The organism is Clostridium frigidicarnis, assembly GCF_900111985.1.
Classification (GTDB): domain Bacteria; phylum Bacillota; class Clostridia; order Clostridiales; family Clostridiaceae; genus Clostridium_Z; species Clostridium_Z frigidicarnis.
In genome coordinates this window covers 1-52,498 of sequence record NZ_FOKI01000025.1, presented here as the reverse complement: position 1 = coordinate 52,498, position 52,498 = coordinate 1, and the positions used below count along the sequence as shown (strand labels likewise).

General features: G+C 28.1%; 40 protein-coding genes, 1 tRNA gene and 1 pseudogene. 5 read left to right on the top strand and 37 right to left on the bottom strand.

Going from position 1 to position 52,498, the window contains the following annotated elements; all coding sequences use genetic code 11:
• Positions 1–410 precede the first annotated feature (410 nt).
• From BM119_RS13710 to BM119_RS19950, 3 genes are all read right to left on the bottom strand, one after another.
• Complete coding sequence (locus tag BM119_RS13710; protein WP_090042310.1) at positions 411–2,531, bottom strand: HAMP domain-containing sensor histidine kinase; 2,121 nt, start codon at positions 2,529–2,531, stop codon at positions 411–413.
• Positions 2,506–3,210, bottom strand: a complete 705-nt coding sequence (locus tag BM119_RS13705) for a response regulator transcription factor (protein WP_090042309.1) — start codon at positions 3,208–3,210, stop codon at positions 2,506–2,508. Before BM119_RS13705 ends, BM119_RS13710 begins: the two co-directional genes overlap by 26 nt.
• Before the next feature lie 656 nt (positions 3,211–3,866).
• Positions 3,867–4,010: a hypothetical protein gene (locus tag BM119_RS19950; RefSeq protein ID WP_177199429.1), complete on the bottom strand. Its 144-nt coding sequence runs from the start codon at positions 4,008–4,010 to the stop codon at positions 3,867–3,869.
• Positions 4,011–4,774: 764 nt separating this feature from the next.
• Between BM119_RS19950 and BM119_RS13700 the strand changes: the two genes are divergently transcribed.
• Positions 4,775–6,703, top strand: coding sequence for a methyl-accepting chemotaxis protein (locus BM119_RS13700; RefSeq protein WP_177199428.1), 1,929 nt, complete (start codon positions 4,775–4,777; stop codon positions 6,701–6,703).
• Positions 6,704–6,833: 130 nt separating this feature from the next.
• Here the strand turns inward: BM119_RS13700 and BM119_RS13695 are convergent, their stop codons facing one another.
• The 9 genes from BM119_RS13695 to BM119_RS19940 all read right to left on the bottom strand — a co-directional run bounded on the left by BM119_RS13695 (position 6,834) and on the right by BM119_RS19940 (position 14,455).
• Positions 6,834–8,276, bottom strand: coding sequence for a DEAD/DEAH box helicase (locus BM119_RS13695; RefSeq protein ID WP_090042307.1), 1,443 nt, complete (start codon positions 8,274–8,276; stop codon positions 6,834–6,836).
• Positions 8,277–8,489: 213 nt separating this feature from the next.
• On the bottom strand, positions 8,490–9,650 hold the full coding sequence (locus BM119_RS13690; protein WP_090042306.1) for an AI-2E family transporter: 1,161 nt from the start codon (positions 9,648–9,650) through the stop codon (positions 8,490–8,492).
• A gap of 112 nt (positions 9,651–9,762) precedes the next feature.
• Entirely contained in the window at positions 9,763–10,320 is a 558-nt protein-coding gene (locus BM119_RS13685; protein ID WP_090042305.1) for a hypothetical protein, read from the bottom strand.
• Positions 10,321–10,324: 4 nt separating this feature from the next.
• Entirely contained in the window at positions 10,325–11,167 is an 843-nt protein-coding gene (locus tag BM119_RS13680; protein WP_090042304.1) for a hypothetical protein, read from the bottom strand.
• A gap of 370 nt (positions 11,168–11,537) precedes the next feature.
• A complete protein-coding gene (locus BM119_RS13675; RefSeq protein ID WP_090042303.1) occupies positions 11,538–11,912 on the bottom strand; it encodes a phage holin family protein in 375 nt (124 codons plus the stop codon).
• A 333-nt stretch (positions 11,913–12,245) separates the two neighbouring features.
• Positions 12,246–12,425 carry a hypothetical protein gene (locus BM119_RS13670; protein ID WP_090042302.1) on the bottom strand — a complete coding sequence of 60 codons (180 nt, stop codon included), beginning with the start codon at positions 12,423–12,425 and terminating at the stop codon, positions 12,246–12,248.
• 698 nt (positions 12,426–13,123) lie between these two features.
• A complete protein-coding gene (locus tag BM119_RS19945) occupies positions 13,124–13,276 on the bottom strand; it encodes a hypothetical protein (RefSeq protein WP_177199427.1) in 153 nt (50 codons plus the stop codon).
• 513 nt (positions 13,277–13,789) lie between these two features.
• Complete coding sequence (locus tag BM119_RS13660; protein WP_242948432.1) at positions 13,790–13,957, bottom strand: hypothetical protein; 168 nt, start codon at positions 13,955–13,957, stop codon at positions 13,790–13,792.
• 360 nt (positions 13,958–14,317) lie between these two features.
• The gene (locus BM119_RS19940) at positions 14,318–14,455 is read right to left on the bottom strand and encodes a hypothetical protein (protein ID WP_177199426.1); all 138 of its coding nucleotides are present in this window, start codon (positions 14,453–14,455) and stop codon (positions 14,318–14,320) included.
• A gap of 1,564 nt (positions 14,456–16,019) precedes the next feature.
• On the opposite strand from BM119_RS19940, the gene BM119_RS13650 reads away from it, so the two are divergent.
• Together BM119_RS13650 and BM119_RS20645 are read left to right on the top strand one after the other, a co-directional pair.
• Positions 16,020–18,341 (top strand): cation-translocating P-type ATPase, encoded by a 2,322-nt coding sequence (locus BM119_RS13650; RefSeq protein WP_090042301.1) that lies wholly within the window; start codon positions 16,020–16,022, stop codon positions 18,339–18,341.
• Positions 18,342–18,450: 109 nt separating this feature from the next.
• Positions 18,451–18,579, top strand: a pseudogene (locus BM119_RS20645) (tyrosine-type recombinase/integrase); the annotation flags it as partial.
• A gap of 106 nt (positions 18,580–18,685) precedes the next feature.
• Here BM119_RS20645 and BM119_RS13645 read toward each other — a convergent pair.
• The 4 genes from BM119_RS13645 to BM119_RS13630 form a co-directional block, all read right to left on the bottom strand.
• Positions 18,686–18,760 (bottom strand) — tRNA-Glu (locus tag BM119_RS13645).
• Positions 18,761–18,956: 196 nt separating this feature from the next.
• Positions 18,957–19,400, bottom strand: coding sequence for a GNAT family N-acetyltransferase (locus BM119_RS13640; protein ID WP_090042299.1), 444 nt, complete (start codon positions 19,398–19,400; stop codon positions 18,957–18,959).
• A 590-nt stretch (positions 19,401–19,990) separates the two neighbouring features.
• Positions 19,991–23,296, bottom strand: coding sequence for a collagenase (locus BM119_RS13635; protein ID WP_090042297.1), 3,306 nt, complete (start codon positions 23,294–23,296; stop codon positions 19,991–19,993).
• A 387-nt stretch (positions 23,297–23,683) separates the two neighbouring features.
• The gene (locus BM119_RS13630) at positions 23,684–24,913 is read right to left on the bottom strand and encodes a dicarboxylate/amino acid:cation symporter (RefSeq protein WP_090042295.1); all 1,230 of its coding nucleotides are present in this window, start codon (positions 24,911–24,913) and stop codon (positions 23,684–23,686) included.
• Positions 24,914–25,305: 392 nt separating this feature from the next.
• On the opposite strand from BM119_RS13630, the gene BM119_RS13625 reads away from it, so the two are divergent.
• Positions 25,306–25,608, top strand: a complete 303-nt coding sequence (locus BM119_RS13625; protein ID WP_090042293.1) for a hypothetical protein — start codon at positions 25,306–25,308, stop codon at positions 25,606–25,608.
• 174 nt (positions 25,609–25,782) lie between these two features.
• Here the strand turns inward: BM119_RS13625 and BM119_RS13620 are convergent, their stop codons facing one another.
• From BM119_RS13620 to BM119_RS13595, 6 genes are all read right to left on the bottom strand, one after another.
• Positions 25,783–26,547 (bottom strand): MerR family transcriptional regulator, encoded by a 765-nt coding sequence (locus BM119_RS13620; RefSeq protein ID WP_090042292.1) that lies wholly within the window; start codon positions 26,545–26,547, stop codon positions 25,783–25,785.
• 381 nt (positions 26,548–26,928) lie between these two features.
• Positions 26,929–27,537, bottom strand: a complete 609-nt coding sequence (locus BM119_RS13615) for a hypothetical protein (protein ID WP_423231008.1) — start codon at positions 27,535–27,537, stop codon at positions 26,929–26,931.
• A 375-nt stretch (positions 27,538–27,912) separates the two neighbouring features.
• Positions 27,913–29,043, bottom strand: a complete 1,131-nt coding sequence (locus BM119_RS13610) for a glycerate kinase family protein (protein ID WP_090042288.1) — start codon at positions 29,041–29,043, stop codon at positions 27,913–27,915.
• A 113-nt stretch (positions 29,044–29,156) separates the two neighbouring features.
• The gene (locus BM119_RS13605; RefSeq protein ID WP_090042287.1) at positions 29,157–30,848 is read right to left on the bottom strand and encodes a sugar phosphorylase; all 1,692 of its coding nucleotides are present in this window, start codon (positions 30,846–30,848) and stop codon (positions 29,157–29,159) included.
• 24 nt (positions 30,849–30,872) lie between these two features.
• Positions 30,873–33,521: a glycoside hydrolase family 38 N-terminal domain-containing protein gene (locus tag BM119_RS13600; protein ID WP_090042283.1), complete on the bottom strand. Its 2,649-nt coding sequence runs from the start codon at positions 33,519–33,521 to the stop codon at positions 30,873–30,875.
• 24 nt (positions 33,522–33,545) lie between these two features.
• Positions 33,546–35,510 (bottom strand): fructose-specific PTS transporter subunit EIIC, encoded by a 1,965-nt coding sequence (locus BM119_RS13595; RefSeq protein WP_090042281.1) that lies wholly within the window; start codon positions 35,508–35,510, stop codon positions 33,546–33,548.
• A gap of 155 nt (positions 35,511–35,665) precedes the next feature.
• On the opposite strand from BM119_RS13595, the gene BM119_RS13590 reads away from it, so the two are divergent.
• Positions 35,666–36,439, top strand: coding sequence for a MurR/RpiR family transcriptional regulator (locus BM119_RS13590; RefSeq protein ID WP_242948431.1), 774 nt, complete (start codon positions 35,666–35,668; stop codon positions 36,437–36,439).
• 321 nt (positions 36,440–36,760) lie between these two features.
• On the opposite strand, the gene rlmA is transcribed toward BM119_RS13590, so the two are convergent.
• From rlmA to BM119_RS19935, 15 genes are all read right to left on the bottom strand, one after another.
• Positions 36,761–37,609 carry a 23S rRNA (guanine(745)-N(1))-methyltransferase gene (rlmA, locus tag BM119_RS13585; RefSeq protein WP_090042279.1) on the bottom strand — a complete coding sequence of 283 codons (849 nt, stop codon included), beginning with the start codon at positions 37,607–37,609 and terminating at the stop codon, positions 36,761–36,763.
• Between the two features lie 573 nt (positions 37,610–38,182).
• A complete protein-coding gene (gene fsa, locus BM119_RS13580; protein ID WP_090042277.1) occupies positions 38,183–38,830 on the bottom strand; it encodes a fructose-6-phosphate aldolase in 648 nt (215 codons plus the stop codon).
• 13 nt (positions 38,831–38,843) lie between these two features.
• Positions 38,844–39,770 (bottom strand): transketolase family protein, encoded by a 927-nt coding sequence (locus tag BM119_RS13575; protein WP_090042275.1) that lies wholly within the window; start codon positions 39,768–39,770, stop codon positions 38,844–38,846.
• Positions 39,771–39,780: 10 nt separating this feature from the next.
• The gene (locus BM119_RS13570; RefSeq protein WP_090042273.1) at positions 39,781–40,593 is read right to left on the bottom strand and encodes a transketolase; all 813 of its coding nucleotides are present in this window, start codon (positions 40,591–40,593) and stop codon (positions 39,781–39,783) included.
• 71 nt (positions 40,594–40,664) lie between these two features.
• The gene (locus BM119_RS13565) at positions 40,665–42,038 is read right to left on the bottom strand and encodes a PTS ascorbate transporter subunit IIC (protein WP_090042271.1); all 1,374 of its coding nucleotides are present in this window, start codon (positions 42,036–42,038) and stop codon (positions 40,665–40,667) included.
• 28 nt (positions 42,039–42,066) lie between these two features.
• A complete protein-coding gene (locus BM119_RS13560; RefSeq protein WP_090042269.1) occupies positions 42,067–42,342 on the bottom strand; it encodes a PTS sugar transporter subunit IIB in 276 nt (91 codons plus the stop codon).
• Position 42,343: 1 nt separating this feature from the next.
• The gene (locus tag BM119_RS13555; protein ID WP_090042267.1) at positions 42,344–42,745 is read right to left on the bottom strand and encodes a PTS sugar transporter subunit IIA; all 402 of its coding nucleotides are present in this window, start codon (positions 42,743–42,745) and stop codon (positions 42,344–42,346) included.
• A gap of 18 nt (positions 42,746–42,763) precedes the next feature.
• A complete protein-coding gene (locus BM119_RS13550) occupies positions 42,764–44,695 on the bottom strand; it encodes a BglG family transcription antiterminator (protein WP_090042265.1) in 1,932 nt (643 codons plus the stop codon).
• A gap of 382 nt (positions 44,696–45,077) precedes the next feature.
• Positions 45,078–46,580 (bottom strand): glycerol kinase GlpK, encoded by a 1,503-nt coding sequence (glpK, locus tag BM119_RS13545; protein WP_090042262.1) that lies wholly within the window; start codon positions 46,578–46,580, stop codon positions 45,078–45,080.
• A gap of 68 nt (positions 46,581–46,648) precedes the next feature.
• Positions 46,649–47,404 (bottom strand): MIP/aquaporin family protein, encoded by a 756-nt coding sequence (locus tag BM119_RS13540; RefSeq protein WP_177199425.1) that lies wholly within the window; start codon positions 47,402–47,404, stop codon positions 46,649–46,651.
• A 268-nt stretch (positions 47,405–47,672) separates the two neighbouring features.
• Complete coding sequence (locus tag BM119_RS13535; RefSeq protein WP_090042258.1) at positions 47,673–48,236, bottom strand: glycerol-3-phosphate responsive antiterminator; 564 nt, start codon at positions 48,234–48,236, stop codon at positions 47,673–47,675.
• A gap of 312 nt (positions 48,237–48,548) precedes the next feature.
• Complete coding sequence (locus tag BM119_RS13530; protein WP_090042255.1) at positions 48,549–48,896, bottom strand: DUF1667 domain-containing protein; 348 nt, start codon at positions 48,894–48,896, stop codon at positions 48,549–48,551.
• Between the two features lie 27 nt (positions 48,897–48,923).
• Positions 48,924–50,171: an NAD(P)/FAD-dependent oxidoreductase gene (locus BM119_RS13525; RefSeq protein ID WP_090042254.1), complete on the bottom strand. Its 1,248-nt coding sequence runs from the start codon at positions 50,169–50,171 to the stop codon at positions 48,924–48,926.
• A gap of 12 nt (positions 50,172–50,183) precedes the next feature.
• Positions 50,184–51,611, bottom strand: coding sequence for an NAD(P)/FAD-dependent oxidoreductase (locus tag BM119_RS13520; protein ID WP_090042253.1), 1,428 nt, complete (start codon positions 51,609–51,611; stop codon positions 50,184–50,186).
• A 324-nt stretch (positions 51,612–51,935) separates the two neighbouring features.
• Positions 51,936–52,498: hypothetical protein (locus BM119_RS19935; RefSeq protein WP_177199424.1), on the bottom strand; the 563-nt coding region annotated here is incomplete at its 5' end.

Below are 52,498 nucleotides of genomic sequence, written 5' to 3'. Positions count from 1 at the left end.
GGTTTAGTTTTAGGAGTGTGTTTATCTACAACTCTTTTATATAATAAAATGAGTTATAAAATAGGATATCGTATAACAACTTACATTAATGATAGAGATGATATTTTTATCTATGGAATGAAGTATGTTTACATTATAATAAGTATTTTATGTTTTGTGGGTTCAATTTTAACAGCGTTTAGACTGTACTTTCAAAAAAAACACAAATGATTAGTTACAAGTTACAAGTTACAAGTTACAAGTTACAAGTTACAAGTTACAAGTTACAAGTTACAAGTTACAAGTTACAAGTTACAACCGATTTTAAATTATACCTTATTTTTAGTCAATAATATATTATAAATTTAAAAAATATAGAGAATGTAAGTAGGTTTGTATAAAAACCTACTTACATTCTCTTATTACATTACTTATTTCTTATTAAATATAATTGTTACTTTAAACAAGTCCCCATCAACATTAATTAAAAACTTACCGCCTTGAACCTCTACAAAACTTTTAGCTATAGCAAGTCCTAATCCTGACCCTTCTGTGTTACGCGCCTTATCGCCTCTTACAAATCTTTCTACTATATCATCAACATTAAAATCTATTTCTGATTGAGACATGTTTTTAAATATTATCTCAACTTTATCATCTCTATTAAATATATTAATATAAACTCTAGATCCTATCATTGCATACTTTGTAATATTCAATATAAGATTTTCAAACACTCTAAACATACATTGTCCATCTAGCGGTAATATAACTTTAGAACTATTAAAATGAGTTTTAACTATTAAATTTGATTTTTTTATTTTATCATCCAATTCTAATAATGTTTGTTTCATCAAAGAAATCACATCAACATCATTTATATTTAAAGATATATTTCCACTAGTTGCTTTACTTACCTCAAATAAATCTTCAATTAATTCTTTTAACCTTTGAGATTTTTTATCCAAAGTATCTAAATATGCCTTACGTTTATCTTCAGTAAGACTTCCATCTTTTAATAAATCTACATAAGTTATTATAGATGTCAATGGAGTTTTTAAATCATGTGATACATTTGATATAAGTTGTGTTTTCATCTTTTCACTTTTTACTTCTTCATCAACAGCATTTTTAAAGCCATTTTGTATATTTTGTAATTCTAGTTTTAATGGATTAAATACACCTAAATCTTCATCAATATCAACATCTAATTCACCATTTGCAATTTTATGTGTTGCTGAAAAAAGTTTAGTATAATTATATCTTACTTTATTTAACTTATTTGTTATAAGTTTAAACAAACATATAGTATAAATAAATGCTATTAATTTTCCAATTATAAATAGACGACATATTAAAATCATTATTAAAAAGTTTATTGTCACAATAATTATTATTTTTACAAGGCTTTTGTCTCTTAAATCTACCTGTTCAAATTTTTCACTTATTATCTTTTCTATTTTATATATCAATAAATTTTCTTTAAAGTAATTTACAATTCCAAAGTCCCATATATGTTTTAATACTACAATTACAGAAAATGCTACAAAAATATATACAAACCAATAACCAATATTAACTATATCAACAATATTATCAAAAACTCTATTATCAAAAGCTGGTCTTAAAAAACTTATAAAGGCTCTTTGAATAATTCCCATTATTACTGATGTTGAAGTATTATATACAAAATACCCTATCAGTATTGGAATCGCTACAAGTATCTCAAACGGAATTTTAAATATCTTACTCATTCCTAATATTTGTTTTGATTTACTATATGGTATTATAAGCCCTAAAATTAATCCAAAAGCTAACCCTATATTTATAAGTTTATTTGAATATTCCTGATACATCCATGCATATCTGCTATTTAATGTATATTCAACATTCTTATCTTCTGAAAGTTTATTAGAATAAGCATATATGAATGTAGCATTTTTTATAGGTTTGAAATCATCCGAGTATTTACCTTTGTATGGTAAATCCATATTAATTCCATACTGTTTTCTTACGTCCATATGTCCATTTTCATCAAAATCCATAACTACATAAAATTTATATCTTTCTCTTAATCTTTCTGTTGTTGTGTTTGTAAATTTATCATTTATAATAGTATCATCAGATAACACCTTTACTACTTGAGTATCTTTTATATTTGATTCAACTGTATTAGATTCTTTATCTATGCAATAGTATTCTAAATTTCCATAACACTTATTTAATACATCTTGAAATTTATAAACTTCTTCATCAAAATCAAATTTATAAGTATAATTATTATTATCTTCATTTATATTTAAAATCATATCTGATGGATTTACTTTTTTATTTTCTTTACTTTGTAAAATCTTATAATATAAAAGATAGTTTGTATCTTTTATATCCATATATGCGTAATTAATTGCTGCCTCATTTTTTTTATACGTTTCAACATTATTTTCTATATGGGAATAACTAAAAACCATGCCTATTGAAGCAATTAATAATATTATTAAAACAATAAAACTTATTATATATTTCTTTTTATTGCTTATCAATTTTGTAGCCAACGCCCCACACCACCTTTAAATATTTTGGATTTTTAGAATCAATCTCTATTTTTTCTCTTATGTTTCTTACATGTACCATTATTGTATCTGTATTAACAGCTCTTTCATTCCAAACCTTCTCATATATTTCGTCTGCTGAAAAAACTCTTCCTGGATTCCTTATTAATAAATTAAGAATTTTAAATTCTATAGGAGTAGTTCTAATAAATGTTCCATCTACTGTAACTTCTTTAGTATTTTCGTTAAGTTCTAATCCCCCTATACAAAACACATTATCTTCATCTACATTTTTTTCTACTAAGCTTAAATATCTTGAATATCTTCTTAACTGAGAGTTTACTCTTGCCAAAAGTTCTAATGGTCTAAATGGTTTTGAAACATAATCGTCAGCACCTATATTTAATCCCATTATTTTATCAACTTCTTCTGATTTTGCAGATAATATTATTACTGGAAAATCATATTTTTCTCTAAGTTTCATTGTAAAAGCTATTCCATCCATTCTAGGCATCATTACATCTACAATTGCTAAATGTATTTCCTCTTTTTGTAATACATCCAACCCTTCTATACCATCTCCTGCAATAAACACCTTATACCCTTGATTAGTTAAGTATGCTTCTATTGCAACTGCTATATCCTTTTCATCTTCTACAATTAAAATACTATATAAATTCATTTTTTTACCCCTCTGCCATACTATATTTTTAAAGTTTATAAACGTCATATTTATATAATATCACAGTAAAACCTTCTTTTTTATACAAATAATGTATCCCCTTTCTTTTTTATCTGATGTCTCCCAACTGTAACACCTCCATCCTCTTACAAGGTGGAAAGTAACAGTTGCTACGCCCCTAGATTAACTCATCCAAACTTCACATTATAGAAATAACACCATCTAAAGTAAGATTTGTTCTATAATTCTTTTATAACTTTATGATACTTTCTATTTTTAAAGATAACCTTCAAAGAAATCTAAAGAGTTTCTAAAGAATTTTATTAAATTTAAAGTATAATTAGTATTAATTTTTACTAATTATACATAAAAAAGTTAGAATCTTATATCGACAAGACCCCAACCCTTTTAACTTTATTATTTTAAACTTTATTTCTTATTAATGCTCCCAAATACTTATCTAAATGCATGATCATGTCTATGATTTGGTTTTAAAAACTCATCAAATAAGATATCATCTTTATTTAAAAATAATTATATTCAACTTAAATTAAATTTTAATAAGTTAATAATTATAATTTCATTAGATTAAGGTTAAATATCTCTTAACCTTAAAGAAAACTCCCATTATTAAATGAGAGTTTTTTGTGTTTACATTATTTTATAGGATTTTTTGAGGTTGATGTCCATTGATTGTCTGTTGCTGTCTTATCTTTTTTACAAGAACTTGTTACTATTTTTGATTCAACTGGTGTTGACACCCACTGGTTATCATCGATCTTCTTTTCTTTTTTATCCATAAAGGTACACTTCCTTTCTAATATTTTATAACACTCTTATCTTCTGCACTATATGATATTTAAATTCTATAAATTTATGATTACAAAATTTTTCCGTATAAACTATAGAATTAACTTTTATTTCACATACTTTATCTTATAATTTTTATAAAAATTTTTCTTGTCATAATATATTTACCACTCTTATATACATCTAAGTGCTGAAAATATATAAGTAATTATTTACTTCTTACATGAATTTATATATAACTAACAGTTACACTATAGGCCGCTAAAGATAACATAATTAATTTTTCTTTATGACTTATAACATCTACAAAATATTAATGAACTACACAAATATTAATTAAGTTATATTACATTCCTATATATTACTACTATTTAAATATTTTCAATGTAAATTATTACCCTACTATTCTAAATGCTATAAATAACTTCTTAAATAACTCGATAATAATATAGATTCATAATATTAAGTTTTTCTTAACTTACTATGGAGTTATCTTATAGAACGAATCTTTATTCCGTGATGCTCTTTCTGCCTTGTAAGATGATGGGGATATTACAAGGTGGTAGCCCATCAAATAAAGCTAATACAATATCCATCTTAAGTTTAAAAGAATTTATATAGTCATAGGATAATTTTTTTACATTATATTACTATAAAAAGGAGAATAACCATGAAGTTTAAAAGCATTAAATATCAACTCTTAACCTTTCTATTAGGACTTGTTTTTATAATTTGCTCTTGCTTATCACTATTTTTGTACATAAACTCTAAAAAAGCTTTAGAGGAAAATGCTATACATATGTTAAATGAAGTGTCTAGCCAAACTGCAAGTAATATAGAAAACACCTTAAAAATACAGCTTACAAATATTCAAACTTTAGCAAATATCCCTGAAATCAAGGATGTAAATACACCTCTAGAAAAACAAAAGGAAATACTTATACAAAATCAAGAACTATATAATCACGTTAGAATAGGTATTGCTCATGCTGATGATGGCATCATTCATTATAATGATGGAAATGAAGTAGATATTAATGATAGGGATTTCTTTATTGAAGCAATGAAGGGTAAAACCTATGTATCTAAGCCATTTGCAAGTAAAATAACTGGAGATTTATGCGTCGCTTACTCTACTCCAGTAAAAAATGCTGAAGGAAAAGTTACTCATGTCCTTGTTTCCATAAGAACAGGAGATGACTTTAGTAAAATAACTAACTCAATAAAAATATCTAATACTGGTAATGCATTTTTAATTGACAACGAAGGTACTTCTATTGCAGATAAAGTGCAAGAATTAGTTGATAAAGGCTACAATGTAATAAAAGAAGTAGAAACTGACCCTAGCCAAAATGATATGGCAACTATTGCAAAAGAAATGATAGCCGGTAAATCTGGTAATGGTGAATTTAATTTTCAAGGTGAAGATAACTATCTTGCATATCATCCAATTCCTTTAACAGGATGGTCCGTTGGAATAGCTATAGTTAAAAATGATGTTTTATCTCAGCTTTCAACTTTAAAAACAGTATCCTTAATATTAGCATTAGGTTCTATGCTAATCGCAGCAATATTTATATTAATTATTTCAAGATCAATAAGTGATCCTTTGATAGCTGTGAAAAACTGTATGGACAAACTTGGAGATGGAGATTTCACTATAAAGATGAAGAATAAATATATTGATAGACATGATGAGATAGGCTTAATTAGCACATCTTTAAATAAAACAACAGCTTCTATAAGCGAAATGTTTAAAAATATAAAAACTACATCATACACTATAGACGAAAATTCAACTAATCTGGCTAGTATATCTCAGCAGCTTACAACATCATCCGAAAATATATATACTGCAATAACTGATGTTGCTAATGGTACGTCTGAGCAAGCTACAGATTTAGAAAAAATCGTTCATATGGTTGAAGATTTTGGAAACAGCATAAATACAATGACTAATTTATTAAGTGAAATATCATTAATGTCTCAAGATATACGAAATAATTCTTCTGAAAGCAATTCAGATATGGAAAACCTAAACACCGCAATATCAAACTTCTATAATGTTTTTAATGAATTTACACAAAAAATAGAGACTATGGAACAAAATATAAATTCAATTAATGATATTACAACACTTATAAATAATATTTCTGAACAAACCAACCTTTTAGCACTTAATGCTGCTATAGAGGCTGCAAGAGCTGGAGAGGCTGGTAAAGGATTTGCTGTTGTTTCTGAAGAAATACGAAAACTAGCAGAACAAAGCCAAAAATCCTCTAATGATATATATGAAATAGTTTCAAACATATCAAATGATGCTAAAGTTTTAGTGTCTGAAAATGATAAAATGAGCAGTAGCTTAAATGATCAAAAACATTCTGTTGAAAAAGCAATAAAATCATTCTTGGTTATATCTGACTCAATATCTACTATTACTAAAAAAATAGATGATATAACAGAATCATCTAATACAATAAGTTCAGGCAAAGATGTAATTTCAAACACAGTTCATGATTTGTCTGCGATATCTGAAGAAGTTTCTGCTTCCTGTGAAGAAATTGCTGCATCTTCTCATGAATTAAATAACTTTAGTTTAGATGTATCTTCCGCTTCTGATATATTAGAAACTTTAACTCATGAAATGGCTAATAAAATGGATATGTTCAAAATAGAAGAATAAATCTAAAAACAAAGTTATTCATTTAAACCGAAAAGTGAGGTTTAAGCAACACAAACTAGCTGACTACATAAAGTATTGTCAGCTAGTTTGCTAGTTCTTATAACCTCAATTTTCAATTTTTGAAGCTTATCTATTTTCTAGCTCTCTCAATTTTTAATTTCTTTCCTTTTATTGTCATATTCTTTAAAGTTTCTATAACCATTTTACCTTTTCCATTTAGTATATCAACATAAGAAACAGTATCTTGAACATCTATAATACCTATGTCATCTCCATTTATTCCCTCAACCATAGTTATAGCACCTACTATATCTCCTGGACGAATTTTCTTTTTCTTTCCCCCATTGATATAAATTTTAGTTATATCCTTACTTAAAGTTTTTGATTTAATTTTCTTTACCAGTGGCTTACTTTTAAGTATATCTACTGACTTAGATTTTTTACTTGCCACCTCTTCTTCACTTGGTACATCAAATACATCAATCTTAAAACCTATGTATTCCTCTATCTCACCTAAAAATCTGTCTTCAAACTTTCCTACAAAAGTCAATGCTGTACCCTTTGCACCAGCACGACCTGTTCTTCCTATTCTATGTACATAAGATTCCTTTTCCATTGGTATATCAAAATTAATAACATGAGTGATTCCTTCTATATCTATTCCTCTTGCCGCTACATCAGTTGCAACTAATATTCTAAAATCACCTTTTCTAAAGCTATCCATAGTATCTAGCCTTTCTTTTTGAAGCATACCACCATGAATCTTATTTACAGAATAATTTTTGTTCTTTAATTCATCTAAAACCATATCTACATTTTCTTTTGTCCTACAAAATATTACAGCAGTATCTGGACATTCTGTTATCAGTATATTATTTAATGCCCTTAATTTATAAGACTCATTTAACCTATATAACTTATGTTCTATTTTATCCGTAATAAGCTTTTGAGCCTTTATCTCAATATTAACAGCTTTGTTCATATGTTTCTTACAAAGTTCCTCTATTGCTTCTGGCATAGTTGCAGAAAAAAGCATGGTTACCCTTTTCTTTGGAACTTTTTTGATAACAGCTTCCACTTGCTTTATAAATCCCATATTAAGCATTTCATCAGCTTCATCTATAACTAAATATTCTACCTTTGATAAATCTAAAGTACCTCTGTCAATATGGTCTAAAACTCTTCCTGGAGTTCCAACAACCATATGAGTTTTCTGCTTTAGTTCTCTAGTTTGTTCTGAAAATGGTTGTTTTCCAAATACAGCTATTGCTCTTACTCTTTTAAATCTACCTATATTTGCAATATCCTCTTTAATTTGAACCGCTAATTCTCTTGTAGGAGTCAATATTAATGCCTGAGCACTATTTTCATTCCAATCCATTTTCTCGCATAATGGTATTGCAAAAGCTGCAGTTTTTCCACTTCCTGTTTGGGACTTAACTATAACATCCTTATGATTCAAAATTTCTGGAATAACTTTTTCCTGAACATCTGATGGGTTTTTATATCCTAACCCGTTAATTGCCTTCAATATATCTTCACTTATATTAAAATCTTTAAAATCATTACCCATTTAATTTCTCCTTAAGTTTTTATATTTCAATTGTCAATTCTTAATTGTCAATTTCAGAAGCTTATACCTTGAATCTTCTGAGTCTTAATCTCAACTCTCAATTATACCCCGTAACTTGCCATTTGTCACTTATCACACTTAATAAAGTTGAAATTTGAAAATTCTACCCGATTCACTCAAACTTGCCACTTATAACTTATCACTAAACAAATATTATATATCATCATTTGTATCATTATCCTGCAATAAGTTTTTTTCCTGTAGCCTTTTATTAGTTATTGTTCCAAATACAGTGTATATTACTCCAAACAGTGGAATACCTATAAGCATTCCTAATACTCCAAACAAACTTCCCCCAACAATCATTGAGAACATTACCCATAATGCTGATAATCCAATGGAACTTCCTACAACTAATGGATAAATAAAATGTCCCTCAAGTTGCTGTATAACTATTATAAGAATTATAAACCAAACTGCCTTAACTGGATCAACCATAAGAATAATAAAGGATGTTGGTATTGTTCCTATTAAGGCTCCAAATATAGGTATAAGAGCTGTAACCCCTACAACTGTACTAACTAAAAGTGTATATGGCATAGATAAAATAGTCATTCCTATAAAACATAATGTACCTAATATAACTGCCTCTAGACATTGACCTCCAACAAATTTAGAAAATTTAATGTTAGATATTTTTGCAATTTCCATTATCTTTTCAGCCTTTCCTTTATTAATAAATGCATATATTACTTTTTTAGTTTGTAATGTAAGTTTTTCCTTACTTAAAAGCATATATATAGCAAGTATTAATCCTATAAAGAAATTTACAACCCCAGATGCAAACCCTATAGTTATATCTAAAACTTGTGAAACTACAGCTCCGCTTACTTGTCCTAAAACTTGTAAAACCTCTTTCCACATGTTAAGTGCTTGGTTTATTAAATCATTAATCATATCATTAGATACAGTCTGTGTCATCATGGCTTCAAGAGATTTAGCATACTCTGGTACATTTCTTACTAAAGTTGACACACTATCTGAAAGTTGAGGAATAACAAATATAAATAGTCCTATTATTAATCCAATTACTGCTACAAGAGTAATTGTTAGTGATATAGGTCTTTTAATTCCTCTTACAAATCTATTTTGGCTCTTATCCATGAATTTTAGTACTTTTTCTTCTAACAATTTCATTGGTATATTAAGAACAAAAGCTATTGCTATTGCTATCAAAAATGGCTTTATTATACTAATCATTGTTCCAAAAGCCTTAAATACGGTATTTAAATTTAAAAATACATAAGCTAACACTATAACATATGTAGCTATTAATAAATTTGCCTTAAACCTTGGATTTTTCATATATTTCATATCCTACACATTCCTCTCCTACTAAAGCAACATCTTATCTTTTATTTTTAAGTGAAATATATTATACCATTGTTTATATAATATACTCTAGTAAATTAATCTTAAAATAAATTTAAGCTTCTCTTATATCCCTTGAAGCATTTCTAACCAATATAATGATCTGTACATTTGCTAAAAAGTTAAAGAAATATATTACAAATTGAAGTATTGAAATTTTTTCCCCTAAGTTAATCCAAAAAGCCGTAGATATATATGATGCTATAGATGTATATAACTTAAAGTTCCAGGTTAAGATTGCTTTCTTTTTGATTTTGTCAACTTCTCTTCTCTCTGCCTGGATATATACACCCTTACATATATAATAATATATGATCACATGTACTATACTTAATGTATTTAAAACCACAAATCTCCATATGTTTTGTGGGGTTATTTGCTCTAAATTTGCATTAACGTATCTTAAAAATGGATTTATAATGCATACTATAAGCATTAAATTAGTAAACTTTTTTCCTAATTCAAATGACGGTTCATATTTACTTAGTTCTTTCAATCCAAAATATATAAAAATATATCCTATAAATCCAGTGAAGATATATATATTCCCAAATTTAATATTTATAATTATTATAATTAACCCCCAAAATAAGCTCTTATATCCTTTATCCATTAATCTATACCCCTTCATTTTTTAACTGTTTTATAAATTTACTACTAAGTATCTTGTCCTTATATAATATTTGATTTCCAACATTAAACTTAATACAATCCATTGAACCTTCAGGGTCAGATATATTTAATTTAATTTCAAAAGAATAATCATGTGTTTCATTTGTGTTATCAGTACTTTCTACATATATATCATCATACCTATTTATTTTTAAAGGAACTTTTATTTCATCTAAAGGAACATTATTTATAGATATTTCAAATTTGTTTTTTATTTGGTCATAAAAATTACTTTCAACTTTATCTATACTTATATTATCCCATGCTCTAAAAAGTACTCCTCTCTTCTTGTCACTTGTGCTTTGAGTCCCTACTCTTTTATATAAATCATATTGATGCTTTTTCTCTTCCTTTCTTTTTAATAGGTGAATTTCACCTAAATCTACTTCATGCTCTTCTCCATAGATATCTCCATAAATCATTTTTGTAATAACAAAGCTCTTGTCTTTCAACTCATCGTATAACATCTCATTGTTTTGAGTCTTTATGTTTCTCAAATCTATATTAAAATTATTTAATCTATAATGATTATTAGAAAAATTTTCATTATTGGTAATGTATGCTGGTTTACTCTGTATTTCTGGAAATATGACATATAGCATTTCATTGCTTTTGTAACTATTGTCTATATTATATAGTTGAAACATACCATTATCTGAAACTTCCTTATAATTTTTTAAAAATAATGGTTTATCAATTTCAGTATTAACATAATAAATTATATTTCCACACCAAGTAATAAATATAAGAATTATTGCATGTATAACATTTTTTTTCTTTATAACCATATTACTCCTCCTTTATTAATGATTCATATTATAATAAAATTATACCATACACTGGGAGTTCCTGAGGTATTCATAAATGATGATTTAAGAGATCTTCTTAATGATGAATAAAAAATTTTAGAATAGTTACTGGGATCAGATTAAAAGAGGATAAAGAATACGTTGATTCTTTAGAAAAATAGACTTTTACAATTCTTATAATCTAACTTATAAAGTTTAGTTCTAAGTATTAATTGTTAGAAATTCTAATATATCTTTTAAGTACAACAAAAAAAGTGAATTAATATAACATTCACTTTTTTTTGCCACACTATTCATTTTACAATGCATTTAAATAAAATTTAAAATTTTCAACAATGCAATACTATTTTTACATTACTCTTCCTGGTAATATTGCATCTAATATTCCAATAACTACAGCTGCTAATAATGCTCCTATTATAGATACGCTCATATGTGGAACTAAAAATTGTGTTAAATATATTATTACAGCAGCAATAACAAATCCTTTTACACCTTTTCCTATAGGAGATGCATCAACTCCCATAATTGCCTCTGCTAAATAATCTAATGCAGTTATTATAACGGCAGCTAATAAAAATGACCATAATCCATTAATACTAAACCCTGGTGTAAAAAATGATGTTATGCCTAAAACAACTGCAACCAATATTAATCTTACTACCCAACCTAAAAAACTATTACTACTTGTATGTTTTTCTTCATGTTCTTTATTATGTCCCATTGAAATTCCTCCCTTATAAATTTTTATTATCACACATTTAGTATGCCCATATAATTTAGAAATATAATAGTAAATAAAAAAGACATATTTATTACTACTTGATGTAGTAGTAATATACAATACATGCCACCCTTTTCATCTCTTTGAAATTCATTTAGCTCTTGAACTGTCCATTAATTATGTTCATAATGAGTTCTTCTCCAATTTTATGCAAAAAAGTGAGCTGGCTCACTTTTTATGTGAGACAGCCCCTTTAAATTAATTAATATTAAAGACAAATGACTACAACATGTTCTGATGATATGTTGATAGCTATTTAATATTAAGTTTTATCTATTTTTTTTTCAAAACTCCACACTGTTTACAATTTACATGAATATGAACATATTTAGTATATATTTTTATTTCACCACACTCATCTTTTACTTTGGGAATTAGATAATCTTTACCCTCTTCTACACAATTATCTTCTTCATACTCCTTTTCATACTCTCTATACTCCTCATTATCCATAAATATACATCTCCTCTCGGTATTTTGTGCTCCCTTTAAAATATTCAAGATTGCATCTTATATTTACATTATATTTAATATTTGTAATTATGTTACTATTTTAAAACATTATTAATCTTTATTTATAGCTTATTTAGTTGTGCTTTGTTCAAAGTACAACCATATAAATAAGACAGACTAAATTTCTCTTAAGCTGTCTATATAAACTGAAATTTTGAGTGGTTAACATCTATGATTATTGACCATATAGTTAATATAAATATAAATCACCCATCTTGAAATAAATCGATATTGATAAGTATTGTGAAACCTACTAATCTTTTAATAAGCTATTTCGTTGTTATTTTTGTATTAAAATGAATTTATATTAAATTTAAACATTGTATGACAAAATGTACTTTTATATCAAAATAATTCATATAAATTTATCTTTATATGATAAATTAAGTAACATAAACATATAATTGAGCATATAGTAAAGTATACAAAAGATGTGAGATGATTAGTATGTGTGGATGGTGGGGTCTTATTCTTGAGTGGATGTTTTTGTACTAGAGGCTGTAATAGACGTTGCTAAAGATAATTTAATAACTTTGAGTAGAAGTGTTTAAATTATATACTATGTAGTTGTTTTGTAATAAAGATAGCCTTATTATTTTATAAGGCTATCTTTCCATTTTCTATAAAACAATTGATATTTACCATCTATATCCCCCATACTTAACATTATATTTTCTTTTTTTAGCTACATGCGATTGCCTGTAATATGCAAATATTTCATTTTCTTTTTTCATTCTCTTTTTAGCCTGAAGGTCAACCATGTCACTTACAAACTGTTCTTTACTAATCATAAGGTTTTCCTCCCATCCTTTCTTCGTTTGTTCTTAAACACATTTATTCTAATATATTTATCTTATACAATTTTTAAAACTTTATGTCTAATAATAATTCTAAAAATTCATCTTTCAATAACTAATATATTCTTTTAAGACTTATATAAAATAATTTTAAATACTAGCACTAATAATGCTATTAGAATATAAATTGGAGGTAATTTTTATGTCAAAATTAAATGAATTAGAATTACAAAATCTTCGTCATCTTATTGGAGCTCATGAAACAATCTCAAACAAACTTAATGATTTTTCTAATCAATGTACAGAATCTAAATATTAGAAACAAATTATCTCCCTTCTCTTATACCATACTATTTAATTTTCAAAGAACGTTGCCCTATCTCAAATTCAAGTAGAATTGTGACGTAAAAATACCGTAAAATTCAATTGAATAATACGGTATTATAATGAGCATTTCACATAATTAAATCTAATGTTTAGTTTACTTTTTAAAGATGTACTTATCTTTTATTTTCCAACAAATGTAGCCATTCCATTATCTCCACTATAATGAGGAGCTCCTTCAACTGTTACATAACAAATTATTAATTTATACTCTTCTCCTTTAGGAACATCTTGGCTAAAGGTTACTATAAATGTTTTTGCTGAACCATCTTTGGAATTAATTTCAACCAAATTATTAGTAAGTGAATTATTTGCATTCACCTTATCCTTTTTACCAAGAGTAGCTATATATTTTGTTTAATACCCTATCATCTAGTTTTCAAAGAATAATGATTGTATTTTAACGTCGTTTTATAAGAAGAATGAGTATTAATTAAATAAAGATTAGGTTCATAATTTTCTATAGCTTCTTCTCAAGTAAATAAAACAATCCTTCTCTCCAGTTTGTTTACCCAACCTTTTGGTACCCAAGTATTTCATATATTTTTAAAACATATGGATTTATAGAAAAAGCATCTAACCTAATGGATTGTATTCCCTCTTTATTTAATAAATCTTCAATATTATAACTGTATATTGCATAATATTCTACTATTCTGTAATATTTGCAAAACTTCCATTAAGGCTGAATGTAATCAAGATAATAGTCATTACAAATAAAAGAATAAGGCACTCCATCTCTCCATAAACTGTTTTGTTATTATCTTTTTTATATTTAAATGAAATCATGTAAAATCTAAAGATTATATTACAATATATTACTTTTTCCCAATATAAATTAATATAAATTTATCTTTATATGATAAATTAATATAAATTTATCTTTATATGATAAATTAAGTAACATAAACATATAATTGAGCATATAGTAAAGTATACAAAAGATGTGAGGTGATTAGTATGTGGTGTGGATTTTGGCCCCTTATAATTTTAGGTTGTTGTTGCAATGGAGGTTGTAATAGAGGTTGTAATAGACGCTGTAACAGATGTTGTAATAGGTGCTGCAATAGAAATTGTAACAGGTGTTTCTAAAGATAATTTAATAATTTTAAGTATAGTTGCCTAAAGAATATGTTATATAATTATCTTATATAACTATAGAATTATTATTCTACAAAGATATTAACTATGAAACAATTTATTTCTACCATCCATATATTCTATATTTAATTGATACTTTATATTTAATAATAGGACTAAAGATTCAATTTATATTTTATTAGTTGTATCTATATTTTCCATGTTGATTATAAAGAATAAATGTAGTATTTAATGATCTTTAGCTTAACGTACTATCTCTCTTTTAACAAATAAAGTGAACTAATCAATTAATTCTAATTAACTTGATTAGTTCTTTTATTTTGCATAAATAAAAAACTCAGTTTTAAGGAACAAATTTCTAGACTACTTTTATAAATTAAGATGTTATTTTTGAATTAAAATGAATTTATATGAAATCTAAAGATTATATGGCAATATATTGCCTCTATATCAAAATAATTTATACAAATTTATCTTTATATGATAAATTAAGTAACACAAACATATAATTGAGCCTATAGTAAAGTATACAAAAAATGTGAAGTGACCGATATGTGTAGATGTTGTAATAGATGTTGCTGCTAAAAATAATTTAATAACTTTGAGTAGAATTATTTTTAAAGAACGATTCTATTAAAACTAGAAAAAAGCAGAAATGAAATGCATAAAGAATTTTTTTCTTCATACTCTTTACTGCTTCTACAATATTAACTTTATCTGTAAACTTGTTAAGAACAATTTGATAATCTCCTCTATTTTACTATTTTCCTTAAATACATGTAACAGTAAATATATAAGCAAAACACAAAGTATTACTTGTGTAATTGTATATTTAAATAATTCACATTATTAAATTTTTGAATTATTTCAAATTTCTTCTTTTTCGTATCAAACATTTCAATATTAGTAATTCTAAGTAGTAACTCATTTCCTAATTTGTCTTGAATTTAATACTTCTTATCCTTCGACCAACCTTCGTTTATTTCTTCTATTACATTCTAATTTTAAAATTATGGAATATTTTTCAACTTTAAATCCATTAATTTCCTCTATGTTATTCTAATTTAAATGCTAAAATATGTAGAATCTATGCATGTTTATCAATGATTCATACTTTATTAGTAAAATATACATTCTTATTTTACATGTCTAACCTATAATGAACAAATAACATGAAGTAATGTATAAATACATCACTTTTTATTATTTTTAACGCAACGGTCGCAGCAATTAGAGTGAGGTGTATTTAGCCGTGGAAAAACAAAAAACTATTCTAGGATTAACAGAAAAAGAAGTCATAGAAAGAAAAAAAAAAGGTGAAGTTAATATTCTGGAAGAAAAAAATATAAAATCAAACTGGGAGATTATTTCAGACAACATATTTACCCTATTTAACTTATATAACTTTCTAATTGCTATTGCTTTAACAATTGTTGGAGCATACTCTAACTTAGTATTTATGCTAATAATTATACTAAATGTATGTATTGGAACTTTTCAAGAGATACATGCCAAAAATATGGTATCTAAATTATCTGTACTAACAGTATCAAAAGTTGATGTAATAAGAAACGGAAAAGAGATTAAGATAAATATTGATGAACTAGTTTTAGATGATATTACTATACTTAACATGGGAAATCAAATTTGTTCAGATTCAGTTGTTTTAGATGGAAAAGTAGAGGTAAATGAATCTCTACTTACTGGAGAATCAGATACCATAGTAAAGAGACCTGAAGATAAATTGTTTTCTGGAAGTTATGTTGTTAGTGGAAAATGTTATGCAAAAGTTGAGAAGGTAGGTAAAGATAATTTTGCAGCACAGATTGCTCAAAAAAGTAAAAAACATAAAAAGGTCAATTCAGAATTATTAAATTCCATGAAAAAAGTTACAAACATTACAAGTTTTATAATAATACCAGTTGGCATATTGCTATTTCTTCAAGCATTCTTTTTTAGAGGAGAGTTGCTAAAAAGTTCTGTAATATCAACATCAGCAGCATTACTTGGAATGCTACCAAAGGGATTAGTATTATTAATTAGTATTTCTCTTGCAACCGGAGTAATAAAACTTGCAAAGAAAAAAGTATTAGTTCAAGATTTATATAGTGTTGAAACTTTAGCACATGTAGATACCCTATGTCTTGATAAAACTGGTACTATTACAGAAGGTAAGATGCAAGTTTCAAATGTAGATATCTTTAATAATAAAATTATGCCAATTTCAGTAGATAAAGCATTAAGTGCCTTTGTTGCTGAAATGGGAGATAACAATGCTACATTTGAAGCGTTAAAAGAATATTTCCAAGAAAAGGATAGGTATGAGGTAGTAGATAAAACAACATTCTCCTCTGAAAGAAAGTGGAGTTCAATTACTTTTAAAGGTATAGGATCTATAGTTGTTGGTGCACCAGAGAAATTAATGGATAAAAGTAATTTTATAATGCCAGAAGAAAAGATGGAACTACAGAAATCAGGTAAAAGAGTTTTACTTTTAGGTTTCTCTAAAGACATAGTAGAGGAAGGTATACTTCCAAGCCTAGAAATTGTAGCAACAATAGAATTATCAGATCCATTAAGAAAAAATGCAAAAGAAATGTTAGGTTTCTTTAAAAATGAAGGTGTTATGGTAAAAATAATTTCAGGAGATAATCCATTAACAGTTTCAAGCATATCTAAACAAGCAGGGTTAGAGGATTATGAATCTTATATAGATCTATCTAAAATAGAAAATGATGAGGAAATAATAGATTTAGTAGATGAATATAGTATATTTGCAAGGGTATCACCCAATCAAAAGAGTTTAATAGTGCAAGCACTACAATCAAAAGGACATACTGTTGCAATGACAGGAGATGGAGTAAATGATGTTATCGCATTAAGACAAGCTGATTGTAGTATAACACTTCCCGAAGCAAGTGATGTAGCAAAACAAGTTTCACAAATTGTACTTTTAAATTCAGATTTTAGTGTGCTAAAAGATGTTTTAATGGAGGGAAGGAGGGTTGTAAATAATGTTACAAATGTTGCTAGAATATTCTTTATAAAAACATTGTATTCAGTAATGCTATCAATATTAAATATTATAACTTATACAGCATTCCCATTTATACCAATACAAATTACATTAATAGATCTTGCAATTGAAGGATATACATCATTCTTTATATCCTTTGAGCCAAATGGTAAACAAATAAAGGAATCTTTCTTGAAAAGTGTACTAAAGAATGCATTGCCATATTCTTTAGTTATAATAATTAATATTATAACACTATACTTGACAGCACCAGCTTTAAATATCTCAGTAGAGAATATGACTACAATTATGTATTATGTGATTGGATTTACTAGTATTTTAGCAGTGATAAGAGTATGTAGACCATTTAATAAAATGCGTGTATTCTTATGTAGTACAACTGCTGTAGGTTTTTTTGCAGCAGCATTTTTATTCAAAGAACTATTACATTTAAGCAGTTTAGGAATGCAAGAATTAATTATATTCTTAATAACATCCGTTTTAGGTACAGTATTGATTTTAATAAAGAATTTTATATTTAAAAAATATGAGAGTTAATTAAATATTAATAAATAAAGAACTGTAGAGACTGTGAGTAGGTTTGTGTAAAAATAAATCTACTCACAGTCTCTATAAAACATAAAAATCCCATGACTTATACACACATATACCATTAAAAACAGTACAGGAACTCCTAGGGCATTTTGATATTTCAACTACTACTGATATATATCCCCATGTAATGCCTACTCAAAAAACTTCTGCTACTGAAAAATTAAATGACTTATTCCTATAACAATCTATATTTACGCATTTCTAATGTGGAAAAATATAAATTCCGAAAGTTTATTCCAAACAAAAAAGCACTGTAAACATTAGCGTTCACAGTACTTCTTATAATATGGTAGCCCGTAGGGGAATCGAACCCCTGATTCCACCGTGAGAGGGTGGTGTCTTGACCTCTTGACCAACGGGCCTCGTGTTCAATATGTTCTTATTATAATACGAACTTAACACAATTGAAAGTTTTTTTTAATTTTTCAATGAACTTCCATCCACTTATAGATTTCACAAATAGTACTCTCTATATATTCACCTTTGTATTCATATAATATTTGATTATCCACTTATTACTTGCCGCTCTTATAAAAGCTGAGAATTGAAAATGGAGAGTTATTTAATATAAATCATATCTCTATGTGGAATTTCATCCTCTAAATATACTTCTGAAACTTCTTTAAATCCTAACCCTTTGTAAAAATCCTTTAAGTATTCTTGAGCTGAAATCTTAATTTCTTTTTCATTCATATTATTTTCTATAAATTTTATTGCCTCTATCATTATCTTTCTTGCAATTCCACTTCCTCTATAGTCCTTGTTAACCAATACTCTTCCTATTGACACCTGCTCAAAGGATATGCCTTTTCCTAGTATTCTTACATATGAAGCTAATTTATCATCCTCCATAAAAAACATATGATATGAATTTTTATCTTTATCATCACAATCCAAATACGGGCACTCTTGTTCTACTATAAAAACTTCATTTCTAGCCTTTAATATTTGATACAGTTCTTCAATGTTTAACTCTTTAAATTTTTTTATTTTTAATTCCATTTTCACATCTCCTTTGTACACTTCAATATCTAACCATCTTTAATAAGTTTATCTTATCTATTACTAAATATAATATATATTAAATTATAAATTATCAATGGTTTTTAATGGTTTTTGTTTCACACTCAAAACCTATGTGCTGATTATTATTTATTCTTCTTTATATATTTCCAAAAATTTATTTATCATTTTTCTATGACTCTTTACCATATTTTCCGGTAAATTCTCAATATCAATAAAACTAAATTCAAGAGATTCACTTTCATCTATTAAATTTAATTTTCCAAGTTTTAGATTAGTTTCTTTTAATGACTAAGTACCATAATGTACCCATTTTCTAAAAATCACTTAATCTAATTTCTACCCTTCTAATATTCAAGTTTTTATTTGATTATAATCATTTCTAATTACTTAAAGAAATTATATGAACTTTAGCTTGAATTCTTAAAATTAATAATTTTAATTAGTATAATTATATTACACAAAAAAATACTAAATAGAAAAGAAGTTTAACTTACTAAACCTTCTTTTCTATTTAGGGATATTATATATAATTATATTGTACTAACCTGTTATTTTTTCAATGTGCCTTATTTAAGTGACAAAGTGTATCCACCTTCACCATTATATCTATAAACATCTACATAATATCTTCCTGGACTTAGAGTTACTTTAGTCCATAAACTATTTCCCTCACTATGTTTTGGATATGAAATGTAGTTGTCAAAGTCACCATCTTTATATAAGCACCATGCTGCACCTAAGTTATTACTCTTATTTTCAAGATTTATTTCTATCTCTTTTTCATTATCTACATCAAAGTAATAAATATCATGGTTATCATTACTATCTAATGTTCCATTGATTGTAGTATTATCTTCTATATAATTTGCTACATCAAATCCATTATTATCTTCTTTTTCATTAATTACGTTGTCTTTAGTTCCAATGTTACCGTTAATTTTAAATGCATAAGGTGCTGTTTCATTTTCATACTTATAAACTGCTAAATAATATTTACCTTTTTTAGCATCAAAACTTCCACTTAATTCTGTTCCACTTGTAGTTGGATATGCTATATAATTATCTTTATCATTTTCAGCGTATACAAGCCAGTTTACTCCTATATCATTATAGTTTAGTAAATTGATATCAACCTTGCCATCTTCAACTACATCAAAACAATATATGTCTTGATCTCCCTCTGTTAAAGAACCTACCATTAATACATTTGCTTTTGTATATATATTGGCATTATCAAATGAATCATTAGGTTCAGATTCATATTGAGTATCTGGATTCACAATTTCTTTTTCTACTTTTGCTTTTGTTTCCGTTGTATCAGTATCACCCTTATTGTCTTTAACTGTTAATTTTACTGTGTATAACCCTTCTTTATTATATTTATGAACAGGATTCTCTTCCTTGCTTGTGTTTCCATCTCCAAAATCCCATAAATATTCTGTTATAGTTCCATCTTGATCATAAGAACCTTTACTTGTAAAATTAATATTTTCATCAATTTTTCCACTATATGGTCCATTTACACTACTAACTGGTTTCTTGTTAGTTGTTTCTGACCCATCACCATTTAACATACCATTGAATACTAATGTCCATGTAACATTGTTATCATTATCCACATTATAATCAACCATATATGCTGTAACTGTTTTATATCCACTCCATGAATATCCATTTAGGGTATTTAAAAATTCATTTAAGTTCTTGTCCATATTCTTCATATCATTAAGTTTACCTTGGCTCTTTCCACCATTAAACTTACCATTTAATTTGAATGATTTGAAAAATTGAGAGTTATTAATTTCTGTCTTTACATCTTGTAAAGATGCCACTGATGTTATATCATTATAAACCTCTTCTGCATTTTTATTTGGATGATTAACCAAATAATCATCTGATACTAGAGGTGTTGTTAAATCACCATAATTTTTAACTAATTCTCTTAAATATTCTTTATAATTATTCTCTAAATTTTTATCTTCACTATATGATTTTATTAACTCATCATATTTTGATACATCATTATTTTTTATGGCATCCATTAAACTATATAGCTTTGTTTCATCTTTATTATACATGTAACTTTGTAATGCAAAACCGTAGTGATAAAACTCAAATCCACCATATTGAGAATGCATTGTTTGGGTTGGTGTATACCAAGATTGCTCATCTCTTCTTTCAATGTTGCTAACAACAGATTTCCTTGGTAATATTCCTTCTGTTCTAGTTGCTCCTGCAAAAAATTCTGCTCCACCTTCCTCAAACCAAGTTAATCTACTGTTATTATATATTTCTCCACTTCCCCACATTCCTGGAACTAAATATCTTCCTTGTAGGTAATGAGTAAACTCATGTCTAAATAACTCTTCTAATGTGTATATGCTTTCATCAGTAGTTCTTTCATAAGTATAGAAAGTTCCACTTCCTTCTATATACATACCACCATTATTTACATCTAAACCATTTAACAATCTATTAACCTGATATTCTTTAGGGCTATTATATATAACCATTGTTAATACGTCATCAGCATTCCCTTCTTCTAACGCCTTATCACTTCCTAAATTTCTAAAAAATTGAGCTTGTACTTCTTTTGATGCCCAATAAACTTTCTTTATTTTCTCCTCTGCAACCTTATCCCCTGCCTTAATAACTACTTTACCATCATCAAACTTGTATTCTTTTGATAAGTACTTATGGGTTGCTTCACTTTTTACATTTGCTATATCAATTGAATGTCCATCATAATCTTTGCCATCATAATAATCACTTAATGAAAATGCTGATTGCAAGTATTGTTCTCCAAGATATTCGTATGTCTTCATAGCCTCTGTTAATACTCTTTGTCCTTCACTATTATTGCTGTGTACTTTTCCTATTTTCGCCATATAGAATATACAATTATTTATTAGCCATTCATTATCTCCATTTACGTTTCCCATTAATGCCCATTGAGACATAATATTTAAAAAATCATCTATTTTATTGTTCCATAAAGTTTTACTATAATCAGTTCCATTTCCAGTTTCATAAACATAGCCATTTATATCATATTGGACTCCATCTATGATATTGTATATTGCTTTTCCTTTTCCAGGATCTTTTGTAAATGAATCTATATTATTTTCATATTGCTTTAGAATTGGAACAAAATTATTTACAACCTCAGGATTACAACTAGCATTGTTAATTAATACTCCTACTGATGCTATTAAATCATCTTGAGTTGCTGTTCCTAATTTAAAGTTAGGGTTTTCTTGTATTGCTATTATTGCTGGTATACATTTATCATGATACTGTCTATTGTTAATTTGTTTTAACCCATCATTATAAAATGATAAATAAAATCCTGATCTTAAAACTTCTATTATTGTTGGGATTCCTTTATTATCGTTAGCTGTAAAAGTTTCTCCTCTTTCTTTTAAGGAATCTATTATATACTGAATACGATTAGAATCACTGTAAAATTTTTGTGCATCATCATTGTACTGAAATAAATCCTTAATATCATTCCACTGAATAGTAGATATAACCTGTATCATATCACTATATGATAATTCATTTAAGTCCGCCATAGTGTATGTTTTATCTATATTTTCTTCAGTTGCAACTTTATATTTAGCAGGTTGCGGTGAATCATTTTTACCTTCTTCTAATGTCTTAACATGAAGAAAATCCTCAGTATTAGATTTGTCAATTCCTTTAACTTTCTTAAACTGACTATCATTATAATTTAGTTCCTTTGAATTTATAGTTTCATATACCGAATCCTTTGGCTCTAATTCTATTGCTCTAGTAACAACACCTGCAGATGAGCTTAAAAATACAGCCGCCATTAAACTACTAATTAATTTTATCCAAGTCCTTTTCATTTTTTTACCCCCAATTTAATTTTGTTTATGGTTTTATACCATGTCTAACCTTGCATAATATGTAATATTCTCTTTAAAATACTTTAATTGAAATTTATCACTTCTCAAAATAACTCTTTCCAATATTTACTTTATATTACTATATTACATATTATATAACAATTTGTAAATATATTTTCTTTGAAAAATCATAATATTTAAATATAAAATTTATTTCAAATAAAATTATCATTAAACTTATTGTTTATATAGCTACTAATTCTAGGAATTTAAGGACAATTTAATTTTTCATGTAAAATTAAAGAGGTTAAAGATATAAAATATCCTTAACCTCTTATTTAACTCTATTTGAAAGTATCCTATTTATTATTCATTAATATGAAAAAGTTATATTGCATTTTTATCTTCTGTAAATCTTGAAATAATCATAGTGCACACTGTATTTCCTGCTGAATTTATTAATGTTGCTGGTGCATCAATAATAGTTGCAATAACAAGCATTATAGCTAACCCCTCTGGTGGAAACCCAAAAATACTTAATATAAGCATTTCTCCAATTGCTCCTCCTCCTGGAATGGCTCCAACTACAGCACCAATTAATAATCCTACACATAAAATAGTTGCTAATGTACTTATACTATTCATTTCTCTACCAAATATACCAAATAAGAACATTATCTTAAATATGCCCCCTATAACAGATCCATCTTTATGTATATTAAGTCCTAGTGGCATAACTATATTTGCTAATGTATCTGATACCCCCATTCTCTTTGCTGCCTCAATGTTCACTGGAATACATGCAGCACTTGAACAAGTGGCAAGAGCTGTAACTGTAGGTTCTGTGGCATTTTTCCAAAACGTTCTAACACCTTGTTTTTTACCCGCTACATATGCATATAATGTGAAAAATCCAAAATAGTATATAACCGTAACTCCCAAGTACAAAAAGAACACTTTTGCATATCCTTGTAATATTTTACTTCCTAATTGCCCTACAACATTAGCAAAATATGCACCAAGCCCTATTGGAGCAATCTTCATAATTATCCCCATCATCTTCATGGTTACAGCTGCTCCACTATTTAGAAAAGCAATAAATGGCTTTCCCTCTTCTTTTGCAAGCATAGTTCCAAATCCAAGGAGCATGGAAAATACTATCAATGCAAGTAAATTACTTCTTGATAATAATTGTGAAAAATCGCTTACTGTTAAGCTCGATACTATTCTGTCTGCAATACTAATAGTTTCACTTTTAGGAACCTCTTCATTATTCATTATTCCCTGAATAACAGAAGAATCTAATCCCTCTGTTGGATTAAACATCTTAAAACTTGTAACCCCTATAACTCCTGCAATAACTACCGTAATTGCAAAAACTATTATAGTAACGCCTAAAATTTTTCCTAATTTTTTAGAACTACTAATATTAGCAATAGCTGAAGAAATACTAAAGAAAACTATTGGAACTAATAATGTAAAAATTAAATTTAGAAATAAATTTCCAATTGGTTCAAAAACCCTAGCCTCTTCTCCCATGAATAACCCTATAATCCCTCCAAGTATAATACAACTTAGTAGAATCAAAGATGACTTATAATTCTTTAAAAAATTCAACTTTCTTTTACCTCTTCCTTCTTTATTTTACCTAGACCTTTTTCTACACTATCAGTATTTCAAAAATAAATTCAACACTTTATTATTAAATATATTTGTTTTAAGATTTAAAATTTCACCTTTAATGTAAGAATATATACAGATAATTTTTAGTGTACTTAATAAAAGTATATCTATTATACACTTTTTATGAGCATTTGAAAATATATATTAATTGATAGTAGTTACTATATACATAATGAACTATATCCTATTTTTTTCATTATATTTTGATATTTTTTACTTTTTAGTATATAATTAACCCATATATTACAATTATTGTTTTGTATGAGATAATTTGTTTAAATCAATAATTATTTATATAATTTTTACTTAAAAGGTGGAAAGTTTGAATGAATAAATGCACATCAATATGTATATTGATTTTGTCTCTTGCTTTTACTCTATTTTTGTTATTTTCAATCTACAAAAAACTTAATATCCCTGAATTGATTGCAAATAAATCTAGAATAAAAACTCCTTGGAAAAGATTCTTGATAAACTTTTTTATATGCATATCAGTAAGTACTATTTGGATTGGAGTTTGTGAAATGTTTTCTATCCATGAATATACATTTAGAGTTGTTCAAGGTATTGTAATTGGAATATTTTTGAGTTTTATACCTGAATTTGTTTCAAATTCCTATAAATTTTAAACTTAGATTTAAAAATTTTTATCACCAATATAAACACAAGAAATAATAGATTTACATAAAAATTAAATTTCTACAAATTTATTATTTAATTTACCATAGATGAAATAAACACTATCAATATTTAAAACATTGGTAGTGCTTATTTGTTAAATCTTTTTACTTCATGATCCTATTCTATTCTAAATTATCACAATAATACTCCATTGCTTCACTTAAAAATTTTGCTAATCCATCTTTAAATTTGTCAATATTTTTTGTAAAACGTTCATCTGTAACATATAACTGTGCTAACCCTCTAAATATTTCTGGTGTACAATTATAGAAGTTGCTACTTATATGATTTCTCAATTCCTCAACAGCATCCTGAACTTCTTTTGAATCTATTCCTTTATCCATATTATCTATTACTTTTCTATATATTTCATTGTTCATTTCGTTAATTTTATTCCAATCATCCTTACCATACTTTGATGTCTTTTTAATGCTTTCTTTATAAGCATCAGAATCTCCATACTTTTCCTTAGCTTCCTTAGCATATTTATTTTTCATTTTATCTATTTCTATTTCATCAAATCCTTGAAACATTTCTTTCTTATTCATATATACTCCTCCTTGAATTGAATCTATGGTTTTATCAACTGACTCTATTATTTTCTCAAGTCTTTTCTTTTTTTCAATTAACAATTTTTTATGATTATTTAAAGCTTTTTTTCTATCAAAATTAGGATTATCCAAAATTTCTTTTATTTCCTGTAGTGTAAAATTAAGCTCCTTAAAGAATAGAATTTGTTGAAGTCTTTCAAAATCTTGTTCATTGTAAAGTCTATACCCAGCCGTTGTTATAGACTTAGGTTTTAAAAGACCTATATCATCATAATGGTGAAGTGTACGCACGCTAACTCCTACCATATCTGCAACTTGTTTTATTTTATATTCCATAGTACTTCTCCCTCTGTATTCCTTAATATGACTATCCTATGCCATTAAGTTTTCAAATTAATTATAATCTAACTTGCAAATTACCTTAACTTAAACTTTTCACTTTTAACTTGTCACTAATGAAGTTTTTCACTTAATTCTTCCCTACAACCTTATGGTACTCTATTACGTTACGTTATAGTCAACATAAGTTTTAAATTTTATTTTGGATTATCTACTTAATCAGTGCAATAATTTAGGTTATTTTAAATATGTAATTTATATTTGAATTACCACGTGAAAATACCGTATAATCCATTTTATGAATGATACGGTATCTATAATTATTTTATGCTTTTAACTAAAGTTTCCTTATTCCACTATTATAAGATTAGTTAAATATTAAAGTATAATCTTAAGTTCAAATTTATTATTCTTACTTATTATCTTTAATTTTAGTACCTTATTAAGCTTTTCTAAACTCTTTATTTGATTTATATATTTTACTTTATTTGATTTTACTAAAATATCTACCATTTTAATTATATCTTCTTTTTCATCTACACTAAGTCTATTACCATCCAAACACCATGCATTAATATAAGTTAAAGTATGCCAAATTTGTTCATTAGTAATTCTATTAATATCCATTAGTGTCCATGTATAATCTTTTTTTCTCATCTTAGGGGGGTATGCTGACTTAAAAAACTCAAAAAAGTAATTAAGTTCCTTAGGATCTCTATCTTTAACATACTTTGCTAAATTAGACTTTAAGTCATTTTTAAGAAACATAATTGTATTAGGTTTAACTATTGTAGCCATATTATCTATACTTTTATAAATCAATGTGTATGTTTCTTGCATTTGTTCCCCTGTTAAATTATACTTCTTTAAATCCTTTATAAGGCTAATATATTCTAATATGTTTTTTTTACAATTTAACTCTTTTCCATATATTGCTTGAAGTATCTCATTTCCGTCTAAATCCTCTAAATTTATATCATTTTCTATCGTCATATATTTTCTCCTTTATTTCCTATGTTTTTATACACTCTCGTAAAGTTGAGAATTAAAAGTTTAATGTAGTTCGTCTAAATAACAAAATTATAAGTTACAAATTATAGTTGAAATTCACAGGCTTTCTAAGGAGATCTCATCCTTCATTCCCAATTTAAAAAGTTTCTCTAGCCTTAGATTTTATTAGCATTTCACACTAAAAAAATCCTATAATTTTCTATACAAGAACAAAGTAAAAAACATTTACTTTGTTTTTAAATTTCAACTTGCAACTTGTTACTAACTGAAACTTGTTACTCTAATAAGTTCTTCCATATGACATTATACTTTATTTATGTACTTAAAATAAAGTGAAACTTATAATTAATATTAATTTAAAGCTAATATTCTACTTATATTTTCCATTGATACCTCTATATTTTTACTTCCATTTTTTAAAGCCTCTTCTAATGTTATAACTCCTGGTAAAATACCTATTATAGAATCTATACCTAAGTCATATAACTCATCTATATCATTTCCTATCTTTCCACCTAAAGCAACCACTGGTATATCATATTTTTTTGCAACCTTTGCTACACCTATTGGAGTTTTTCCAAATTTAGTTTGATTGTCAATACTTCCTTCACCAGTAAAAACATACTGAGCTCCTTTTAACTTATCTTCTAATCCTGAATATTCAATTACTATATCTATACCTTTCATAAGTTTCGCATTGCAAAAACCTAATAAAGCCGCTCCAAGTCCCCCTGCAGCCCCTGCGCCTTCTATATTATCTACTTCTTTCGAAAATTCTCTTTTAATAACCTCAGCATAATGTTTTAAGTTTTCATCTAATAATTTTACCATTTCCTCTGTAGCGCCCTTTTGTGGTGCAAAAATATAGCTTGCTCCATTGTCTCCTGTTAATGGATTTTTAACATCACAAGCCACTTCCACCTCTACATCTAAAATTCTTTTATCCATATTGCTAATATCTATTTTCTCAAGTTTCCCTAAATTCCCTCCGCCAAAAGCTAACTCATCTTTATTAGCATCTAAAAATTTCACGCCTAACGCTTGAAGCATTCCTGCTCCACCATCATTGGTAGCACTTCCACCTAACCCTATTAAAATCTTTTTAACACCTTTATCTAATGCTTCCTTTATCAATTCACCCGTTCCATATGTAGTTGTAATTAAAGGATTCCTTTTATTTATATCTACTAACTGCAATCCACTTGCTTCTGCCATTTCTATAACTGCTATATTCCCACTTCCAAGTATTCCAAACTTACTTTCAGTAATGTTTCCTAATGGCGCTGTTACATTTTTTGAATATAATTTTCCTGATGTGGCATCTACTAAAGACTGAACAGTCCCTTCACCACCATCTGCCATTGGTACATGTATGCATTCAGCATCTTTAAAAACCTTCTTTATACCTTTTTCCATAGCTATACATACTTCTTTAGCCGTCATACTTTCTTTAAAAGAATCTGGCGCTAACACAAATTTCATTGTCTTCACCTCTACTTTAAATTAAGAAAAAAACTTCTCTGAATTACTTTCTATCAAACCACAAACAATCACTAAAACAGATATAATCACTGCATACAATACAGTGATTATATCTAAAACTTAATCCAAAGGAATTTATATGCTTCTAGATTTATTTTACCACATACTTTTTGGTTAGTTATGATATCAATTCCATCTAATCTCGTATCTACTTCTATTGGTTTTGAATCAACATTAAGAATAAATGTTATCTTTTCCTTTGTCTTATGATTTGTTCTTTCCAATGCAAATATTTTTTCTCCTAAATCAATAACTCTTTGATTTGCATATGGAGAAAATGCACTTTCATTTTTTCTTAGTTCTATTAGATTCTTTAGACCATTAAATATTAAACTTCTTCTTTCATCACTGTGTAAATCTTCACAAATCTTTTCATACTGAAGCTTTTCTCTATTTATCCTTCTGTTGATACCTGATTCTTCTACACCTTTGTAATAATTCTTTGATCCTAATAAAGAATGATAGTATATTGCAGGTACTCCAATACATGATAATAAAATTCCTTGTGATGCTAAAATTTTATCAACTTCGGTTTTTAAATTATCATCTTCACCTTTGTTTATTAAAGCATCATTATAATTTATATTTAGTTCATAGACAGATTTTGTTCCATCTACATTATTTTTATAAGACACCCTTCCTCCATTTTCTAATGTTTTATTAACTAATAACTCTCTATCTTCATCAGTTAATATTCCCTCCGTAGGTCTCATTCCTATTCCATCATGACTCGATAGAAAATTAAAAAATGTTGCATTGTCTGAAATTTTATCTATTGTCTTTGCCCAATTAGTTAACTTTAATGAATTATGAGTCGTTAATGTATATAACGCTAATGGTGGTAATGCAAATTGGTAAACCATATGAGCTTCGTTAATACCATTTCCTAAATAACTAATATTCTCTTTATGAGGGACATTAGTTTCTGTTATTATTTGCGTATTTACTTTAAAGTAATCTAGTAACAACCTCCAGATTTCTATAATGCTATGGGTTTGAGGTAAGTGTATACATGGTGTTCCTGATTCTTTCCATAAAAAACCTATAGCATCTAACCTTATTGATGTTGCTCCATTTTGTGCATACTTTAATAAAATATTAGTCATTTCTATAAACACTGGAAAGTGTTTGAAATTAATATCAACTTGATCTTCGCTAAATGTTGTCCAAGCTGTCTTTTCTTTTGGTTTACTTTTGTATTTATGAAACAATGGAGATGTTCTTGGTCTCACTACTTTTGAAGTATCAAAATTCTTATCTTCTTTTATAAAGAATTGTTTATATTTTTCTTCATCATTAATGTATCCCTTAAACCAGCTACTGCTTTTTGAAATATGGTTAGCTACAAAATCAAACATTAATCTATAGTCTTTAGAAAATTCTTTTATGTCTTCCCAATTACCCAAAGTTTTATCTATTTCCATATAATCTACCACTGAGAAACCATCATCTGATGTATAAGTAAACATTGGAAGAAGATGAACATCTGTTATTGCGTTTTTTACTTCCTTCTTCAAAAATTTGTTTAATGTTTCTAAAGTTGGTTTTCCCTCTTCATATATGCTATCTCCATATGTGATAAGATAGATGTTTTTTTCTGATACAGAACAAGCCTCTTGAAATTTCTCTTCTTCCCAATTATTTATTAGTTTTTTCAAATCATTAAGAAAACTTTCTTTATATTCTTTTCCATATATAAGCTTTAATTTTTTTTCAATATTAAATAAAAGAGTTTGTTTATCCATACTGTTTTCTCCTAAATACTAAATTTAAATAAAGAATTTCAAAGTTAAATGTCCTCTTGCTGGAACTATTGCTTCTCCATTATATTCTTCTATTTCCCTTTCATATAAATTAGTAATAACTATATTTTTAATATAATCGCTACTTATATTTACTTTTTCATCCTTTTTACTTGGATTAAACAATCTAAGTATTATACCATTCTTCTCATAAGCCTCTTTACACCCACTTACAAATACATTTCCATTATCCACATTAAATAATGAATATCTCTTATGAGGATTTTTAAGGTTTAGTGGAATTTCAAATCTATCTAATCTCTCTTCAAAAAGATTCAAATTTTGTTTTTGATATGTTGTGTACTTTCCTATAAACCTATCCATTACTTTAAACATTTCTATTTCTTCTTCTTTTGAATTATTAAAATAAAGAGCATACTCAAACTCCATATTTTGTAACATTTGAGCATCCTTTGTATATACAACCTTATTGTTTATTCCTGATGCCCTACCTGGTCTCCAAGGTAAATTATCTTTTCCTAATAAACCTACACTTCTAAATAAAGTTAATGAAATTTTACTATCCTCTATAATTTCATATTCCTTTATTCCTTTTGTAACTACTCCAAATATATTTTTACTATCTTTTAATAGTGCAATATTTTCTAAAGCAAATATAGAAACTGGAGCCTCCGCAAAGTTCTTTTCTTCCCAATTTTTAATGTATGGATTAAAGTTATTTCTTTCAATCATAGAAAATCCTTGATCGCTTAGGGACGTCTTTGAATTTACATTGGTATTAAATACCACTCTAACTCTATGATCCTTTGCTTCATTATTAATTCTATGATTAATTCTTATAAAGTTTTCACCTTGTCTTAACTCAATTGTAGTATCTATTTCTAATTTTTTTGTGCTAATTCTATGTTTTCTTTCTTCTAAACTCTCAGGAATAATAATACTATGCCTTAAGTTCATACTTTCAACTAATGAAGACTTTTTTACTGAAATCAATTTACTTTCCTTTATGATAATTTCTTTTTCATCTTCTAATGGGGAGTAGTCATAGGAATCTCCATTATCACCAGTGTCTTCAAAATAAAATAGTTCATCTATTTTTTCTTTAGTACCCTTGTTCACAAGGCTTATTTTTCCTTTTTCAAATTCTATTGCATACATATAGTTTTCTATTAATTTATCTAATGAATATGATCCCATATCACCATTACTTAAACTAACTTGATCATTTACACATATAACTTCATATCCCATGGCTAAAACTTCCACATTTCTAATCAACACTTCCGTTCTATAGTAACCTGGCAATTCTATTTCTTTTTCACCTTCTGCTGTAACTACAACTTGTTTTCCACCACTTAAAATCTTCTGACTTACTACATTAAAATCCACCTTTTCACCATGTATAGTTTCTAGTATGAAATTTTTCTCTTTAGTAAATATAACAGTTTCCATATTTTCTTTAGTTTTTGAAGCTTTTGTGTTAAATAATAAAATAATATTATCTTTATTTATACTTCTACTTACTGATGAAGTAATTTGCTTTTTTATAATGTTAGTAAGTCCATCACAAATCTTATTAACCTTTTGTAATCTTGTTACTATATCCCTATTTGTATCATCTGAATTACATCCTCCCATACTATCATGGGCATGGGCATCAAATAATAATTTCCACATTTTATCTAACCATGCTGATGGGTATTTCAGTCCTAAGGTTTTTCCTATAACACTTAATGGTTCTAAAACATATATAATTTTATTTTCAACTGAATTGTTCAGTTTTTTAATATCATATCTTTGAGATTTTACAGTATTATGAATTCTAGATTTTTCACACCCTATTAATTCACCATTTATGTTGTTTTTAAATTTATTTTTCCAAGTATCTTTCATAAATGTTTCATAATCAGATAATACGAACTCGTACTTATCTTGTTTGTTGTTTAACTCTTCTATAGTCTTTGGAAAATGTTCTCTTACAAGAACTTGGTCTCCACCCGCTGGAAGTAAAATATTATCCGTTCCTCTATTTAAAGCTTCTAGTTTTTCTAGCATAGGATTTAATTTTTCTTCTATATATTGGTCACAGGAGGAAAGAAACTTTCCTGGCCCGTAACCTAAATATATATTATTAGATTCTACACTCTCACCATCAGGAGATTCCCATAAAAAATTTAAATTTCCTTTTAATTCTTCTGTGTATATTCCTCTTTGTAAAATACTATATTCAATATCAAAACCTTTGAAAATAGAAGGTAGGTATGCGTTTTGACCAAAAATATCTGGCAAATATCCTATATTCATACTGTGCCCAAATTCATTTCCTAACCTTGTTCCATATAATAAATTTCTTATTATAGATTCTTTGTTCACCAATAGTGAATCTGTTTGAGTATACCAAGGTCCTATAAAAATTCTTTTATCTACAATTAATTTTGATAATCTTTGCTTTTCTTCTGGATATATCTTTAAAAATTCTTCAACCACTGATAATTGAGCATCAAAGGTATATGAATTATAACTTTTGTCATTTTCTAATACATCCATTAAGTAAGGTATGTTTTCACTTAATAATACATTTGAATCTTCTATTGTAAAATACCATTCTCTATCCCAATGTGAATGTGGTACTACATAAACCTTTTTTTTACTCATAAGTTCCTCCATATCTACAATGTTTTAAACTACTTTAGTTTTTTCTTCTTTCTTCAAAAGATAAAATCTTACAAATATATTAGTTAATGCTATGAACATTACCCCTACAATTAATCCTAATAAATAAGCCCATAAATTTTCTACTAGTGGCCATCCCCATACTGCTGGTAATGGATTCCATTGTACTGCTCCTAAAGCTACTGCTGTACATGCTCCTAAAATAGATCCGATTACATTTATAGGAATTGTTATTAATGGATTTTTTAACATAAATGGTATTGCACCTTCACTTACTGCTATAAGCCCTAATACTATTGATGTGTTACCAACAACTCTTAAGTTATCATCAAACACTCTTCTTTTAACTATATATTTATCTAACACTGTTGCTAATCCTAATCCAATTGGAGGTATTACTATTGCAAGAACTCTACCTGTTAATGGGAATATCATATCTGCTGCAAGTCCTATGGCTATTGCTCCTGCTGCTTTATTTACCGGTCCACCTAAATCAAATGCTGTACATGCTGCAATTACCGCTGTTAATACCAAAGCACTAGCTCCTGAGAATGATTTTATAACATTTGTTAACCAACCATTAAGTCCTCCAAACACTGGATCTACTAAATAAAAGTTCAATAAGAATATCACAAGTACGCCTATTCCTGGTAATATTAGCATAGGCTTAACTGCTTGTAGATTTCTTCCTAGCTTTATTTTATCATTTAAGAACTTTGTTACATAACCTGCTACCAATCCTAAAATTAATGCGCCTAAGAAACCTGATGGAATACCATCCTTAACACCCCAAAATGTGTAATGTAATCCACCTGCAAATGCTCCTCCTATAAATCCTGGTACCAAACCTGGCCTATCAGCTATTGAATAAGCTACATATGCTGAGAATATTGGGTAAATAAACTTAAATATTAAGCCCCCAAATTTATCTAGATTATGCAGTAATACATAAAGTTGATTTGAGCTAGTTGCCATTTCAGGACTTCCTAATGTATCTATAATGCCTAAACCCATAGCTGATAATTTAGCTATACCCATCATCAAACCTGCTGCAACTATTACTGGAATCATGTATGATATACCAGTCATTATGGCTTCTATCATGCCTGAAAGTATGCCTTTTTTTCCATCAGTATGATCTTCATTTGATGAAGTGTTTTCTGATTTTACCTTGCCATCTGGATTTTCTAATACTTTCTTTAATAATTTCGATGCATCCTTTAATGGATCTGCAACTTTTACCTTTATGAAGTCTTTTCCTTCATATCTTTCTATATTTTTAACTGCTATATCGCAAGCAAATATTACTCCATCTGCATTCTTTATATCATTAATAGTATGCCTATCCTCTATTCCATTAGCACCTTGCTTTTCCACAAGAACCTTTATTCCAAGCTCTTTTCCTGCTTTCTCTAAAGCCTCTGCAGCCATATAGGTATGAGCAATTCCTGCTGCACATGCAGTAACACCTAATACTGTTTTTGAATATTGCTTAACTTCTTCCTCTTCTTTTTCCTTGTATTCTAAGTTACTTAATAATTCTCTTGGTGTCTTAGCTGTTCTTAACCCTACTATAAACTCCTCATGCATTAAAGCCATTGAAAGTTCAGATAATAGTTTTAAGTGAGTTGATCCAGCCTCTGCTTCTGGAATTGCTAATAAAAATACTAGTTCTACTTCATTGTCTTCAGTAACACTTTCCCAATCTTTTATTTTATTTTCTAAACGTGCTACTGCAAATGCTGCCTTTTTTACGAATTTAGACTTACCATGAGGAATTGCAAGCCCTCTCTCTAAACCTGTTGGAGAGTGAGCCTCTCTTTCCATTACTGCATTGTAAAATCCTTCTTCTGAACTTATTATATCTTCTTTATAAAGCTTACAAATTAACTCTTTAATTACATCTTCTTTTTTAGTAGATTTTAAATTTATTACTATTAAATTTTCATTTGTCATCTTTTTTAAATCCATATTAATTTCTCCCTTCACGTGTATTAAATCCTTTACAATTATGTTATATCACATGTTCACGAGATTTTTTTATACATGTTAAGTACAATTTTACTTTTTGTTTGGTATACTATTAATAACTTAAGCATATAATTTTTATTACATTTTATAAGTAGGTGATTAACATTAGTAAGCTAGTAACATATTTCTCTCAAAATCTAAATAATCTTAGTCATGCTGAAAAGCATATTTTTTACTATATTGACTCAAATTTGGAAAAAGCTAAAACTCAATCTTTAGTATCTATGGCCGAAGAAAACAATGTAAGCACAACTACTGTAGTTAGAATGTGTAATAAACTTGGTCTTTCCGCTTTTTCTGAACTTAAATACATATTAAAAAACCTAGACATAGATATTATCCCCAAAGATGACAACTATATTGACTTAATAAAAGATAATATAAATACTTCTTTATCTAACTTAAATCTTGATAATATTAATATTCTTGTGAACCTTATAAAAGATGCAAAAAAAGTAATAATTGTTTCTGTGGGACTTTCTAAACCTATGGGGGAATACTTTTCTAAGTTATTAATGCAAGCTAATAAAGGTAGTTTTTACATATATGAATCACATATTATTGATTTAATAGACAAAACTGCTGATAAAGATGACTTAATAATTTTTATATCTAATAGTGGAGAAACAAAAACCTTATTAAATGTTGCTGAAAAATTAAATTATAGACATTTTAAAACTGCGGCTATAATAAATAGTGCTGGATCTTCTTTATCTAAATTGGTAACGGTTCCTTTAGATAATTATTATAAAAAAAGCAACTTTTTAGGTTATGATATTACGCCTAGATCAACCTTGCTTTTAATTATTGATATTGTATTTGGAATATATATGAATAAAAATACTTCTAATAAAAAGAAAGACAAATAAACTTAATTATTAATTAGAATTGATACTAAGGCACATGAAAGAAAATAACAAGTCCAAAATGCCATGTATATTTTGTGTAATACAAGGAAGTGATATTAGTTCATAGCATAGACTATGAGCTGATATCGCTGACGAAGTATGACACAAAATAGACTAGCATACTGACTTGTTATTTTTTTGAATGTACCTAATAAGAACGGATATATTAAAAATGAAAATTATAAAAGCTATGAAACCATATTGTTAATACTTTATAGTTTCATAGCTTATATTTTATCTAATACTATCCTTACTGATTTTCCAAATAATGCTTGTCCTGATTTAAGCTTTCTTATATACATCTATATTAAAATGTAAGGTAACTCTAAATGACTCTAATTCCTCAAGTCTATTTTTCATTTCCTTTGTAATGCTCCAATAGTAGGGTGTCATTGTTATAAGATTTTGTATATCCTCATTATTATTTAAATTAATATCATATTTAATTTCTCTATGGTCTATAAGTTGAAAATCCTCTATAGAAGTGTCCTTAATTTCATGTTTTCTAGGATTTTCATATATTCTTTCTTTTAGCTCAAATAAATGCTCAACTCCTGGTGTTGCAATGACAAGTTTTCCATCATCCTTTAGTACACGCCTAAATTCCTCAGCTTCACCTGGGGCAAAGTTTCTAATTACATAATTCAATGATTTATCTAAGAAAGGTAAATTAAAACTGCTTCCTACTGAAAAATTAACAGTTTTATCTCTCCTTGTAGCATATTTTATTGCTGACTTTGATATATCCATTCCATAATAATTAATATCGTGCCTATTATCATCACTACTTATCTTATTCTTTATCTTTGATATAAAATATCCTTCTCCACAACCTGCATCTAATATATACTCTTCATCAGATTTTAAATAAAAATCTATTACATTATTTAATTCATCTGAGAATTTTGAGTAATATCCTTTGTTAAGAAAGTTTCTTCTATTCTCCATCATTTCTTTATTGTCTCCTGGGTCTTTAGTATTCTTTTGATTTGCAAGCAAAAGATTAACATGACTTTTTCCAGAGATGTCAAAAGAATGATTTTTTTCACATACATACTGCCTTTCTAGTTTTTCCAGCTGTTCACCACATACTGGACACTTATATACAGTTTTTAAAGTATCTTTTTTCAAATTTTTTCCTCCATAGTTTAAGACATATTTTAAATTTCATCTTCCTTAAGTCAATTATATCATTTTAAATCATATCCCTATAATTTTATTTTATTAAATTGTCTAAATAACACTAAATACATAATATCTTTTGAAAACATTCCCACAAAGGAATTTCATCAAAACCGAAAAGTGAGGTATAAGCGATGCAAACTAGCTGACTACACCGAGTATTGTAAGGCATAAAAAACTTCATATGTCTAAATTCCAATAACTCACTATGTTCAAACAATTGGAATTCTTAACGCCATATAAATTTTTTATACCAACAATACTAACTGTTCGTCAGATAGTTTGCTAACACTTATACCTCACTTTTCTTTAGATAATCCTTTAATGTATATACAATTTCAATATGAAGTTTAAGTTACTGTTGATTTCTCTACTAAAAATATAAAATTTAATTTTACGATTTTCTAGACACAGTGAAGAAAACCTTCATTCTCAATTTTTAACTATATAAAATAAGAGTATACTAATTTTATATTAATATACTCTTACTTATGCACATGAAAGAAAATACCTTATTCGTATTTACTTATTAAAAGCCTTATTATAGTCTGCTATAAACTTTTCCATTCCTATATCTGTTAATGGATGTTTAATCATTTGAAGTAATATTTTATATGGAACTGTAGAAATATGAGCTCCTGCTAATGCACTTTCATGTACATGCATTGGAGTTCTTATACTTGCAGAAATTATTTCTGCATCTATTCCATGAATATCAAACATCTCTCTTATCTGAACTATTAAGTCATTTCCAACTGCTCCTATATCATCAAGCCTACCAACAAATGGACTAACAAAACTTGCTCCAGCTCTTGCTGCTAGCAAAGCTTGTACTGCTGAAAATATAAGTGTTACATTTGTTTTAATTCCTAACTTACTAAGCTCACTTACAGCCTTCAATCCTTCTTCACACATAGGAATTTTTATAACAATATTCTTATGTATTTTAATAAGCTCTTTTGCTTCTTCTACCATTTTATCGCTTTCTAAAGCCATTACTTCAGCACTAATAGGACCATCTATTAGCGAAGTTATCTCTTTCATAGCCTCAGTTATATCTCTACCTTCTCTAGCAATTAACGTTGGGTTAGTAGTAACCCCTGAAACAATTCCTAGCTTAGCTATATTTCTTATTTCCTCTATATTTGCTGTGTCTATAAATAATTTCATTTATTATACCACCTTACTTAATAATCTCTTTAACTTTATTTTTTATATTTTCTACTGTTAAACCATACTTTTTCATTAAATCATCTGGGTTTCCTGACTCTCCAAATGTATCATTTACCCCTACCTTTTTAACTATCGTAGGGCACTTATCACAAATAACACTAGCTACGTTATCTCCTAATCCCCCTATAATAGAGTGTTCTTCAATAGTTACTATTCCCTTGGTTTCCTTAGCTGCTTTCACTATTATGTCTTCATCTATTGGCTTTATAGTTGAGATGTTTATCACCCTAGCATTTATGCCTTCATTTTTTAGTTCTTTTGAAGCTTCTAATGCTTTATGAACCATTATTCCTGTAGCTATTAATGTAATGTCATTTCCCTGAACCAATTCTGTACCTTTTCCTATTTTGAATTGGTAGCTATCATCATATATGTCATCTAAAGCTATTCTACCCAGTCTTATATACACTGGAGAATTTATTTCTGCTACCGCTTTAATGCACTTACAAGTTTCTATATCATCTGCTGGTGAAAGCACTATCATATTAGGAAGTGATGACATAAGTGCAATATCCTCTATTGCTTGATGAGTTCCACCATCTGGTCCAACAGTTATACCTGCATGAGTAGCTGCAATTTTTACATTTGCTTTTGGATAACAAACTGAATTCCTAATTATTTCATAAGCTCTTCCCGCTGCAAAAACTGCAAAAGTAGTTGCAAAAGGTATCTTTCCACCTGCTGCAAGCCCCGCTGACATACCAATCATATTCTGCTCCGCAATTCCAACATCGAAAAATCTATCCTTAAATTCTTTACCAAATGCAGCTGTTTTTGTTGCTTTAGAAAGGTCTGCATCTAAAACTACAATATTACTATTTTCTTTTCCTAACTCTACTATAGTTGCTCCATAAGATTCTCTTGTTGCTCTTTTCATAACTAACCTCCTATTTGCTTAATTCCAGTATTGCATTATTTTTTTGCTTAAGACTTGGTGCTACCCCATGCCATTCAACGTTATCCTCCATGAAAGATATGCCTTTTCCTTTAACAGTATTAGCAATTATCATTGTAGGTTTGTTTTCTACTTTTTTGCTATCGCTGAAAGCCATTTCTATATCTTCAAAGTCGTGTCCATTACACTCTATTACATTCCATCCAAAACTTTGCCATCTTTCTTTTAATGGATCTACATTCATTATTTCACTTGTTCTACCATCTAGTTGTATTCCGTTCTTGTCTATTATCGCTACTAGATTATCCAGGTTAAACTGCACAGAACTCATAGCTACTTCCCATACAATTCCCTCTTGAATTTCTCCATCTCCTAATAAAACATATATGTTTCCTGATTTATTATCTATCTTATTAGCTAATGCTAATCCACCTGCATTTGAAAATCCTTGACCTAATGAACCTGTTGAAATATCTACCCCAGGACACTTTTTCGAATCTGGATGTCCCTGCAATATAGAACCAATTTTTCTTAAATTATTTAACTCATCTTTTTTTATATATCCTTTTTTAGCTAATGCTGCATACAATGCTGGTGCAGCATGCCCTTTACTTAAAACAAACCTATCTCTATTGTCCATTTTAGGATTCTTTGGATCTATATTCATTTTTTCAAAGTATAAATAAGTTATTATATCTATTGCTGAAAGAGAACCTCCTGGGTGACCTGAACCCGAATTATATATCATCTCTATAATATCTTTTCTAAGTTCTTTAGAAATTTCTTTTAACTTGTCTATATTCATAAAAACGCCTCCTACTTCTCTGTAAAATTTGTATAAAAATTGAGGAATTTTTCAATTCCCCAATTTAAGTATTATGCTTCAGTTTTTTCTGGTGAATTAACTGCTTTTTTATTTGAAATAATAGTTAACACTACCATTAGTAAGAATATTCCTATTAAAGTAAATGTTAATCCCATACCGCCTATATACTCTTGAACTTTACCTAAGAATATACCTGCTACTCCAAAATCGGCATCTGAAAAAGTAGAGTTTGCAAATCCTAAGTTACCAAGTACAGGTAATAGTGCAACTGGTAATAATGATATTATTAAACCATTTACAAATGATCCTACCATTGCTCCTCTTCTTCCCCCTGTTGAGTTACCAAATACAGCAGCTGTTGCTCCTGTAAAGAAGTGTGGTACAACCCCTGGTATTATTATTGTCAATCCAAGAACTCCTAGTAATAACATTGAAACAACTCCACCTAAGAAAGAGAATATAAATCCTAGTAACACTGCATTTTGTGCATATGGGAAAACTATTGGACAGTCTAACGCAGGTTTTGAATTTGGAACTAGTTTGCTTGCAATTCCCTTAAATGCTGGTACTATTTCATTTAAAACTAATCTAACGCCATTCTGGATTAATATAAATCCAGCTGCAAAGGTTAAAGCTTGAATCATTGAATAAACTATAAAGTTTTTACCACCTGATAATTCATTTTCTACAAATGTAGGCCCTGCAACTATGGCAACTCCAATATATAAAATTAACATTGTAAGTGAAATTGAAACTACTGAATCTCTTAAAAAGCTTAGTGATTTTGGAACTTTCATTTCTTCTGTTGATTTCGATCCTTTACCCACAGCTTTTCCTATTAAAGCTGATACTGCATATCCAGTTGCTGAAAAGTGTCCTAAAGCTACCTCATTATTTCCTGTAATTTTTCTCATAAAAGGCTGAAGTATAGCTGGAGATAGAACCATTATAAGTCCTAATGCTAAAGAACCTGTGAAAATTAAATTTACTCCTGTCATTCCTGCTGATGCTAATATAACAGCTATCATACAAGCCATAAATAATGTATGGTGACCTGTTAAGAAAATATATTTATACTTTGTGAATCTTGCTATTAAAAGATTGGCTATCATACCAAACGTCATAATTAAAGCTGTAGATGTACCAAATTGATCTATTGCCATAGCAACTACTGCCTCATTATTTGGTATTACACCTGATATGTTAAATCCATGTTCAAACATAACTCCAAATGGTTGTAGTGCACCTACAATTACACTTGCTGCTGCTCCTATAACAACAAATCCTACCATGGCTTTTAATGTTGCTTTTATAACTTGATCTATACTTTTCTTTTGAAGGGCTAATCCAACTATAACTATAATACCTATTAATACTGATGGTTCTGATAGAAAATCTACCAGCACCTTTAAAATTCCACCCATCTTTAACTCCTCCTAAAAATAGTCTTTTTTATAAGGCTAATTTTTCTTTTAGTTTTTCTCTTAACTCGTTTTTATCTAATAATGAATCTAATACTATAAGATTTGGAAGATGACTTGCACTATCCTCTAAATCCTTAGCTGTTACAAATATATCTGCATCTCCACTTGTTACATCTGCTAATGATGTATGATTTGCTTCATAGTCACCACTTACTCCAAGCTCATTTAATATATCTGTTATATTCATCTCCACCATAAAACTTGATCCTAGTCCTGATCCACAAACTGCCATTATTCTTTTCATTTTATATTACCTCCTGAATTTCATTTTCATTTTTTGACTTTATAATTAAGTTTAATTTTTCACCATTCATACAAACTTCTGCTATTTTCCTAAGGGTTTCTACATGTGATGAACTATCAACTGCTGAAAGTGTAAAAAATACACTTATATTTTTCCCTAAAAAATCTACTGGTTCATTTAATTTTAGAACACATAAGTTACTACTTTTCACTCCATCTTCTGGCCTAGCATGAGGCATGCATACTCCTTCTGTTAAGCAAAAGTATGGCCCAAATTCATTTATTTTACCTATTATAGCCTCATAATACTTTCCATCTATATCTCCATTTGCTTCTAAAATATCGCAAGATAGCTTTATTGCTTCTTTGTAACTTTCAACTCTGTCTATCACTTTTACTATCATAACAATTCTCCTAATGCCTTATTGAATATTTTTTATATCTTTATAACTCTTAGCCATTTTAAACTCTTCAACATTTTTATTTTTAGTTAATATATCTATTAAATTAACTAAATTCATGTTTTCCTCTTTATTTGCTAGAACAACAATGGTTTTTACCTTAACTGTGTTTTTATTACCAAAATCAATAGGGGATTTTAATGTTAATAGACTTATAGAATTTTCTATAACATACTCTGGTGGTGCATGAACAAACGCTATTTCTGATATAAAAACCATATATGTTCCCAGTTCTTCTACTACTCTTATCATTTCGTTTATATATTGCTTTTTTATTTTCTTATGATCTAAAAGAGGCTTTGCTGCTAAGGATATTGCATCCTTCCAATCTCGTATATCCTCATTAAATCTTGAATATTCTTCTTTTATTAAAGCTGTTAAACTTTTAGATTTTTTTAATTTAACCTTATCAACTAAATATTTACAATTAGATTCATACCTTTTTTCAAATATTGCTGTTTTAATTTTTTCTGTATCTTCTAATTCTAGTAAAGGATTAACTTGAATCACTAAATTATTTTTAATAGTTAACGGGATTGTACTTATTATAAAATCTACATTACCATCCTTAAGTATTCTTTCTACATGGGTTGCCCTACATATACTTATTATTTCAATTTCTGGTATCATAATGTTTATTCTTGCTTTTAATAAGCTAGATGTTGCCAACCCACCATTGCATACTATTAATACCCTTGCCTTAAAACTACTACTTATATTTCTTTCAAACAATGCATTGAAATATAATGTCATAAATGCAATCTCTGTGTCTGGAAATTCAACTCCTAATATATGTTCTTTATCCTTAAGTATCTCTTCTGTGATATTATAGATAAATGACATCTTGTACTTAATTTCTTCAACCATAGGATTATCTATATAAAGTTGATTCTTTAATCTATATGTTGCAACTTTCAAATGTCTTGCCATTTGCTTTTTAAGATCAAATTCTTCATCACAACTTATATCTATAACCTTATATAACTCTTCTAATATTTCATTTGTTATAGCGTTAAATTTATTTTCATCAGTTTTATCAAAATCTTCTTCAGATGTTGTCGTTTTTGATCCTTTAAACAATCTTCTTAAATAATAAACCTCTTCATCTTTAATTTGTTTTTTTAAAACATCTTCTATAACTTCCTTAATGACTTTAAAATCCCTTTCATTTTTCACATTATTTATTTCATCATCATCATAGCTTACATAGTTATTATTGCTCCATCTACCATATATAAATAAGGTGATTAATTCTAATTCTTCAACTGCAATTTCTGAGTATTCAACATTAATTTTTTCTTCTATTTTGCTTATTATTTTTAATGCTGTATTTTTAGAAAAACCCTGTTCCGTTAGTATCCATTCTTCCATATTAATAGATTTATTTTCTTTCAAATCATTGGATAGCCTAAAAAACGTATTTCTAATTTCAATTTCATTTCCTTCTAGAGACAGACCGTGATAAGATCTATTTCTAATTTCAATATTAGAATTTTTAAAGTTATCCTTAACAGATTTAAAATCTTGAATTATTGTGTTTTTACTTACACCTAATCTATCTGCTATTTTTTCAATTGTGGTCTTTCCTTCTATTAATAAAATTAAAGTTATTATATTAATTCTCTCATCTGATGAATACACTTTGAACTCATATTCTTTCATTATGTCTTGTATTGTGGTTGAGTCATTAATATTTAACTTCACTCCAAATCTTGGCTTTCTATCTAAGGTAATATTGTATTTTTTTAAAGCCTTCTCTACAGAATCTAAATCATATCTTATAGTTCTTTCACTTACTCCAAATATTTTTGACACAGTATCAATAGTTATATAATCATCTTTCTTCTCCAATAAATAACTTAATTGAATTTGTCTTTTATTAAGTGATATCACATTATTTCCTCCTCAATATTCCCTATGACCTTATTGTATTCGTTTTCTATAGTATAAACTACTACAGTTTTCTTCATTCAATGTGGTAATTTTACATTATTTTTAATAATTATATCATTTCATAGTATTTTTCGACACATTTCATCTGTGCACATAAGAACAAAAGGCTGCACCTTTTTTAATTGACAATTGAGAATTGATGATTTACAATTATTGTCAATTGTACATTATCAATTATCAATTCAAAAACTCTCTAACCCTAAATTTCATCAGCATTTTATAATCAAAAACTTTTATACTTTCCTATACGTAAATAAAGGTCTATGTTAATATGTAAAAACATACTAACATAGACCTTTAAATACTAGAATTTATTTAATTTTTATTCATGATCTTCCCAGTCTAAAGCCCTACTAACAGCCTTTTTCCATCCTTTACAGTACTTATCTACTTTTTCCTGTTCTAATTTAGGTTCGAATTTATCAGACATTGTCCAGAAAGCCTTTATTTCTTCCCTGTCTTTCCAAAATCCTACTGCAAGCCCTGCTAAACAAGCTGCTCCTAGTGCTGTTGTTTCTGTTATAATTGGTTTTATTACTTCTCTACCAAGTATATCAGCTTGGAACTGCATTAAGAAATTATTTCTACTTGCTCCTCCATCAACCTTTATATCTTTGAGATCACATCCTAAATCCTCTACCATAGCATCAACAAGATCCTTTGTTTGATAAGCTATAGATTCAAGCCCTGCTCTCATTAAATGGTTTCTATTTGTTCCTCTTGTAAGACCTGAAATTGATCCTCTAGCATACATATCCCAATATGGTGCTCCAAGTCCAACAAATCCTGGTACTATATAAACTCCACCATTATCCTTAACCTTACTTGCAAAATATTCAGTATCAGCTGAATCATCTACCATTCTAAGCTCATCTCTAAGCCATTGGATAACTGCCCCGCCAACAAAAACTGATCCTTCTAAAGCATATTGAACTTTATTATCAATTCCTATTCCTATAGTAGTTAATAATCCATTCTTACTTTCTACTATTTCATCACCTGTATTCATTAGTAGGAAACATCCTGTTCCATAAGTATTTTTAGCATCACCTTTTTCAAAACAAGTTTGTCCAAATAAAGCAGCTTGTTGGTCTCCAGCTATACCAGCTATAGGAGTTCTAACCCCACCTTTTCCTCCTAAGTTTGCATATCCATAAATCTCAGAAGAATTTTTAACTTCTGGTAACATTGACTTTGGTATATTTAATTCTTCTAAAATTTTATCATCCCATTTTAATTCTCTTATGTTATAAATCATTGTTCTTGATGCGTTTGTATAATCAGTAACATGAACTTTTCCATTAGTAAGTTTCCATACAAGCCAAGTATCTACTGTACCAAATAGAAGTTCTCCTTTTTCTGCCTTTTCTCTAGCACCTTCAACATTGTCTAGAATCCATTTTATTTTAGTTCCTGAAAAATATGCATCTAAAACTAGTCCTGTATTATGCTTTATATATTCAACCATTCCTTCTTTTTCTCTTAATTTATCACATATTTCGGCAGTTCTTCTACATTGCCATACTATTGCATTATATATAGGCTTTCCTGTATTTTTATCCCAAATCATAGTAGTCTCTCTTTGATTTGTTATACCAATACCTGCTATTTCATCAGGGGAAATATTATTCTTAGCTAAAACCTCTTGTAATACGCCATATTGACTTGCCCATATTTCCATAGGATCATGTTCAACCCAACCTTCTTTAGGATATATTTGTGCAAACTCTCTTTGATTTATTCCCATTATATTCTGTTCTTTATCAAATATAATTGCTCTTGAACTTGTTGTTCCTTGATCTAATGCCACAATATATTTTTTCATACAAACACACCTCTCCCATTTTGTAAACCTATACATAGTATTTTAAAATAAATATTTATTTAATTTTATTACAGTTTAATGATTAAATCAAATACTAAACTACCTACTATACCACCTATTATAGGTGCTACTACAGGTATCCAAGCATATCCCCAGTCTGGATGAGTTTTATGCTTTACTGGTAATATAGCATACATTATTCTTGGTGCTAAATCTCTAGCTGGATTTATAGCATAACCAGTTGTACCTCCTAAAGATAATCCTATACCCCATATTAATAGACCAACTAAGAACGAAGCCATTATTCCTACTGTTCCTACAACGTCATTTCCTGCAATTTGGAAAGTTGTTTTAAATACTTCTCCATAAGTTATTCCTCTTATACCTAGTAACAATATAAAAGTTCCTGTAAATTCAGCTATAAAACTATATAAATTGTTTCTTATTCCTGGTGCTGTACAGAAAGTACCTCTTATATCCTCTGGATTTTCTGTTTCATCATAGTAAGGTTTATAATTTAGATAAACTGCTATCATTCCTAACATTCCACCTAACATTTGACTAACTATATACATTAAAACTTTGTCCCAAGGGAACAAACCTGATACAGCAAGTCCAACTGTTACTGCTGGATTTAAATGTGCTCCACTCATCCAACCAGTTATATAAGCAGCAACTGTTACAGCGAACCCCCATCCAGCTGTTATAACAATCCATCCTGAAGAGTTACCTTTAGTTTTCTTTAATACTACATTGGCTACAACTCCATTACCTAATAAAATTAAAATAAAAGTCCCAATAAACTCTGCTACATATGCTTGCATATTATCCACCCTTTCATAAATTAATATTATATATATAATTAATTATCTAGTTATATGCACTATATGCCTTTTAGTATATGTTTACAATTAAAGAATTGATCAAGAAACTATAATGCTTATAAAACAGATAAAAATTAACATCACCTTTTATTAAATTAAGAATAGCTTGTTCAAGTTATAAATTAAGGAAAGCAACCTCTTTATTAACTCTCAAATTTTCATTCCTAATTTCCGAAACAACCTTAATTCTTAACCCCCTTAAAACTTGTCACTTGATCTTCCATAATTCTTCATTAGTTGTTGATATACAAGTAGCTCCAGCCTCAATAGCTTGTAAAATATCATCTTTATCAGATATTAATCCACCTGTTATTATTGGCTTTGATATTTCTTTAGATAATTCTTTAATTACCTTGAAAATTACTCCAGGTAACATCTCTATAGCATCACACTCTTGTACCATATGGTTCTTCAAATCTTTTTTAGCTAAACTATCTATAATAAATACCCTTTGTATAGCTATAAAACCTAATTTTTTAGCAATTTTCACCATTGTAGGTTTTGTACTTATTATCCCATGAAACTTAGTTTTTTGTCTTAAAAATTTTAGGGCAAATTCCCTATTTGATAATCCATCTAATAAATCCACATGGATTATACCTATTTTATTTTTCCCATAGATTTTTTCACTAAGTTCAGCTACATTTAAAATATTTCCAAACAATACAAATATAATTTCTATATTTGAATTTAATGCATTTTCAAGTTGTTTCTCATTCTTTACAGCTGCAACAACTGGATTGTTTTCCAAAGCTTTTTTAAAACTGCTCATTCATATACCTCTCATTTTCCACATTTAATTCTATAACTTATTCCTATAAATTTCCAACTATACTGCACTATTATCGAATATTAAGTTGAAAGTAGCTCCTTTAAGTAACAAATGGTAAGTGATAAATTATTGTTAGTTTTTCTGAACAAAATTCAAAAATATCCTTCACCCTTAATTTCTAATTTTCAACCAAAATAAATCTATAACTATCTTGTCATTGATTGATAATCATTCGCTTATCAATTCCAAATTATTCATACAATTATATATATGATATATTATAATATAAAATTCTTATATTTGTAAAAAAATTTACTCAATTGTTTTTGTTGCTACAATGTTTGATTGTGTACCTAAGATGTTTTTAATTATAATTTGTCCAGCCTTTACTGGAAGTGATACTTGAACCTTATTTATCTCTTCCATACATTTAAAGTTTAAATTTTTAGGTATTGGCTTATCTGTTTTAACTGGTACCATTTTTGAGGTTTCTCCATTTATCTTAACAGTAGAAGTAATAGCCCTAACCGGATTAGTAACCTCATTTATTCCATAAGCTTCTCCTCTTATACATTTATTCCCTGAAACTGTTTTATTGTCTATATCAACTTTTAATCTACATCCATTAGGACAAACTATGCAAATTAATTCTTTTTCCATAATTTACACTCCCTTCAAATTCTTTACTTAATCTTCTAAAGAAATTGTTATATCCTCTTTTATATCTTCAAGTTTACTTTTTGGTATAATTAGTTTCTCCATTTCTGCTGGTATTAAGTGTTGCTTCTTAAACTTAGCTATAACCTTATCTCCACTTTTAACAACTAAAGTTTTATCTTTATACACGTTATTTACTCTTAAAAGTACATTTAAGTTTCCATCTATTAAATCAACACAAATCTTTTGAGGCACTGTATAATTCACTGCATTTCCGTTTTTTATATTTATATATTCTCCTTTTACAACTTCATTCTTTAAATACCCAGCGGCACATTTGCCTGCATGTCTTGCCTCTGATGTAACAAAATCAACCAAATCGTGAACATGAACTACATTTCCACAAGCAAAAATTCCATTTTGTGATGTTTCCATGCTTTCTGTAACCATTAACCCATTGGTTCTTCTATCAATGTCTATTCCTGCATTCTTTGATAATTCATTTTCCGGTATTAATCCAACTGATAATAACAAAGTATCAGCATCAAACTCTATTTCAGTTCCTTTTATAGGTTTTCTATTTTCATCTACCTTAGCTATAACAACCTTTTCTAATCTTGTCTTTCCTACTAAATCAACCACAGTATATGATAGGTATAAAGGTATATCATAATCATGTAGACACTGCACTATATTTCTATTTAGTCCATTAGAATATGGCATAAGTTCAACCACTGCCTTTACCTTAGCACCTTCTAGAGACATTCTTCTCGCCATTATAAGTCCAATATCCCCAGACCCTAAAATAACTACTTCTTTTCCTACCATATAACCTTCAATATTTATATATCTTTGTGCTGATCCAGCAGTAAATATTCCTGCTGGTCTATCTCCTGGCACATTTATAGCACCTCTTGTTCTTTCTCTACATCCCATAGCAAGTACTATTGCCTTGGCTTGTATCATTATATATCCTTCTTCTGAATTAATTGCATGTATAATTTTATTTTCATCTATATGAAGCACCATTGTATCGAGCTTAACATCAATATCTGTACCATCTACCATATCTATAAACCTTTCGGCATATTCTGGTCCTGTAAGCTCCTCTTTAAATGTGTGAAGGCCAAACCCATTATGAATACATTGGTTTAAAATTCCTCCAAGTTCTTTATCTCTTTCTATAATTAGAATTTTTTCTACTCCATTTTCTTCAGCTTCATATGCTGCTGCAAGTCCTGCTGGACCCCCACCAATTACAACTAAATCATAATACATAGATATTACCCCCTATTTTGTTTTGCCTGTTAAAATATAAGAATCCTCTTTGTCTAGAGTTATATCAACCATATTCTTGTTTAATTCTCTTGATATTATTTCTTGTACTCTTGGACCACAAAATCCACCTTGACATCTTCCCATTCCTGGTCTACATCTTCTCTTTACACCATCCAAAGATATGTTTCCAAAGGATCTTTTTATACATTCTATAATTTCTCCCTCTGTTATACTTTCACATCTACAAATTACTCTTCCATAGGAAGGATTTTTCTTTATTAAATTATTTTTCTCCTCTTGGGATAATTCCATAAAATGTACCTGTTTTCTTATAGGGTTAAAATTCTTATTTGCCTTAAAACTCATTCCACACTCTTTTAATATTTCAATTACTCTTAAAGCTATTGCTGGTGAAGATGAAAGTCCTGGTGATTTTATTCCAGCCACATCAATAAATCCCTTAACATCTTCAGCCTCTTCAATTATAAAATCATGTCTATCTGAATTAGCTCTCAGCCCTGCAAAATTTCTTATACTTTCTCTATAATTAACTTTCGTTGTAGTTTTCATAGCAACTTCTCTTATAGCCTCAAGTTCTTCCATTGAAGTTGAAACATCTTCTCTTTCCTCTATATCAATTGCATCTGGTCCCACCAGTAGATTTCCATGCACTGTAGGCGTTACTAGAATTCCCTTTCCTAATTTAGATGGACATTGAAATATTGTGTGACTTATTAAGTCTCCTTGACTTTTATCCATTACATAATAAGCACCTTTTCTTGGTATAATTTTAAATGCTTCTTTACAAACCATATTATGAATTTTATCAGCATATACTCCTGCTGCATTTATTAAATATTTACTTTCTATAACTTCTCCTGAATTAAGTTTTATTTTAAAGTTTTCATCTTTACTTATTCCCATGACTTCAGAAGATATTTTAACAATCCCTCCATTAATTAAACCGTTTTCAACAAGTGCTATTGTATATTCAAAGGGACCAACTATTCCACCTGTTGGTGCATATAATGCCCCTACTACTGTAGACTCTAAATTTGGTTCTTTTTCTAAAGTTTCTTCTCTATTTAAAATTTGAAGTCCTTTTACTTTATTAGCTCTACCGTTTTTACAAAGAAGTTCTATAGTTTTCATATCTTCATCATTAAAACCTATTATTAATGAGCCATTTCTCTTAAAAGGAACAGATAATTCCTTACACAATCCTTCAAATATTTCGTTACCTTTTACATTATATTCAGCCATCATAGTACCTATTTGTGGGTCATAACCAGCATGTACTATTGCCGAATTTGCTCTTGAAGCCCCCATTGATACATCATTTTCTTTTTCTATAATAACAACATTTAAATTGTACTTTGTTAACTCTCTAAATATCGATGCTCCTACTACCCCAGCCCCTACTATTGCAACATCATACATAAATTAATCCCCCTTTTTTAAATTGACAATTATTATTGAAAGTCACAGATTTTCTTTAATTTATTTTTTCATTTCAAAAATCTTCCTAAGAAGATTTATCCTTAACTTGTCACTCATAACTTGTCACTCATCAAAGTTTTCAACTAAAAAATAAAAGAGTTAAGCAAAGTGGGCATAATTCACCCAGCTTTGTGCTTAACTCTTTTTCTCTATAGCACTAATATTAAAATTTTCTATTTATTTTATTTTCATTATATCATCTTATAAAGATATTTTCCACACTTTTCTCAAAATTCTCACTATTATTTTTGCAAATAGATAATATTATCTTCTACATGAATAACATTCTATAGCAAATTGTGCAAACTTTTGAGCTTTGCAAAGTAATTCATCTGCTCTATGTCTTAACTCTTCTTGTATCCCTCTTAATCTTCCTATTTCTTTATTCTTTTGGTCTGCTTCTCTATCATAGTAATTAGCTTTTTTCTCCAATTCATTTGCTCTTTGGATTAATTGTCTAGCTTGAGCCTTTAAGCATTGAATTTGGTCAAATATTTTTTTTGCTTTTTCTTCTAAGCATCTACATTTATTTTTACAATGACAACTTGAATTTCTATAACATTTTATTGCTTCACTAATATATTTAGCCCATTGACAAGTAAGTTTATTTATATTTGCATAAAGTTCATCTGCTTCTTTATAAAGACAATTAGCTTTATCATAATTTTCATCTGCTAATCTTCTTAACTTTCTTACTTCCCATATAAGCTTGTCTATTTTTTCTTGTATACCTTGAGCTTTTCCTTGAAGTCCATAAGCCTTTTCAAACAATTCCCTTGACTCATTTGCATACTTATCACATCTGTTTTTGTGATCTTCACATTCAT

Excerpts from the sequence above, each read along its gene's own strand:
- BM119_RS13705 (WP_090042309.1), bottom strand. The coding sequence starts at position 3,210 with ATGAATTTATATAGTATTTTAATTGTAGAAGATGAAAAGGATATAGCA.
- BM119_RS19950 (WP_177199429.1), bottom strand. The coding sequence starts at position 4,010 with ATGGATAAAAAAGAAAAGAAGATCGATGATAACCAGTGGGTGTCAACA.
- BM119_RS13695 (WP_090042307.1), bottom strand. The coding sequence starts at position 8,276 with ATGGGTAATGATTTTAAAGATTTTAATATAAGTGAAGATATATTGAAG.
- BM119_RS13690 (WP_090042306.1), bottom strand. The coding sequence starts at position 9,650 with ATGAAATATATGAAAAATCCAAGGTTTAAGGCAAATTTATTAATAGCT.
- BM119_RS13685 (WP_090042305.1), bottom strand. The coding sequence starts at position 10,320 with ATGGATAAAGGATATAAGAGCTTATTTTGGGGGTTAATTATAATAATT.
- BM119_RS13680 (WP_090042304.1), bottom strand. The coding sequence starts at position 11,167 with ATGGTTATAAAGAAAAAAAATGTTATACATGCAATAATTCTTATATTT.
- BM119_RS13675 (WP_090042303.1), bottom strand. The coding sequence starts at position 11,912 with ATGGGACATAATAAAGAACATGAAGAAAAACATACAAGTAGTAATAGT.
- BM119_RS13670 (WP_090042302.1), bottom strand. The coding sequence starts at position 12,425 with ATGGATAATGAGGAGTATAGAGAGTATGAAAAGGAGTATGAAGAAGAT.
- BM119_RS19945 (WP_177199427.1), bottom strand. The coding sequence starts at position 13,276 with ATGATTAGTAAAGAACAGTTTGTAAGTGACATGGTTGACCTTCAGGCT.
- BM119_RS19940 (WP_177199426.1), bottom strand. The coding sequence starts at position 14,455 with ATGATTTCATTTAAATATAAAAAAGATAATAACAAAACAGTTTATGGA.
- BM119_RS13640 (WP_090042299.1), bottom strand. The coding sequence starts at position 19,400 with ATGGAATTAAAAATAAAAAAATTTAAAGAGTTAAACATTGAAGAACTG.
- BM119_RS13635 (WP_090042297.1), bottom strand. The coding sequence starts at position 23,296 with ATGAAAAGGACTTGGATAAAATTAATTAGTAGTTTAATGGCGGCTGTA.
- BM119_RS13625 (WP_090042293.1), top strand. The coding sequence starts at position 25,306 with ATGAATAAATGCACATCAATATGTATATTGATTTTGTCTCTTGCTTTT.
- BM119_RS13620 (WP_090042292.1), bottom strand. The coding sequence starts at position 26,547 with ATGGAATATAAAATAAAACAAGTTGCAGATATGGTAGGAGTTAGCGTG.
- BM119_RS13610 (WP_090042288.1), bottom strand. The coding sequence starts at position 29,043 with ATGAAATTTGTGTTAGCGCCAGATTCTTTTAAAGAAAGTATGACGGCT.
- BM119_RS13605 (WP_090042287.1), bottom strand. The coding sequence starts at position 30,848 with ATGGATAAACAAACTCTTTTATTTAATATTGAAAAAAAATTAAAGCTT.
- BM119_RS13600 (WP_090042283.1), bottom strand. The coding sequence starts at position 33,521 with ATGAGTAAAAAAAAGGTTTATGTAGTACCACATTCACATTGGGATAGA.
- BM119_RS13595 (WP_090042281.1), bottom strand. The coding sequence starts at position 35,510 with ATGGATTTAAAAAAGATGACAAATGAAAATTTAATAGTAATAAATTTA.
- fsa (WP_090042277.1), bottom strand. The coding sequence starts at position 38,830 with ATGAAATTATTTATAGACACAGCAAATATAGAGGAAATAAGAAATATA.
- BM119_RS13575 (WP_090042275.1), bottom strand. The coding sequence starts at position 39,770 with ATGAAAAGAGCAACAAGAGAATCTTATGGAGCAACTATAGTAGAGTTA.
- BM119_RS13570 (WP_090042273.1), bottom strand. The coding sequence starts at position 40,593 with ATGAATATAGACAAGTTAAAAGAAATTTCTAAAGAACTTAGAAAAGAT.
- BM119_RS13565 (WP_090042271.1), bottom strand. The coding sequence starts at position 42,038 with ATGGGTGGAATTTTAAAGGTGCTGGTAGATTTTCTATCAGAACCATCA.
- BM119_RS13560 (WP_090042269.1), bottom strand. The coding sequence starts at position 42,342 with ATGAAAAGAATAATGGCAGTTTGTGGATCAGGACTAGGATCAAGTTTT.
- BM119_RS13555 (WP_090042267.1), bottom strand. The coding sequence starts at position 42,745 with ATGATAGTAAAAGTGATAGACAGAGTTGAAAGTTACAAAGAAGCAATA.
- glpK (WP_090042262.1), bottom strand. The coding sequence starts at position 46,580 with ATGAAAAAATATATTGTGGCATTAGATCAAGGAACAACAAGTTCAAGA.
- BM119_RS13540 (WP_177199425.1), bottom strand. The coding sequence starts at position 47,404 with ATGCAAGCATATGTAGCAGAGTTTATTGGGACTTTTATTTTAATTTTA.
- BM119_RS13535 (WP_090042258.1), bottom strand. The coding sequence starts at position 48,236 with ATGAGCAGTTTTAAAAAAGCTTTGGAAAACAATCCAGTTGTTGCAGCT.
- BM119_RS13530 (WP_090042255.1), bottom strand. The coding sequence starts at position 48,896 with ATGGAAAAAGAATTAATTTGCATAGTTTGTCCTAATGGATGTAGATTA.
- BM119_RS13525 (WP_090042254.1), bottom strand. The coding sequence starts at position 50,171 with ATGTATTATGATTTAGTTGTAATTGGTGGGGGTCCAGCAGGACTTGCA.
- BM119_RS13520 (WP_090042253.1), bottom strand. The coding sequence starts at position 51,611 with ATGTATGATGTTGCAATAGTAGGGGCTGGGGTAGTAGGAGCATCGATA.